Consider the following 50643-nt stretch of genomic DNA (forward strand, 5'->3'; position numbering starts at 1 on the left):
ACGGCAAGAGCCAGGCGGTTGCGGCGACGGTTGCGCTGATCGCGATCATCGGCTCGGTGCCCTACATCGCGCTGCAGCTCAAGGCGATGGCCTCGTCGCTGGAGACCATCCTGAGCGAGGATCAGGCGTTCTCGAAAATTCCCGTTTTCGGCGACATCGCACTGATGGTGACGCTGGCGATGGCGGTGTTCGCGGTGCTGTTCGGTACCCGCCACACCGACGCGACCGAGCACCAGCACGGCCTGATCCTCGCGATCGCAGCCGAATCCATCGTCAAGCTGGTCGCCTTCATCGCCGCCGGCGCCTTCGTCACCTTCTGGATGTTCTCCCCGGTCGAACTCTATGAGCGCGCCCTCAAGACGCCGGAAGCGGTGCGCGCGATCGAATATGTGCCGTCGATCGGCAATTTCCTGATCATGACGCTGCTGTCGTTCTGCGCGATCATGCTGCTGCCGCGCCAGTTCCATGTCAGCGTGGTGGAGAACTCGACCCCCGCCGAGGTCACAAGGGCGCGTTGGCTGTTCCCGCTCTACCTCGTCGCGATCAATATCTTCGTGATTCCGATCGCGATCGCGGGTCTCGTCATCTTCCCGTTCGGCGCGGTCGATGCCGACATGTTCGTGCTGGCGCTGCCGATCGAGGGCAATTCGCAATTGCTCAGCCTCGCGGTGTTCGTCGGCGGCCTGTCGGCGGCGACCGCGATGGTGATCGTCGAATGCGTCGCGCTCTCGATCATGGTCTCCAACGACATCGTGCTGCCGCTGGTGCTGCCCCGCAGCGACGACGCCCGCGTCGGCCAGAAGGATTTCGGCGATTTTCTCCTGAAGGCGCGCCGCTTCTCGATCTTCGCCATCATGGTGCTGGCGTATTTCTACTATCGCGCGCTCGGCAACACCCAGCTTGTCGCGATCGGCCTGTTGTCCTTTGCCGCGATCACGCAGCTGGCGCCGGCTTTCTTCGGCGGCCTGTTCTGGCGTCGGGCCACCGCACGCGGCGCCATGGCAGGCATGCTGGTCGGCTTCGCGATGTGGCTCTACACGCTGTTCATCCCGAGCTTCCTGGAAAACTCCACCGGCGGCCTGATGCTGCTGCAACACGGGCCGTTCGGGATCGAGGCACTGCGGCCGCAGGCGCTGTTCGGCGCCGACCTGCCGCCGCTGCTCCATGGCGTGCTGTGGAGCCTTGCGCTCAACATCCTCTGCTATGTCCTGTTCTCGCTGGCGCGCGCGCCAGCCTCGATCGAGCTGTTGCAGGCCGATGTGTTCGTGCCCAATGCGCTGGCTCCGATCGCGCCGAGCTTCCGGCGCTGGCGCACCACGGTGACGGTGCAGGACATCCAGAGCACGGTGACGCAATATCTCGGCCCCGACCGCACCCGCGAGGCCTTCGCCGCGTTCGCCGCCGACCGCAACATCGCGCTGCAGACATCGGCGCCGGCCGACTTCGAGCTGCTGCAGCACGCCGAGCGGTTGATCGCCTCCTCGATCGGGGCGGCGTCCTCGCGCCTCGTGATGTCGCTGCTGCTGCAACGACGGACGGTGTCGGCCAAGGCCGCGCTGAAGCTGCTCGATGACTCCCACGCCGCGCTGCATTTCAACCGCGAGATCCTGCAGACCGCGCTCAATCACGTGCGCCAGGGCATCGCGGTGTTCGACGCCGATCTGCAGCTGATCTGCTCCAACCGCCAGTTCTCCGAGTTGCTGGGGTTGCCGCAGCATCTGGTGCAGCTCGGCATACCCCTGACCGAGATCCTTGAATTCATGGGCGCGATCAGCCCGCCGTCGGCCGGCGACGGCGACAGCCTGCTGCAATTGCGACTACGCGCCTACACTACCGAGGGCGAACCCTACCTGGAACGCTTCACCGACCGCCATCTGGTGATCGAGGTGCGCGCCAACCGCATGCCCGGCGGCGGGCTCGTCATCACCTTCTCTGACGTCACGCCGAGCTTCGAGGCCGCGGAGGCGCTGGAGCGCGCCAATGCGACGCTGGAAAAGCGGGTGCGCGACCGCACCGAGGAGCTGACGCGGCTGAACTCCGAGCTCGCGCTCGCCAAGGGCATCGCGGAAGACGCCAACGCCTCCAAGACGCGCTTCCTGGCGGCCGCCAGCCACGACATCCTGCAACCGCTCAACGCCGCGCGCCTCTATGTCACGAGCCTGATCGAGCGCCAGAACGGCGGTGAGGATTCACGGCTGGTCGAGAACATCGACGACTCGCTCGAGGCGATCGAGGACATCCTGGGCGCGCTGCTCGATATCTCGAGGCTCGATGCCGGCGCCATGACGCCGGCGATCACGAGCTTCCGGATGGCCGACCTGATGCGCTCGCTGGAGATCGAGTTCATGCCGATCGCCCGCGACAAGGGCCTCGATCTGCGCTTCGTCGCCTGCTCGCTGCCGGTCGAATCCGACCGCTCGCTGCTGCGCCGGCTGCTACAGAACTTCATCTCCAACGCGATCAAATATACCCCGCGCGGCCGCGTGCTGATCGGCTGCCGCCGCCGCGGCGATACGCTCCAGATCAGCATCTTCGATACCGGCGTCGGCATTCCCGTGCAGAAGCGCGGCGAGATCTTCAAGGAATTCCACCGCCTCGAGCAGGGCGCCCGGATCGCCCGCGGCCTCGGCCTTGGACTATCGATCGTCGAACGGCTGGCGCGCGTGCTCAACCACCGCATCGCGATCTCGGCCAATGTGAGCGGCGGCTCGGCGTTCTCGGTCACCGTGCCGGTCGCGACCGCCGTCAACCATACCGCGGCCGTGACCACGGCTACGCCGCTGTCGAAGACGCCGATGAGCGGCTCCCTGATCGTCTGTATCGAGAACGATCCGGCCATTCTCGACGGCATGAAGACGCTGCTGACGGCGTGGGATGCCGAGGTGATCGCGGTGCTCGATGCCGACGGCGCGATCAGCGCGATCGAGGCTGCCGGCGGACGCGTCACCGGCGTGCTGGTCGACTACCATCTCGACCGCGGCAACGGCGTCGCCGCGATCCGCGAGATCCGCCGCCGCTTCGGCGACGGCATCCCGGCCATCCTGATCCCCGCCGACCGCAGCCCGGCGGTGCGCGCCGCCGCGCGCGAGGAAAACATCGCGGTCCTCAACAAGCCGGTCAAACCCGCCTCGCTGCGCGCTTTGCTCGGACAATGGCGGACGCAGCAGATGGTGGCGGCGGAGTAGCTGCGGCGAGGCCTCCTGATTTTCCCGTCATCCTGAGGTGCGAGCCTTGCGGCGCGATTGCGCCGCTGGGCGAGCCTCGAAGGATGCACGGCCCGGCTGGTGGCCGTCGACCCTTCGAGACGCGCGCAAGAGCGCGCTCCTCAGGGTGACGGGACGAAAGGCGCGGCGATGGCCGTCAGCTCGACGGCGTGCCCTGGCGCCACTGGCCGCCGGCGATCTTGGCGGCGGCGATCACGGCCTGGGTGCGGCTTTCGACGCCGAGCTTCTGCAGGATGGCGGAGACGTGGGCCTTGATAGTCGCCTCGGAGACGCCAAGCTCGTAGGCGATCTGCTTGTTGAGCAGCCCCTCGGACAGCATCATCAGCACCCGCACCTGCTGCGGGGTCAGCGTCACCAGACGGTCGCGCAGACGGGTCATGTCGGGATCGCCGGCCGCCGACAGATCGGTGTCCGGCGGAACCCAGACGTCGCCCTCCATCACCTTCATGATGGCATCCCGCAACGTCTCGACGCCGAAACGCTTGGGGATGAAACCGGAGGCGCCGAAGTCGAGCGAGCGGCGGATGGTTCCGGCATCGTCACTGGCGGAGACGATGACCACCGGGATCGCCGGATATTGCGCGCGCAGATAGATCAGGCCGGAAAAGCCGCTGATCCCCGGCATGCTCAGGTCGAGCAGGATCAGGTCGACATCGGAGTCCCGTTCCAGGAGCGCGGTCAGATCCTCGAACGATCCGGCCTCGCTGATCGTGGCCGAACTCACGACGCTGGACACCGCCTGGCGCAACGCATCGCGGAACAGCGGATGGTCGTCGGCGATGACAAGATGAGTATTGGCAGCAGCAGTCATCTCAGTCCCACAAGCGGGTTTTGGCAAACCCGCGCCGTTCGGTTGTCGCCCGCGCGGCAGTATCACGCAAGGGCTCGATAATGCCAGATGCCAACGCAGTTAACCCGCCGAGCTTGTGCGCCGCAATAGACGCACGCAGGGTCGTTCCATCCAACTCTTGGCTCTGAACATAAGTTCGAGCGTGCAAAAGCCAAAAGTCTTATTGGGACCGGTTTCACTGCGATGTTACCCTCAAATTAAGCCTAAGGCCCATTCGGGTCTAACCCGCCAGCCGGGGGCGAGCATGGCAGCAATAATTCGGGGGGAGCAATCCAGATGTCCACTATGACTGCAACTTCGGCGCGGCCCGCCGGCATGACGAAGGATGAGCGTTTCGTCATCCTGGCGTCGTCGCTGGGCACCGTCTTCGAGTGGTACGACTTCTATCTTTACGGTTCACTGGCCGGCATCATCGGCGCGCAGTTCTTCTCCGACTATCCGCCTGCCACCCGGGACATCTTCGCGCTGCTGGCCTTCGCTGCGGGCTTCCTGGTGCGCCCGTTCGGCGCGATCGTGTTCGGCCGGGTCGGCGACATCGTCGGCCGCAAATACACCTTCCTCGTCACCATCCTGATCATGGGTCTGTCGACCTTCATCGTCGGCCTGTTGCCCAGCGCCAAGACCATCGGGATCGCGGCGCCGATCATCCTGATCTCGCTGCGCCTGTTGCAGGGCCTCGCGCTCGGCGGCGAATATGGCGGTGCCGCGACCTACGTCGCCGAGCACGCGCCGCAGGGCAAGCGGGGCTACTACACCTCGTTCATCCAGACCACGGCAACGCTCGGACTGTTCCTGTCGCTGCTGGTGATCCTGTTCACGCGAAGCTTCACCGGTGAAAAGGACTTCGCGGATTGGGGCTGGCGTATTCCGTTCCTGGTCTCCGTGCTGCTGCTCGGCATCTCGGTCTGGATCCGCCTGCGGCTGAACGAATCGCCGGTGTTCCAGCGCATGAAGGAGGAAGGCAAGACCTCCAAGGCGCCGCTGACCGAAGCCTTCGGGACCTGGAGCAACGCCAAGATCGTGATCCTCGCTCTGCTCGGCCTGACCATGGGCCAGGCGGTGATCTGGTACACGGGCCAGTTCTACGCGCTGTTCTTCCTGCAATCGATCCTGAAGGTCGACGGCTACACCGCCAACCTGCTGATCGCCTGGTCGCTGCTGCTCGGGACCGGCTTCTTCCTGGTATTCGGCGCACTGTCGGACAAGATCGGCCGCAAGCCGATCATCCTCGCGGGCTGCCTGATCGGCGCACTCACCTTGTTCCCGATCTTCAAGATGATTACGACCAACGCCAACCCGGCGCTGGAAAAGGCCTATGAGACGGTCAAGGTGCAGGTCATTGCGGATCCCGCCGGTTGCGGCGATCTGTTCAACCCGGTCGGCACCCGCGTCTTTACGGCGCCTTGCGACACCGCCCGCGCCTTCCTTGCCCAGTCGTCGGTGAAATACTCCACCATTCCTGGCCCGGCCGGCTCGCCGGTGAAGATCACGGTCAACGACAAGGAGGTGCCGTACACGGACGCCAAGACGTCGAACCCCGCGATCCTCGCAGCGGTGCAGGCGGCAGGCTATCCGAAGCCGGGTGACGCCGGCATCGTGAAGATGTCGAACCCGTTCGACGTCTTCCGTCCGCAGGTGGCTGCGATCATCGGACTGCTGTTCATCCTGGTGATCTACGTCACCATGGTCTACGGCCCGATCGCCGCCATGTTGGTCGAACTGTTCCCGACCCGCATCCGCTACACCTCGATGTCGCTGCCCTATCATATCGGCAACGGCTGGTTCGGCGGCCTGCTCCCGGCGACCGCGTTCGCGATCACAGCCTCCACCGGCGATATCTACTCCGGTCTCTGGTATCCGGTGGTCTTCGCGGCAATCACCGTCGTGGTCGGCGCGCTGTTCATTCCGGAAACCAAGGACGTCGACATCACCAAGACCTGACCGGTCGACGCTTCGATCAAAATGCATCGGCCGCGGAGCGATCCGCGGCCGATGTCGTTTTGGAAGCTAGATCGAACGCGTCACCGCGTGGCGCCAATGAATTGCAGCACGATCTCGCGCCGGTGCGGACGGGCGCGATGCTCGATCAGATAGATGCCCTGCCAGGTGCCGAGCGCCATCTCCCCATCGAGCACGGGGACCTGCAGCGAGGTCGCCGTCAGCATGGTCTTGATATGCGCCGGCATGTCGTCGGGACCTTCAGTGTCGTGACGCCAGCCGCCGTCTTCGGGCGCGGCGCGATCGAGCGCTGTCATCAAGTCGACCAGCACCGTCGGATCGGCATTCTCCTGGATCGTCAGCGAGGCCGAAGTGTGACGGATGAACAGCGTGACCGCGCCTTCGCCGGCGCGCACCTCGCGCAGGAATATTGCGACCTCGCGCGTGACGTCGGTGAAGCCCGCGCCCTGGGTTTCGACCGTCAAGCGCGATGAGACGATGCTGGTTGCCGCGACGGAAGATGGCGCCGAGCGGACCGTTTTTCTCGGTGAGTTCATCTGTATTTTCTCAGCACGTCGTCCCGGCCTAGTGCGCAATTGCGTACGGGAGCCGGGACCCATTGTGCAGCCGCCTCAAATCTTGCCGCCATTGACGTCGCGCTGCACGCGGTTGGCCATCTCGATCAGCCGCCGCCAGGCCCGCTCGACGAACGACATCATGCGGTCCATGTCGCGGTCGCTCGGCAGCGGGATCTCGATCTTGCGCTCGCCCTCGGCGACCTTCGGCTCAGGCTTCTTCAGCTGATCCGATTTCGGCAACGCCTCATCGGTCTTGGCCGACGGGGCGCGCGCGGCGAGCTCGCCCTTCAGCTTTTCATTGTCGGTTTGCAGGCGCCCGATCTCGGCATCCAGCGCCGCCCGCTCGTCGGGCACCATGTAACAGGCCCAGCCGGCGCTCGAATTGGTGCAGGTCGACACCGCGCCGGTGCGTGTATCGAGCCGCAGGAAGCCGTCGCCGGCCGGAGACAATGCGTAGCGACCGTTCTCGGTGTCGGGCGCGGTTTGCGCCGTCGCCGCGCCGCTTGAGATCAGAACGGCAGCAACTGCGATCGACAATTTCGACAGGGACATCGCGATGGGCATGGCTTGCTCCGCCTCAACTTTGCTTCCTGCCCCTAGACCACAGAGCTATAGGGCTTGCGGCCTGACTTCAACGCGTCCTCGAGCAATTCGATCCGGTCCTGGCCCCAGAACACCTCGCCATCGAGCACGTATCCGGGCGAGCCGAACACGTCGGCGTCCAATGCATCCTGGCGATTCTGCTCATAGGCCGCACTGATCGCATCCGAGCCTGAGCGCTCCACCAGCTGCCGGCCCGGCAGACCAGCATCATCGGCAAGCTTTACCAGCGTCGCGGGATCGGCAAGGTTGAGCTCAAGCTCCCACACCGCGGGATAGGCGCGTTGCAAAAACGGCTCGGGATCGAGCCCCGCCTCGAGCGCTGCGATCACGACGCCATCGGCGAGGCGACCGTTGAACGGCCAGTTGGCCGGCTGCAGATGAAAATTCAGCCCGCGCTTGTCGCGCCAGCGCTGCAACTCGATCAACCGGTAGCGCTGCCGCACCGGATGGCGCTTGGTGAGCGGCAATCCACCGGTCTCCGAGAACAGATCGACCAGCAGCACGGGCCGGTAATTTACCTTGAGATCGTAAGTGCTTACGAGCCGAACGAAGGGCTTGTGGCCGATATAGGCCCAAGGTGATTGCAGCGAGAAGTAGTAGTCGATCTGGCGCGGCATGCGGAACCTTGACTGTGTACGAGAGGATGGACTTTCGGTGATCCCAGCAGAGCCGGAAAAGCCACGCAACATCGCTCAATGCCACGCAAGCTGTTGCACTGCGAACACTGCGTCACTCTGACCTTGAATATCTCCAAATAAAACCAGCAGAATCAAAGCAATAACTGGTTACGACGCAATCTTGACTTGATTAGACTCGGTAAGTATGGTCCGCGCGGCTTTTGACGGGGACGGGCGCAATTTCCATCATCCGCGGCATCGGTTAGTGTTTGCAGCATGGCTGAGAACACCAACCACGGCGCAGATGGAAGTCGCGATCAATCGCCTCCTGACGAAGCTGCGCTTTCCGCAAGGCTCGGAAGTCTCGATCATCGGTTGTCAGAAATTCGCGACAGCCGCAGGAGCAAGACTGATCAATCCGGTAATGAAAGCGGGGACAGTGCGGCCAGAGCTTCGGCGATGGCGCTCGGTTTTCGTCTTTCCTCGGAGCTGATCGCGGGCGTTGCCGTCGGAGCGGCGATTGGCTGGGGGTTCGACCGTTTGCTGTCGACGTCGCCATTCGGCTTCATCGTGTTAACGCTGCTCGGCTTCGTCGCCGGCGTGGTCAACGTGGTGAGGTCCGCGGGCGTGGCCTCGGGCAAGCGCTGAGCGCTGGCGGGAAGTCACGACATTTGAAATTCGATTACCGGCACGATGGCCGGTGGACCAAGAGCCGCGCGGATGAAAATCGACCCGATCCACCAATTCAATATCGAGCCCCTCTTCACGCTCGGCCACATCGGCAATCACACGATCGCCTTCACCAATTCGTCGCTCTTCATGTTCATCGCGGTGCTCTTGATTGCGCTGCTGATGCTGGCGAGCGGCCGGGACCTGGTCCCCGGACGGCTGCAGTCGGTCGCCGAACTCTCCTACGAGTTCATCGCCAGCACGATTCGCGGCAACGCCGGCGCGGAAGGCATGAAGTTCTTCCCGCTGATCTTCTCGCTCTTCATGTTCATCTGCGTCTCGAACCTGGTCGGCGTCGTCCCCTACACCTTCACGATCGCGACCCATCTGATCGTCACCGCAGCCCTTGCGCTGTTGGTGTTCTTCACGGTCCTGATCTACGGCCTCTACAAGAACGGCCTGAAATTCTTCAAGATCTTCGTCCCCTCCGGCGTTCCGATCTACATCCTGCCGCTGGTCATGTTCATCGAGATCCTGTCGTTCTTCCTGCGGCCGGTCTCGCACAGCGTTCGTCTGTTCGCCAACATGCTGGCCGGCCATATCGCGCTGAAGGTGTTCGCGGGCTTCGTGGCGATGCTCGGCTTCTCGCTGGGCGCGCTCGGCTGGGTCGGCGGCGTGCTGCCGCTCGCACTTACGGTCGCGCTGTACGCGCTCGAACTGCTGGTCGCGTTCCTGCAGGCCTACGTGTTCGCGATCCTGACCTGCATCTACCTCAACGACGCCATTCATCCGGGACACTAAGCGGTCCGGGGAATCTCCACCCACCAATCTGTCTATCTTTCTCAAGGAGCTACAAATGGAACCGGCAGCAGCAAAACTTATCGGCGCGGGCATCGCGTGCATCGGCATGGGCGGCGCGGGCGTCGGCGTGGGCATCATCTTCGGCAACTACCTCGCCGCTGCGGTGCGTAACCCCTCGGCCGCTCAGGGCCAGTTCGGCAACCTGATCTTCGGCTTCGCCGTGACCGAAGCGCTCGGCATCTTCTCGCTGCTGATCGCGCTGCTCCTGCTGTTCGTTCCGCTCTGAGCGGCACCCCGGTTCCGCTTTGGCGGCAACCCGGTTCCGCTCTCGCGGTAACCACTTCGCGCCGCCCGAGGATCGTTCCAAGGGCGGCGTGCATGACAGCAACAGGAGAACACCATGGCTGAGAGTCATGGCGAGGCAAAAGGCCAGAAAGCCGGCGCCCACACCGAGGCAGAAGGCGGACATCACGGCGGAGCCTTTCCGCCGTTCGATTCGTCCAACTACGCCTCGCAGCTGGTGTCGCTGGCGATTGCATTTGTCGCGCTCTATCTGATCGTGTCGCGTATCGCTCTGCCGCGTGTCGGCGGGACGATCGATGCACGCCAGAACAAGATCGAGGGCGATCTGGCCGAGGCGCAGAAGCTGAAGGACGAGTCCGACGCGGCGCTGAAGGCCTATGAAACCGAGCTGGCGAATGCGCGCTCCAACGCGCAGGCGATCGGCAACGAGACCCGCGAGAAGCTGAACGCGGCCTCGGAAGCCGAACGCAAGGCTCTGGAAGAGAAGCTGGCGGCCAAGCTCGCCGACGCCGAGAAGCAGATCGCAACGACCCGGACCAACGCCATGAGCAACGTCCGCGGCATCGCGGCGGATGCGGCCGGCGCCATCGTCCAGCAACTTGCCGGCGTCACGCCGGACGCGAATGCGGTCAACAGCGCCGTCGACGCTTCGCTGAAGGGATAGACGATGTTTTACGAACCGGAAACCTGGGTTGCGATCGCCTTCGTCGTTCTGATGGTCGTGTTCGGTTACCTCGGCGTCCACCGCACCCTGCTGGCGGCGCTCGACCACCGTGCCGAGCGCATCAAGGCCGAGCTCGAGGACGCCCGCCGTCTGAAGGACGAGGCCAATAAGCTGCTCGGCGAGTACAAGGCACGCCGCGCCAGCGCGGAGCGCGAGGCCCAGGAGATCATCTCCGGCGCCAAGGCCGAAGCCGAACGGATCGCAGCCGAAGCCAAGACCAAGATGGAAGATTTTGTCGCCCGGCGCACCAAGACTGCCGAGAGCAAGATCGCCCAGGCCGAAGCCCAGGCCGTGGCCGATGTGCGCGCCGCCGCGGCCAACGCCGCCGTGACCGCCGCCTCGACCATCCTGTCGCAGTCGGTCAAGGGCTCGGTTGCCGACGACCTCGTCGGCAAGGGCATCGCCGAAGTCCGCTCCAAGCTGAACTGACGCGATCTCAACTCCTTCCAGAAAAGGCCGGCGCGAGCTGATCGCGCCGGCCTTTTTATTTGTCCAAATCCGTTCGCCTGATTCGGCTGGTTTTGCTGTGACGCGCTTTCTTCACGCGAACCGGTAACCCACTTCGCTCGAAAACGCGCCAGTCCTACTTCTTCTTGTGGGGGGCGGCGCGCGGCTTGGGCTCCGGCTTCAGGGCCTGCGGGTCGAAGCCGATATAGAAGATGTAGTTGTCGTTGTCGGCGGCCGATGGCGCCGGATAGACCAAATCCTCGGCGACCAGGCTGAACGGCACGCTGCCGCTCTCATCCATCTGCACGGTCGTCGTGTAGGCCTTGGTCGCGATCGTCTTCTCGCCAACGCCGCCCTGCACCACGGCGACGCGGAGCGGCACCTGGATCGACGGCGGCGCGCCCTGGGGACCGACGATGATCCGCCCCTGGATGCCGATCTTGGCGGTGATCATGCCGCTGTTCAGATTGCATTGCCGCGCGGTGCGGGTGATCGAGGCCAGGAACTTGACGTCATTGCCGACCGCTTCCTTGCCGGTCGCGGCCACCGAATAGGTCGAGGCGCCGGAGCGGATCTGCACCGGCGGACAGGTCAGCTCGGCATCGGCGTCGTTGAGCTGCTGCGGCGCCGCGGGTGTCGCCGGCTTCGCCGAGTCGGACGAGCCGCCGCCGAACAGGCTCTTGAAGCGGTCGCTGAGCGACTGCGCCGAAGCCGCCGACGGCAGCAGGGCGGCCCCGAGCCCGATCGACACCGCCGCTGCGAGCGCGAACCTGATCACCCTGTCACCCATGCGATATCCCTAAACTCTCCAAATCCGGGTTCCCCGTTTCGCGGGCGTTATAGCAAGCCAATGGCGGCGAACCCAAGGCATCTTGAGAAGGCATGGAACGCGGCCTGCCATCGGCCAAAAGGCTCAGGAATCAGCCGCGGAAATCCTCGTGCAGCAGGCCGAACAGCAAATGGTCCTGCCAGATCCCGTTGATGCAGAGATAGCGCCGCGCCAGGCCCTCGCGGGTGAAGCCGCACTTCTCCAGCACGCGGATCGACGACGCGTTGGACGGAATGCAGGCGGCCTCGATGCGGTGCAGATTGAGCTCGCCGAACAGCGAGGGCAGCAGCACCCGCAGCGCCGTCGTCATGTAGCCGCGATGGGCGTGCGGCAGACCGACCCAATAGCCGATCGTGCCGGCCTGCACGATGCCGCGGCGGACATTGGCGAGCGTGATCCCGCCGATCATCACCCCGTCCGATTCGCGGAAAATGATGAACGGATAGGACCGGTCGGCGGCGATATCCTCGGTGTAGCGGCGCAACCGGCGGCGGAAGCCGGCGCGGGTCAGGTCGTCGGAGGGCCAGATCGGCTCCCATGGCGTGAGATAGGCGCGGCTGAATTCGCGCAACTGGGCCCATTGCGGGAAATCCGACATCTGCGGCGCCCGCAGCAGCAGCCCATGACCGCGCGGCATCAGTGCAGCCGGTCCGCTAGACGGCAAACGAAACAGGGCCATGGCCCAACACTCCCCGCCTTTTGCTCCCTCGCCCCGCGCTCGCGGGGAAAGGGTCGGAGTGAGGGGCTCTGTCCGCAAGCAAGCCGACTATTGAGCCCCGTACCCCTCATCCGGATTGCACCGGACGATGCTTCGCATCGCCGCGAGCAATCCGACCTCTCCCCGCAGGCGGGGAGAGGTAACTTCTAATGCAGCAGCGTCTTTGCCTTCGAGTTCGTCAATCCTTCCGCAAAAGACACCGCCGTGTCCAGACCCCTTCCGCTGCCGAGGGCAACGACGGCGGGTCGGCTGCGCGACAGCAGGGCGCGGGCGGCATTGCGGCTCGATTCGACGCTGACCGCGTCGATCCGCGCCACCAGCTCTTCCACGGTCTGCGGCCGGCCATAGGCTAGCACATGACGCGCCAATTGTTCGGCCCGGGATGAACAGCTTTCGAGCGCCATCAGCAGCCCGGCCTTCATCTGCGCCTTGGCGCGGGCGACCTCGGCCTCGGTCAGGGTTTCGACCGCATCATTGATGACGTCGACGATGACTTCCATCATTTCCGGCGCGTCGGCGGGATCGGTCCCGGTGTAGAGCCCGAAGAAGCCGGTGTCGGTGTAGGGCGCATGGAAGGTGTAGATCGAGTAGCACAGCCCGCGCTTCTCACGCACCTCCTGGAACAGCCGCGACGACATCCCGCCGCCGAGCGTGTTGGTGAACACCTGCAACGAGAACAGCGACAGGTCGTTCTGCGGCACGCCTTCGAGCGCCAGCGTCAGATGCGCCTGCTCGAGATCGCGATGCACCACGCGCGAGCCGCCCTTGCCGAACATCGCAGCCTGCGGCTTCGGCGCCGGCGTGGCGTCGAAGCTGGAAAATTTCTGCGCGACGTCCTCGACGATGCGCTTGTGATCGACCGCGCCGGCGGCGGCGACCACCATGTCGGGCGCGCGGTAATGCGTCGACAGATAGCCGCGCAGCATGTCGCGGTCGAAAGCCTTCAGCGTCTTGGCGGTGCCGAGCAGCGAGCGGCCCATCGGCTGGTCCGGATAGCAGAGCTCGTTGAGATGCTCGAACACGACGTCGTCGGGCGTATCCTGCGCCGCGCCGATCTCCTGCACGATGACGCTCTTCTCTCGTTCGAGTTCATCCGGCACGAAGGACGGGTTGGCGAGGATGTCGGAGAGCACGTCGAGCGCCAGCGGCACGTCAGCCTTCATCACCCGCGCATAATAGGCCGTGGTCTCGGTCGAGGTGCCGGCATTGAGGTCGCCGCCGACCGCCTCGATCTCCTCGACGATCTCACGCGAGGAGCGCCGCGCAGTGCCCTTGAACGCCATGTGTTCGAGCAGATGCGAGATGCCGTGCTCGTTCGGCTTCTCGTCGCGCCCGCCGACCCCGGCCCAGACCCCAAGCGCCGCAGTCTCCAGATGCGGCATGGTGTCGGTGACGACGGTCAGGCCGCTCGGCAGCTTGGTGATTTCAACGCTCATTCAGGCAACTCCCTGCTTGGCAGCACGGCTGACCGACAGCACGAAGCGCTCGACCTCGGCAGAATCATTCTTCATGACCGTCATGTGCTCGGACTTGGTCATCAACCCGCCGAGCCAGGCCGGCAGCTGCGGACGCACCCCGCAGGCGGCCTCGACCGCGTCGGGGAATTTGGCCGCATGTGCGGTCGACAGCACGATGTTCGGGATATTGGAATCCGAGGTATCGCGGTCGGCGACCGCGAGCGCCACCGCGGTGTGGGGATCGACCAGATCGCCCGCCTCGCGCCAGGCGGCGCGGATCGCAGCCGCGGTTTCGGTCTCATCGGCGCGGCCGGCGTCAAAATCGCGGCGCACGGCGGCCAGCGTCGCATCAGGGAGCACGAAGCGCCCGGACTGCTTCAGCGAGGCCATCAGGCGGCGGACCTGGTCGGCGTCGCGGCCAGACGCCTCGAACAACAGCCGCTCGAAATTCGAGGATACCTGGATGTCCATCGACGGCGACGCCGTGGCGTGCACCTCGCGCACCTCGTAATTGCCGGTCTTCAGCGTACGCGGCAGGATGTCGTTGACGTTGGCCGCGATGCGCAGCCAGCGGATCGGCAGCCCCATGCGCTTTGCCACATAGCCCGCGAAGATGTCGCCGAAATTGCCTGTCGGCACCGTGAAGTCGACCGTGCGCTGGGGAGAACCGAGCGCGACCGCCGACGTGAAGTAATAGACCACCTGCGCCACGATGCGCGCCCAGTTGATCGAGTTGACGCCCGACAGCGCCACCCGGTCGCGGAAGCGATGGTTGTTGAACATCTCCTTCACCAGCGCCTGGCAATCGTCGAACGTGCCCTCGATCGCCAGCGCGTGGACGTTGGACGCGCCCGTCGTCGTCATCATGCGGCGCTGCACCTCGGAGATGCGGCCGTTCGGGAACAGCACGACGAGGTCGACATTGTCGAGATTGGCAAACGCTTCGACCGCGGCGCCGCCGGTATCGCCGGAGGTCGCGACCACGATGGTGGTGCGCTGCGCGCGCTTGGCCAGCACGTGATCCATCAGCCGCGAGATCAACTGCATCGCGACGTCCTTGAACGCCAAGGTCGGACCGTGGAACAGCTCGAGCAGGAACTGGTTCGGCCCGGCCTGGTCGAGCGGCACCACCGCGGGATGCCGGAACGTGGCATAGGCCTCGTTCGCCATGCGGCCGAGCTCGGCGTCGGAAATCTCGCCGGCGGCGAAGGGGCGGATGATCTCGACCGCGACCTCCCAATAGGGACGGCCGAAGAAGCCGGCGATGGTCTCGTGCGAAAGCTGCGGCCAGGTCTCGGGCACATAGAGCCCGCCGTCACGGGCAAGCCCGGTCAGCATCACATCGCAGAAGCCAAGCACCGGGGCCTCACCCCTGGTCGAAATATACCGCGTCAAACCGCCCTCCAAAGGCTTCGATCCGAGCCTTAAGCCTTTGATATCATGGATTTATCGAGTTCGCCGCATGCGAACCGGATCAGGTCACCATAGAAGATCGGGCAGATAATGGGTAGCCCGAAGCGCGCGTCTCGGGGTCACGCGGAGTGGTGCTGCCAGCGAATGGCCATCACCGTCGCCACGTACACCGCCGTCGTCCTGGCGAAAGCCAGGACCCATAACCACCGCATGCGGTGATGAACGGGATACTGGCCCCAGCGTCGCGCAACAATAGAGATTCGGGGTAATGGGTCCTGGCTTTCGCCAGGACGACGATGAGGATGGGGACACAGCATCGCATTCTCGCGACATGTTTCGCCCGAGCTTTGGATTTCGTTTCCGCCCTCCTCTCACAGAGGGCGCAGGGAAAGCCGGGTGCCGATCGCACTCATGGGCCCCGTGCAAAAGGTAGAAAGCACGGGGGTAGGACCACAGGTGTAACCGGAGCAATCCGGCTTTCCCTGCGCGATGGGTTACGGCTTATACGTGCTCTCCCCGGCGAGACTGGGCTTTGTTGTCACCGTCTTCGCAACGCGCATTGCGCAATCGGAAAAGACACCTACCACTAGGGCGTCAGGCCTGCACGATTTCGCCGTCTGCATCATGCGCATTCGTCGACTGCGCAATCAGCGTCCACCGCATCTCGACCCGCGTTCGTGACGATCGCGAAACGCCCCTCGATCGGGCGAGACGGGGAATTCATACACCGAGTTACACTTCGGATAAAGCGAAATATTTTCAAGGCTGGCACTTGACGGGTTTTTGCTGAGTTGCCCGTCGGGCAATTCAGTGACACGCGCGCGTGAGGAAGGCACCAGCCGAAGGGCTCCCTCCCCCCTTGCGGGGGAGGGCTGGGGAGAGGGGTGCCACACGGCGAGCGCTCTCCGGATACCTCGCAACGATAAGGAAGCAAATTGCGAGGACGTGCAGTCCATCGATCATCTCGCCCGGGGCCACCCCCTCTCCCCACCCTCTCCCGCAGTGGGAGAGGGAGCCTGAGAGGCGTGCTCAACTCACCTACGAGATTTCACATCCCTACCCCTTCGGCGGCGCCAGCGGCTGCGCGATCTCCTGGAACGGCGGCAGCGCCTCGCAGCGCGCGACGTGGGCTTGCAGCGCCGGATAGCGCACATCGAACAGATGCGGATGTGCCTCGCCGGTGAAGCGCAACGCGCAGGCCACCGCGATGTCGGCATGACCGATGCGATCGCCCAACCAGTAAGGCGTCTGCACGGCTGCGCGCTCCTGCTCCAGCACCGCGAGCACGCGGGAGATCTGCCCCTCGCAGCGCTCGACCCACAGCTTGAGCTGCTCCTTGCGCAGCACGCGCTCATAGACCAGGCTCACCGCCTTGTCGGCGAGCCCGGTCGCCAGTGCCATGATGCGCAGATGCCGACGCCGCTCGACGCCGGAGCGCGCCAGCATCGCCCGCTCCGGCCCGACCAACTCATCGAGGTAGTCGAGGATCGCGCTGCTCTCGATCAGCGCCTGGCCGTCGTCGAGCACCAGCGTCGGCACCCGCTGCACCGGATTATAGGCCGCAACCTTCTCCGCATCGCCGAAGGTCGACCACGGCTTGTGCTCGAACGGCAAGCCATAAAGCCGCAGCGCGATCGCGGTGCGGCGGACAAAGGGCGAGTCGTACTGGCCGATCAGGAACATCTGTCATCTCGTCGGTCATGCCGCGGCAGCCACTACCGGCGAGAGCAAGGCTTTCGGGGTTGCGGCCACGCCGGGGTCAAAGGTTGCGCTTTGCACCATCGTAGATGGCTTGCGCCGCATTGCAACGGGCCGAGTCGTTCTGACGAAGCATTGCCAGCAATTGAGCCACATTATTCAGTGTCGTCCCTGCGGAAGCAGGGACCCATAACCACCGGCTTCCGTTGCGGCAAAGGCTGGTGCCCCAGCGCTGCAAGCCAACTCACTTCGGTGGTTATTGGTCTCGGGTCGCGCTTACGCTTGCCCGGGACGACAGCGGAGTCTGTGGCGGCAGCTACCCAATCACCGGCACGTGCCTCGCCGCATCGCGCGGCAATTTGCCGTCGAGCCTCGGATCATCCGCCACCTCGATCTGGCGCAGGAACGGGCGGAAGCCGGAGCGTTGATAGAACGCGACGGCGGAGGGATGATCGAAGGTGCAGGTGTGCACCCAGACGCGGCCGACGTCGCGCGACCAGGCGATCTCCAGCGCGCGGTTCATCAGGAAGCGCGCGGCGCCGGTGCCGATGAATTTTGCGGTGACGCCGAAATAGAGCAGCTGGCATTCGCGGGGCACGCTGAAATCGAGTTCGAGCAAGCCTTCGTCCTGGCCGTCGCCGACCAGCCCGTAGAGCTCAACGCCGGGCCCGTGGATCCGTGAGGCGAGATCGGCGTCTTCGAGCCCGGTGCGGGTGAACCACAGCCACTCTTCGCCGACGCGGCGGTAGAGATCGCGATACCAATCGAGCGCGGGTGGATCGACCTTGCGCAGGCGCCACGCGCCCGGCGGATCATCGCGCAGCGGCGGACGTGCAGTCATTTCCAGATGTGTGACGACGGCGGCGACCTTGCCGGGAGGAATGTCGGAGTAACCGTCGGGCAGCAGCATTAAGCAACCTTTGTTTCTGCGTGTCGGCCGGAGATATTCGCATGTCGCGGCAGATGCAATGCAACGCCGAGTAACAATGTTACCGATTTGTCAGTGGGTGATTTGGCGAATCAGCGGCTCCATGTACAGAGGCCACCGGAGCAACGACCGTGTCGCGCCATCACACGCTGCCGCCGATCATCACCACGCCGCCGCCACCGAAGCCGAAGCCCACGCGGCGCCGGCGCGGTGTCGGTTATGCGTATGGCGCGAGTGCGGCTGATGAGGCCGCCGACGTCGAGGACGGTGCACCGGTGCGCAGCGCTCCGGTCGTTCCGCATCATGCGCGACCGGTCGAGGCTGTCGAGCGGCGCACGCCGTCGCCGAACGGCAAGCTCAGCGACGACACGTTGCGTGCGATGCTGGAAGTGCAGGAGAAGCAGACGGGGTAGAGCGCGAAGGCGACAGCCACACACTCGCCGTCGTCCCGGCGCAGGCCGGGACCCATTACCACAGGGTCGAGTTGCCAAGGCACGCTGTGGCCCCAGCATCGGAAGACAATCCGCATTCGTGGTTATGGGTCCCGGCCTGCGCCGGGACGACATCGAGTTTGTGGCGTAGCCTTGCAGCCTCCCGCCTCACCGCGGCGTCAGCGTGATCGCCTCCGCAGTCGCGGCTTCCACGGCGCCGCGGCTGTAGAGCAACGGCACATACTGGCCCGTCGCCCACAGCGGCGCGAGGTCGCGGTAGTGGCCGCTGAAGGGATCGCCGGACTGGCCGGGTGTGTTGACGGTGCGGCTCGCATCCCAATTGCCGACATCGAGCACCATGCGGAACGAGGCACCGGAGAGCAGGTGATAATCGGAGCGGCGATAGGTGGCGGCACGCGGCACGTTGGCGGCGCCGCCGAACGCGAGCGGGCCGACCTGCATCTGCGCCGCGGTCGCCTTGTCGGCGAGCGGCATCAGCGCGTGATCGAACCTGGCGACGTGCAGACGGCCCCAGCGCCACATCGATGCATCGGGCCCGAGCTTGCCGGTGACGTCGGCGACGGCCTCGCCGAGGCTGTCGCGCAACACGCGGTCGCGTTCGCCGGCGGGATTGCTGCCGAGCGCCGCGTCCGGCTTTTCGAGATAGCCGACAATGGCAGAGATGCTGGAGGCTTCCGGCGCGATCAGCTCGGCCGCCTTCGGCGCCGTGGTCTTGAGCAGCACCGGGCCGAGATGGTTCGCAATCCAGACCTCGTAGACGGCGGCTGCCGCGCTGTCCTCCGTGTCGCGCGCGTCCCACGCCTTCAACAGATCAAGGCCCTTCTTGACGTTGACATCGTCAGACGCGAGCGGCTTCAGCAGCGCGACGAGGCGCCGCGCCAGCATGCCGGTGTCGTCGTTCTGCAACGCCATCGCATCCGCCAGCGTCACCTTGCTGTTGGCTTGCAGTACCTCGACGATGCGCTGCCAGCGCGCGCTGTCGGACCATTCGAAGCCGACCCGGCGCTCATTGACCGGATAATCCGCCGGCAGGTTCATCTGGTTGGCGGTGGCGATGAAGCCCTGCTTCGGCTGGTACTGCTTCGGCAACTCGTCGAGCGACAGAAAGCCCTGCCACTCGTAGCGGCCGTCGCCGGGCACCGGCATCAGGCCATCGAAGCTGGTGCGGCGCGGCGTCTTGCCGGCGGCGACCCAGCCGATGTTGCCGCTAGTGTCGGCATAGACCTGGTTCTCCGACGGCGCGCCCCAGCGCCGCATCGCGCCGAGGAAGCCGCTCCACGACTTCGCGGTCATGTAGTCGGAGGAGCCGAAATAGGCCGAGGTGCCCGGCTCGAACCAGATCGAGCGCACGGCAAACGCATGCTTCTTGTCGGCGTCGACAAGGATCACCGGGCCGTGGCGGGTGAACTTCAGCTCGAGGTCGCGGTCGGCTTCGCCCTTCACCGCTACCTTTTCATGCACGATGCGCATGTCCTCCCAGCCCGTGCCGTAGCGATACTGGTTCGGATTGTCCGGGTTGAGGTCGTAGACGTAGAGGTCCTCCTGGTCGACGTTGAAGATGGTGAGACCGAACGCGATGGTGTCGTTATGGCCGATCGAGATGCCCGGCAGCGCCGGCTCGCCGGCGCCGATCACGGACATACCGGGCGCGTTGAGGCCGACGATGTAGCGCAGCGACGGCACCGAATGCTCGCGATGCGGATCGTTGGCGAGGATCGGACGTCCGGTCGCGGTGCGCGAGGCCGCGATCACCCAGTTGTTGGAGCCGATGGTGTCGCGCTGCTGATCGGCCTCGGCGAGGAATGTGTCGGGATCGTGCGCCAGCGCCGCCCTCTGGTCTTTTGGCGCGGCGAACTTGACCGGGCGCGTGGCGAGGTCGTAGGCCGCGAGCACGCCCTTCGGCACGCTGCACGGATCGAGCCCGTCGGGGATCTTCGTGGTCCATTCCGGCTCCAGCTTGACGCGGAAGCGATCGGCATCGAGGCCTGCGGCGCAGGCGACCAGCGACCGCTTCACCTCGGAGGCGACGTTGCGGGTCAGGCCGTGGCTGCGGACGCGCACCACGTCCTCCGCCGACCACAGGTCCGGCTTCGTGCCGGCGATCCTGAACTCGATCGGCAGCGGCCGCTTGCCCGCGTTGACGTCGGCGACATAGGCATTGACGCCGGCGACGAACGCCTCGGCATAGGTTTTCGCCTTCGGACCATAGGCGGCCCACTCCGCATTCATGTCGCCACGATAGAGGAACAGCCGCAGCGCCTTGTCCTGCTCGGCATAAGCGGGGCCGAAATCCTTCGCGAGCAGCCCAAGCCCGCGCTTGCGCCAGAGATCGATCTGCCAGAGCCGGTCGCGCGCGGCGTTGAAGCCTTGCAGGAAGAACAGATCCTGCTCGTTGCCGGCATAGATATGCGGGATGCCCCAGACGTCGATCAGGATCTGGCCCGGCGCTTTCAGCCCGGCGACGTCGGTCTTGACCTCACGCGCTGCGACGAGCGGGCTCGGCTTCTCGCGCGCGGCGGCAGGCGCGGCCAGCGTTGCTGCACAGAGTGCGGCGGTGAGTAGCCTGGTGACGCGGTTGAGATCCGTGTTCATTGTTGTTCTCCAATGGTTGTTATTTTTGGTTGCAAGACTTGAGCCGGAATTTTTCTCCCGGCGCTACTCCGCTTCGTCGCTCGCCAGCACGCCCTTCACGGCGCGGGCCCAGCCGGCGAGCTTGCGCTCGCGCGTCGCCTCGCTCATCGCCGGCCTGAAGCGGTGCTCGAGCCGCCAATTGTCGGCGAACTTTGCGGGCTCCGGATAGACCCCGGCCTCGAGGCCGGCGAGATAGGCGGCCCCGAGCGCAGTCGTCTCCTGGATCATCGGGCGATCGACCGGCGCGTTGAGCAGATCGGCAAGCCGCTGCATGGTCCAGTCCGACGCGGTCATGCCGCCGTCGACACGCAGCACGGTGTTGGCGGCGTTTGCCTCCGGCCAGTCGGTGCGCATCGCGGCCCACAGGTCGAAGGTCTGGTAGCAGACGCTCTCCAGGGTCGCGTGGGCGAGTTCGGCCGGACCGGTGTTGCGGGTGAGGCCGAACAGCGCGCCGCGCACGCGCGGATTCCAGTACGGCGCGCCCATGCCGACAAAGGCCGGCACCAAATAGACGCTCTGCATGCTGTCGGATTTGTCGGCGAGCGGCCCGGTCTCGGCGGCATGCTTGATGATGCCGAGCCCGTCGCGCAGCCACTGCACCGCGCTGCCGGCGACGAAGATCGAGCCCTCGAGCGCGTAGGTGCGCTCGCCGCCGAGCTGGTAGGCGATGGTGGTGAGCAGCTTGTTCTTCGAGGCCACCGGCGTGGTGCCGGTGTTGAGCAGCGCGAAGCAGCCGGTGCCGTAAGTCGACTTCATCATGCCGGGCTCGAAGCAGGCCTGGCCGATGGTCGCGGCCTGCTGGTCGCCGGCAATGCCCGAGATCGCGATCGGGCCGCCGAACAGATCGGCCGTGCTCTCGCCGAACCGGGCGGAGGAATCCTTCACCTCGGGGAGCATCGAGCGCGGCACGCGCAGGAGGTTGATGAGGTCGTCGTCCCACGCGCCGGTGTGGATGTTGAACAGCAGCGTGCGTGAGGCGTTGGTGGCGTCTGTGGCGTGCACTCGGCCGCCGGTGAACCGCCACAACAAATAGCAGTCGACGGTGCCGAACAACAACTCGCCGCGCTCGGCGCGTTCGCGCGCGCCCGGCACGTGATCGAGTATCCAGGCGACTTTCGTCCCGGAGAAATAGGGATCGATGATCAGGCCGGTCTTGGCCGAGATCGCCGGCTCATGGCCTTCGGCCTTGAGCCTGGCGCAGATATCGGCGGTGCGGCGGTCCTGCCAGACGATGGCTCGGTGCACGGCCTGGCCGGTGGCGCGGTCCCACACCACGGTGGTCTCGCGCTGGTTGGTGATGCCGATCGCGGCGATGTCCTTCGCCTTCAGCCCGGCCTTCTCCAGCGCCTCGCGGCACACCATCACGGTCGAGGTCCAGATGTCCTCCGGCTCGTGCTCGACCCAGCCGGAGGCCGGGAAATGCTGAGGAAACTCCTGTTGCGCGACCGCGGCGATGGAAATGTCGCTGCGAAACACCATGGCGCGCGACGAAGTGGTGCCCTGATCGATGGCCAGCACGAAAGACATGAGCGTTTCCCTTGAGGCTTGGTAGAGGCGCCAAGGGAGCGGATTACCGCGGCGAGGTCAAGATTGCTGGTAGGCGCGGCCGGGATGATCCGCGACGGTAGCAGACCCGTCATCCTGAGGTGCGAGCGGAGCGAGCCTCGAAGGATGCACGGCCACCGGCCGGGCCGTCGACCCTTCGAGGGCCGCTGAAGAAGCGGCCACCTCAGGGTGACGGTGGTGGAGCAAGCGCAAGGGGAGAGAAGACCATCCCATCACATCGGCCGGTAGGTCCTGACGTCGGCGGGGACGTTGACGCCGATCTTGATCGCGCCGACCGAGCGGATGATGTCGTCGCCGAGCAACTGGGCGAAGCAGGCATAGCCCCAGTCGTTCATGTGCAGGCCGTCGGCGATGACGAAATCGTCGATCGGGATCGCCTGTTTCTCGTGCCAGTCGCGCATCACCTCGAAGCGCGGGAAGATGCCGACATGGCGCAACGCGGCGATACGGCCGAGCAGCTTCACCATGCCGCGTGCGCTTTCGGGGCGCTCGGTGACGCGCGGCGAATATTGCGGATCGACCAGCACGACGTCCGCACCGTCGGCCTGGATGCGCGCCACGCCGTCCTCGACCTGCTTGGCGGTCTCGGTGGGATCGAGGTTGCGCAGCACCGCGTTGGTACCGACCTGCCAGATCACCATGTCGGGATGCACGTCGATCACTTCAGTCTGCAACCGCCGCATCATCTCGGGCGCGTCTTCACCGCCCTTGCCGCGGTTGAGCACGGTGATGTCGGCGGAGGGATATTGCCGGCGCAACTGTCCGGCGAGCCGGTTGGGATAGGTGAATTCCGGCGCCGACGAACCATAGCCCTGGGTCGAGGACGAGCCGAACGCGATGATGATAACCGGCTTGCCGGCCGCGAGCTTGGCCGCGACATGCGGCAGCGAGCCGGTGCTGTTCGGCACGCCGGTCGGCTGATGACAGGGTACGCGGTGGAAGATGTCGCTGGCGGATTTCGCGACCTGCTTCACCTTGTCGAGCGCCTTGGCGGCAACGCCCGGTTGCTGATCGGACGTGTCGGCGGCGATCACCGCAGGCTTGGCCGCATCAGGCCTGACTGCTTCAGTCTTTGCACCCGATGACAGCGCGGCATGCTGGTCGGCCTGGCCGGTCTGCGCGCACAACGGCACAACCGAGAGCGGCGCGAGCAGCGCCAGCGCCGCCACGGCGCACAGGCCTCGCGCTACCGAGGAGCGAAAAGGGAAGACAAAACGCATCAACTCTGCTTCCTCTAATTCTGCTGCACCGGGCCCAGATGGGCCGCATCGATCACGAATTTCGCAAGGGCCCGGCCGAGACAGGCGTGAACCTTCTTGGCCAGATCGACACCATGCGAGGTGCTGAACAGATCAAAATATCCGGCGTCGCTCCACTGCTTCATGATCGCGAACCGGTCGAACAGCGGAACGTCGTGCTGCTGCGCCACCACCTTCATATTGTCGAGATATGGCGGTGCAGAGATCATCGTCTCCGTACGCGGGCTGTATTGCAGATTGACCAGCACCACGTCAGTCCCGGCGCCCCGCAACGCAACAACGCCGTCGTTGATGGCGGTACGGAATTCGTCGGGATCGACCGCTCGCATAGCATCGACCGTTCCGGTCTGCCAGATAACCAAAGTAGGCTTTTTTGCTTCGACAAGCTTAACGAGAGTTCCCGCGGTCTCTTCGGCCGTGCTCTTTCCCTGTAATTCTACGGATAGATCGATGGTCGCCGACGGAAATGCCTCCTTCAGCGCCGCCTGCAGCTCGGCCGGATAGGCACTCGCCTCGTTGCCCTGGATGGTCGAGGAGCGGCTGCCCACCACCAGCACGTTGAGCGGCTGGTTGGCCTTCACCGCATCGGTGACCTTCGGCAGCGAGCTTTCGCTCGCCAGCAGATAGGCGGGCACGTCGCAGGGCGGTGCCGGTGGTGCAGGATCGGGGGTGTCGCCGGCGCGCACGGGCGCCGCCGCCAAACAGGCGGCCAGCAGCATCAGGCCCAGCATCGTCTGCGCGGACTTCATGCTCCCCCTCCCGCCATATCGGCGTTGCCGGCGGCACCTTTTTTCGAGGCGCCTTTGTCGGCGGAGTGCTTGTACCACGAAATAATCCACGCCATCCCGCACATGATGAGGATGCCGCAGACACTGATCAAGGCGTGCAGTGCAGCACCGCCGGAGACTTCGGCAAGCACGAAGTGACCGGCAAAGGCGAGGAATACCCCGAGACAGAATATCTCAAGCGAATGCTGGCCACACAGGATCAATGGTCGCAGCCAGGGCGATTTCAAGCCCGGCCAATCCCGGGGCAGGAAGCGCACGGTGAGGGCTGCGAGCGCGAGGAAATGCGCGAACCGCAACACGTCAAGGTCGGTCTTGTTGATCGGATACATCCATTGCTCGATGAGCTTCGGCATGATGTGGCCGAGCTGCGGCACGTACCAGGTCAGCGTCACGAAGAACGCGGCGACCAGATAGACGATGCAGATCCACATCGTGATGTTCGACGACAGGATGCGCGACATCCGTCGCGCGCCGCCGAGCGCGCACCAGGCGCCGAACACGAACAGCAATTGCCAGGCGAACGGATTGAACGCCCAGAAGCCGTTCGGATAGGCCGACAGATAAAGGTCGAACTGCCAGGTCAGCGCGTAGAGCACGACCGACAGGCCAAGCGTCACGTCGGGCTTCCATTTCATCAGCCACAGGATCAGCGGCAGGAACAGCATCAGGACGATATAGAGCGGCAGCACGTCCATGTTGACGGGCCGGAAGCGCAGCAGCAGCGCCTGGACGATGGTGACGTCGGGCTGCTTGAGGAAGTCCATGATCCCCATTTCCTCGCTGTAGAGCGGGTTCTCGAACGAGGTCGCGACGTAGGAGATCTCGGCGAGGAAGATCGTGAACAGGAAGACATGCGCGACGTAGATCTGCCAGACCCGGCGCAGGATGCGCGCAGTCGCGATCACGAAGCCGCCCTCCAGCATCGCGCGGCCATAGACGAAGGCCGCGGTGTAGCCGGAGATGAAGATGAATATCTCGGTGGCGTCGGAGAAGCCGTAATTGCGGATCGTGAGCCAGGTCAGAAGATTGGTCGGCAGATGATCGATGAAGATCAGCCACAGCGCGAGCCCGCGGAACAGGTCGAGCCTGAGCTCGCGCTCACCGGTCGCCGGCAGCGTGATCGCGGGCGCGGCAGCCTTCGCCCTGGCCTCGCTCCTGGTGTCGCTCTTGGCCTCGGCCTTGGCGTCAGCCGCCGGCGCACCGGCTATGGGATCGGCAATCGAGCTCATCAAACACCGTGTCGGCCGCGGACGCCCGCATGCCCAGCTGAAAAGATACTATTCGCGTACGACTTGCCGACAAAGCGCAGAGTGCGGCGACATGCGGCCGCGCTTTAGAGCGGAACTATGTTGAAACCGCGATGAACGGACGGCCCCAAATCCGGCTTTCCGAGCTCCGCTTTCCAAATCCGGCTGCCCAAGCCCGGCTGCCCAAGTCCGGCTTTTCACGGCCCGGCAGGCGATTGGTTCCGGCTGACCAATTGGCTATGATGGCGCCCTGTTTGTGCGTGATCCGGTCAGAACAGATCACGCGCCGAGATTATCGGATTGAGCCGTATGTACCGCGCCGTTACCCGCCAGATCGAAGTCACCGTCGAGCCGAACTTCATGCCGGATCGCTCGTCGGTCGACCGGCGCGAATATTTCTGGTCCTACAAGATCGTGATCGTCAATTCGGGCCCGGAAACGGTGCAGCTGCGCACGCGGCACTGGATCATCACCGACGCCACCGGCCGCCGCCAGGAGGTGCGCGGCGAAGGCGTGGTCGGCGAGCAGCCGGTGCTGGCGCCCGGCGAACGCTTCGAATACACGAGCGGCGTGCCGCTGCCCACCGCATCCGGCTTCATGACCGGCAGCTATCAGATGGTCACCGAAGCCGGCGAACGTTTTGAGATCGACGTGCCGACCTTCTCGCTCGACAGTCCGAGCCCGGACGGGAAGCGGGTGTTGAATTAGCCCCCGTTGTCATGCCCCGCCACCGGGTCTCGCCTTCGGCGAGCCCGATGACAGGCTCCGGCGGGGCATCCAGTACGCCGCGGCCTATCCGTATCCAGAAACAGACGCGTTGTGTGTGACGACGAACGCGTCTACTCGACGCCGGCTTCCTGCGGCGTGAACTCGTAGACCGACGAGCAGAACTCGCAGGTCACGACGACCTTGCCGTCCTTGACCATCTCGGCGCGATCGTTCGGCGCAAAGCTCTTCAGCATCGACGACACCGCATCGCGCGAGCAGGAGCACTGCGCGCGCAGCGGTTGCGGGTTGAAGACGCGAACGCCGCGCTCGTGGAACAGGCGGTACAACAGCCGCTCGCCGGAGAGATCGGGATCGATCAGCTCGACATCCTCGACGGTCGAGATCAGCGACTGACCCTCGACCCAGGCGTCGTCATCCGGCACGCTGTGCGTCGCCGTGCCCTCCGGCGCATCGCCGGGATGCAGATCGGCCTGCTTGGCGCGCTCCGGCGCCTTGGGCAGGAATTGCAGCAGGATTCCGCCGGCGCGCCAGTGCAGCTTGCCGCCTTCGCCGCCGCGCATCTCCTCGCCGACCGCAAGCCGCACCCGCGTCGGAATCTGCTCCGAGCGCAGCAAATATTCGTGGGCCGCCTCTTCGAGGCCGCCGCCGTCGAGCGCGACCAGCCCCTGGTAGCGGCTGGTGTTCGAGCCCTGATCGATGGTCATCGCAAGGTGGCCCTTGCCGAGCAGCTCGCCTGAGGTCTGTCCCGGCTTGAGAAGCGCCGCGTCGTAACGCGCATAGGCACGCAGCCGGTCGGGCGCCTGGAAATCGACGATCAGCAGCGAGACCGGGCCTTCGGTCCGGGTCTGCAGGATGAATCGACCCTCGAACTTGACGGACGAACCGAGCAGCGTAGTCAGCACGATGGCCTCGCCGAGCAGCTTGCCAACCGCCGGCGGATAATCGTGCTTGTGCAGGATCTCGTCGAGCGCGGGGCCGAGCCGGGTCAGCCGGCCACGCAAGTCCAGCGCGCCGACCTCGAAGGCCAGCACGGTATCGTCGACAGGAACCGCTGACGGCGCGCGAGTGGGCGTCTCGGTCGTGATTTTGATGTCGGGGGATTGTGAAACCATGGCGCTCTATCTGGGGTCTCGGACCGTGAAATAAAGGGGTTCACTAAGGCGGATATCTCCGTCGTCCCTGCGAAAGCAGGGACCCATAACCACCGATGTGAGTTGCTGCGCCAAGCTGGGGCCCCAGCTTTCGCAAAATTTACAACGGTGGTTATCGGTCCCGGGTCGCGCTTCGCTAGCCCGGGACGACAACGCTTACTTAGCTGCGCCTACGCGACTTCGTTAAAGCACCAGGCCAGAATGCCCTTCTGCGCATGCAGGCGGTTTTCCGCCTCGTCGAACACCACGGATTGCGGCCCGTCGATCACCTCGTCGGTGACCTCCTCGCCGCGATGCGCGGGCAGGCAGTGCATGAACAGGGCGTCAGGCTTGGCGAGCGACATCAGCTTGGCATTGACCTGATAGGGCCGCAGCACGTTGTGACGGTGCTCACCCTCCTTGTCGCCCATCGACACCCAGGTGTCGGTGACGACGCAGTCGGCGCCGCGCACGGCGGCTTCCGGATCGGTGCCGAGCTTGATCGGCGCGCCGGTCGCCTTGATCCAGTCGCGCATCGGCTTCTTCGGCGAAAGCTCCGGCGGGGTCGCGACATTGAGCTGGAACTTGAACCGTTCGGCCGCGTGCGCCCAGGAGGCCAGCACGTTGTTGTCGTCGCCGGTCCAGGCCACCGTCTTGCCCTCGATCGAGCCGCGATTTTCCTCGTAGGTCATGAGATCGGCCATCACCTGGCAGGGATGCGAGCGCCGGGTCAGGCCGTTGATGACGGGAACGGTGGCATGAGCCGCGAGTTCGAGCAGCGCGTCATGGTTGAGGATGCGGATCATGATCGCATCGACATAGCGCGACAGCACGCGCGCGGTGTCGGCGATGGTCTCACCGCGGCCGAGCTGCATCTCTGCGCCGGTCAGCATGATGGATTCACCGCCGAGCTGGCGCATGCCGACGTCGAACGACACCCTTGTGCGGGTCGACGGGCGCTCGAAGATCATCGCGAGCGTCTTGCCTTCGAGCGGCTTCCTGCCCTTCTCATGCGCCTTCAGCTTCGCCTTCATGGCGGCTCCGGCGGAGAGCATGTTGCGTAGCTCGGCGAGCGGCAGCTCGTCGATGTCGAGGAAGTGACGGACCGGCTTGCTCATCACCCCGCCGCCTTCTTCGGCTGTCCCGCCGAGAGCGTTGCGCAAGCGCGCTCGAGCGAGGTGATCGACTGGTCGATCTCGGCCTCGGTCACGATCAGGGGCGCCAGGAACCGCACCACATTGTCGCCGGCGCCGACGGTAAGCAGCTTCTCGCTGCGCAGCGCGGCGATCAGGTCGACCGACGGCACCACGGCCTTGACGCCGATCAACAGGCCCTCGCCGCGCACCTCCGACAGCACGCCGGGATAGCGGTCGATCACGGAAGCGAGCTTCTGCTTGAGCAGCAGCGACATCTTCTGCACATGGTCGAAGAAGCCCGGCTTCAGCATGACGTCGAGCACGGCATTGGCGGCTGCGACCGCGAGCGGGTTGCCGCCGAAGGTCGAGCCGTGCGAACCCGGCGCCATGCCGGCCGCCGCCTGCGCCGTCGCCAGCACCGCGCCGATCGGGAAACCGCCACCGAGCGCTTTCGCCAGCGACATCACGTCCGGCGTGACGCCGGTGCGCTTGTAGGCGAACAGTTCGCCGGTGCGGCCCATGCCGGTCTGCACCTCGTCGAACGCCAGCAACAGGCCATGCTCGTCGCAGAGCGCGCGCAAGGCCTTGAAGAACGCCTGCGGCGCCGAGCGCACGCCGCCCTCGCCCTGCACGGGCTCGATCAGGATGCCGGCGGTGTGCGGGCCGATCGCCTTCTTGACCGCCTCGATGTCGCCATGCGGCACCTGGTCGAAGCCGTCCATCGGCGGGCCGAAGCCCTCGAGATATTTCGCCGAGCCGGTCGCAGCCAGCGTGCCCAGCGTGCGGCCGTGGAAGGCGCCCTCGAAGGTGATGATGCGGTAGCGCTCGCCATGGCCCTTGGAGAAGTGATAGTGGCGGACCAGCTTGATCACGCCCTCCATCGCTTCCGCGCCGGAATTGCAGAAGAACACGAAGTCCGCAAAGCTCTGCTCGCAGAGCCGCGCCGCGAGCACCTCGCCGTCCGGGCTCTTGAACAGGTTCGACATGTGCCAGAGCTTGGTCGCCTGTTCCTGCAGCGCCTTGACCAGATGCGGATGCGCATGCCCGAGCGCGTTCACCGCGACACCAGAGGTGAAATCGAGATAGCGGTCGCCGTTGGTTGCGATCAGCCAGGCGCCCTCACCGCGCTCAAAGCCGAGATCGACCCTGGCGAAGACGGGGAGCAGATGCGACGAGGCGCTGTTGGTCATGGCGTTCACTGACGGTTTTGAACCGACGATTGCCGCGCGCCTTGACGCCAGCGCAGCAACGGCCAGCTTCGGAAAACAAAACGTGCCGCCTTTGCGGGCGGCACGTGAGGGCCATTCTATGCGGCGGCTGGTCGGTGTCAATCGCCGGGAGCCTGCCCTTGCCGGCCTTCCTGCAATGCGAAACCAGCGCAATCCGGAGCATTCCGGTGCGGTGGAAAAGCCTCATTGCAATGCTTAACTTTGTGGGAACATGTGGACGCACGGCCGCGGACTCTTGCGCCAGAGTCACGCCATATTGTAGCGTTTGGCCTGTCGGGTACGACATCTCGTGCGGCAGTACTGGACCCTCTAAGTAGCCTTCGTGTCTCACGTAAACGTTCGGGCGCAAGACCGCGCCCGGCGAGGGCTAAGGGATTCTGGCCGCAGGGATATTTGTCCAGATTTGGCTCGCAGCGCCGTTCCAATGACTGGCCGGCGCCATGCGAAAGGAAGAATGCGATGACGGTATTGACCTGGTCCGACGATCGCGTCGAGCAGCTGAAGAAGCTCTGGGAGTCTGGCCTTTCGGCCAGCCAGATCGCAGCGGAACTTGGCAATGTGACGCGAAACGCCGTGATCGGCAAAGTGCACCGGCTCGGCCTCTCCGGCCGCGCCAAGGCCCCCTCGACAGCCGCCCCGCGGCAGCGCAAGGCCCGTCCCGCCCAGCACATGATGCGGGTGGCGCGCCCGGTCTCGCGCGGCAACACCGCGCTCGCGCACGCCTTCGAGGTCGAGATGGAGGCCGATCCGATCTCCTACGACAACGTGGTGCCGATGAGCCAGCGGCTGTCGCTGCTCGAGCTCAACGAGGCCACCTGCCACTGGCCGGTCGGCGATCCGTCGAGCCCGGAATTCTTCTTCTGCGGCGGCAAGGCACTCGGCGGCCTGCCCTATTGCGCGCATCACTCGCGCGTCGCCTACCAGCCCGCCGGCGACCGCCGCAGGCCGTCGGCGAAGCCACAGATCAAGTAAGCACTCGGGAAAAACTAGCCTGGACTGCAAAAGCAAATCCCCGCAAAAGCGGGGATTTTTTTGTCGACGCATGCGCATCAAGACCCGAGCTAGGCGCGGTGCATGACGTGAGGTGAGCACGCACGTCGGGCTCCCTCCCCCCTTGCGGGGGAGGGTTGGGGAGAGGGGTGAGCCCCGGGCTGTGGCGGAAGACGCGTAGCGACATCCTCTCAACCGAACCGACGGCGCTTGCGCTCTGCTTGCATTCTTCGCAACCGTCAGCGCAAGCGGCACCCCTCTCCCCAACCCTCCCCCGCAAGGGGGGAGGGAGCCAGACAGTGTGCTCACCTCACGCGATAACGAACCAATTCACGTCACCGCTTGCGGCGTTGTGGCGTGTGCTCGCGACACGCGCCGTTACGGCTGCGGCTCGGCCTTTGCGAAGCGGTCGTCGAGCGCATAGCCGGCGCCGCGCACGGTGCGGATCGGATCCTGCTCGCGGCCCGGATTGAGCAGCTTGCGCAGCCGGCCGATATGCACGTCGACGGTGCGTTCATCGATATAGATGTCGCGGCCCCAGACGCTGTCGAGCAGCTGCTCGCGGCTGAACACGCGGCCGGGATGCTCGAGGAAGAATTCGAGCAAGCGATACTCGGTCGGCCCGAGATCGATCGGACGGCCCGAGCGCGCCACGCGGCGCTTCTCGCGGTCGAGCTCGATGTCGCCATAGGTCAGCACGGTCGCAAGACGTTCCGGGCTCGCGCGGCGCAACAGGCCCTTCACCCGTGCCAGCAGTTCCGGCACCGAGAACGGCTTGACGATGTAATCGTCGGCGCCCGTGGCGAGCCCGCGCACGCGCTCGCTCTCCTCGCCGCGCGCGGTCAGCATGATGATCGGAAGCTGCTTGGTCTCGGGCCGCGCCCGCAGGCGGCGGCACAGCTCGATGCCGGACAGGCCCGGCAGCATCCAGTCGAGTACCACGAGGTCGGGAACGCGCTCCTTCAGGCGGGTGTCGGCATCGTCGCCGCGCCCCACCGTCTCAACATCGTAGCCTTCCGCATCGAGGTTGTAGCGCAACAGCGTCGTCAGCGCTTCCTCGTCTTCGACTACCAGAATGCGTGCGCTCATCGGTCTAAGTTCTTTCTCTGTGGTGATCCGTTGCCCAGACGCAAACCGAAACGCTTACTTCCGTCGGCATGATCCCCGCGGAAACGATTTGTCGCGAAGACAATCCATTTCCGCACGCGTGGATCATGTCAGGTACCCGGCACCGTGGTGGCAAAGTTGGTCATGTCGCCCTTCGGGCGCTTGTCGGTGATCTGCTGGCCTTCGATCATGTAGAACACGGTCTCGGCGATATTGGTGGCGTGATCGCCGATCCGCTCGATATTCTTGGCGCAGAACATCAGATGGATGCAGAACGAGATGTTGCGCGGATCCTCCATCATGTAGGTGAGCAGCTCGCGAAACAGCGAGGTGCAGATCGCATCGACTTCCTCGTCGCCCTTCCAGACGTTCATCGCCGCCGGCAGATCGTGCGCGGCATAGGCGTCGAGCACCGACTTGACCTGCGACAGCACGAGGTCGGTCATGTGCTCCAGGCCGCGGATCAGCTTCAGCGGCTGGAAATCGCTCTCCAGCGCCGCGACGCGCTTGCCCATGTTCTTGGCGAGGTCGCCGATCCGCTCGAGATCGGTGGCGACGCGCATTGCGCTGACGATTTCACGCAGGTCGATCGCCATCGGCTGGCGGCGGGCGATCGTCAGCACCGCGCGCTCTTCGATGACGCGCTGCAGATTGTCGATCTCGATGTCGGCGGCGACCACGCGCTTGCCGAGCGCGACGTCGCGCCGGATCAGCGCGTCGACCGACTCGGTAATCATCCGCTCGACGAGGCCGCCCATCTCGGCGACCAGGCGGGTCAATTCCTGCAGGTCGCTGTCGAATGCCTTGGCGGTATGTTCAGAAGCCATCGTCCCTCTCCCCTCGATCATGATCCCCGGGGGATCATGATCTCGTGTCCATGTTTCAGCATGATCCGATCGGAAAACCGGTTCCCACTTTTCCGGATCATGCTCTAGCCGAATCGGCCGGTGATGTAGTCCTGGGTCCGTCGATCGCTCGGCGACGTGAAGATCTTGTTGGTGTCGTCGAATTCGATCAGCTCGCCGAGATACATGAAGGCGGTCTTGTCGGAGACGCGCGCCGCCTGCTGCATGTTGTGGGTGACGATCGCGATCGTGTAGTCCTCGGAGAGCTCCTGGATCAGCTCCTCGACCTTGGCGGTCGAGATCGGATCGAGCGCCGAGCACGGCTCGTCGAACAGGATCACTTCGGGACGCACCGCCACGGTGCGCGCGATGCACAGGCGCTGCTGCTGGCCGCCGGAGAGCGACAGGCCGGAAGCGTTCAGCTTGTCCTTGACCTCGTTCCACAGCGCGCCGCCGCGCAACGCCTTCTCGACCCGGTCGTCCATCTCGGACTTCGAGATCTTCTCGTAGAGGCGGATGCCGAAGGCGATGTTCTCGTAGATCGTCATCGGGAACGGCGTCGGCTTCTGGAACACCATGCCGACCCGCGCGCGCAGCAGATTGAGGTCGAGCTTGGGATCGAGAATGTTGGTCTGATCCAGCATCAGCTGGCCGACCGCGCGCTGGCCCGGATAGAGGTCATACATCCGGTTGAAGATGCGCAGCAGGGTCGACTTGCCGCAGCCGGACGGGCCGATGAACGCCGTGACGCGGTTGGTGCCGAGCGTCAGGTTGATGTTCTTCAGCGCGTGATGCTCGCCGTAATAGAAGTTGAGGTTGCGCACCGTGACTTTCGGCTGCGCTTCGGGAAGCGGAACCTGGGGAACGTGGCCCGCGGCAGTCGTTGAGACGGAAAGCTCGGTCATTTTGCGGCCCTTTCGGCACCAAGGATGCGCGCGCCGATATTCAGTGCGAGCACGGTGAATGTGATGAGCAGTGCGCCGCTCCACGCCAGCTCTTTCCAGTAGGCGTAGGGGCTCTGCACGAAGTTGTTGATGGTCACCGGCAGGTTGGCCATCGTCTTGGTCAAGTCCCAGCTGAAGAACTGGTTCGACAGCGCGGTGAACAGCAGCGGCGCGGTCTCGCCGGCAACGCGGGCGGTCGCCAGCAGCACGCCGGTAATCAGACCCGATCGCGCAGCACGATAAGCGATCCGCTTGATCACCAGCGAGCGCGGCAGGCCCAGCGCGGAGGCCGCCTCGCGCAGCGGATTGGGCACCAGCAGCAGCATGTCCTCGGTGGTGCGCAGCACGACCGGGATCACGATCACGGCGAGCGCAAGGCTGCCAGCGATCGCCGAGAAGCCGCGCATCGGCACCACGACCGCGCCGTAGATGAACAGGCCGATGATGATCGACGGCGCGCTGAGCAGGATGTCGTTGATGAAGCGGATCACCGAGGTGAGCTTGTCGTGCTTGCCGTATTCGGCGAGGTAAGTGCCGGCGAACAGGCCGAGCGGCGCGCCGATGCCGACGCCGATCACGGTCATGATGACCGAGCCGACGATGGCGTTGAGCAGACCGCCCTCGGTCGAGCCCGGCGGCGGCGTGTTCTGGGTGAACAGCTGCACGCTGAGGCCGGCCAGGCCGTTATAGACCAGCGTGAACAGGATCAGCGCCAGCCAGGTGACGCCGAACAGCGCCGCGCCGACGCAAAGTGCGCGGATGACGATGTCGCTGCGGCGGCGGGATTTGTAGATCGGGTTCATGGCGCTACTTCCCCGCTTTCGTTTCAAGCCGCATCAGCATCAGCCGGGCGCCGGCGAGCACGAAGAAGGTCAGCACGAACAGCAGGAGGCCAAGCAGGATCAGGCCGGACTGGTGCAGGCCGTCGCTCTCGGCAAATTCGCTAGCGATCGCCGCCGAGATCGTGGTGCCCGGCGCGAAGATCGACGACGAGATGCGGAACGAGTTGCCGATGATGAAAGTCACCGCCATGGTCTCGCCGAGTGCGCGGCCGAGCGCCAGCATGATGCCGCCGATCACGCCGACCCTTGTGTAGGGGATCACGACGCTGCGGACGACTTCCCAGGTGGTGCAGCCCATGCCGTAGGCGGCTTCCTTGAGCACCGGCGGCACGGTCTTGAACACGTCGACCGAGATCGCGGTGATGAAGGGCAGCACCATGATGGCAAGGATCAGCGCCGCGTTGAACAGGCTGAGATAGGACGGCGGGCCAGCGAACACCGCGCCCAGCACCGGAACGCCCTCGAAGATCCGGATCATGAAGGGCTGGAAGGTATTGGCCAGGAACGGGCCCAGCACGAAGAAGCCCCACATGCCGTAGATGATCGAGGGGATGCCGGCGAGCAGTTCGATGGCGATGCCGATCGGGCGGCGCAGCATCTGCGGGCAGAGCTCGGTGAGGAACACGGCGATGCCGATGCCGACCGGGATCGCGATCAGCATCGCGATGACCGAGGTGATCAGCGTGCCGTAGATCGGGCCGAGCGCGCCGAGTACCGGCGGATCGGCCGAGGGCGCCCAGCGCTGGGTCCAGAGGAAGGCGAAGCCGTATTCCTTCATCGCCGGCCAGGCGCCGACGATCAGCGACAGGATGATGCCGCCGAGGATCAACAGGACCGAAATCGCCGAGATGCGGGTGATCCAATAGAAGGTGAGGTCACCCAGCTTGAAGGCGCTGAGGGCCTTGGCGCGATCGTAAGGTCCGGCGGCTTCCATCACATCGCTCTGAACAGCCATGTCTGCCACGCCAATTTCCTCTTTTTTATTTAAAAGCTGCACCAACCGCTACGCCCCCGAAGCGATCTTCATCGACGCATGAGGCCGGACGTCGTTCCGGTTGCGCCTCCCGGGGCGCGAACCCCGGGCCCAATCCGCGTATCTTGCCGCGTTTCTTGCCGCGGTGATGGGGCCCGGTCTTGGTCGCTCAACCTGTGCCGCCCCCTTGGGAGGCGGCACAGGCCTCATTCGAAGCGTTGGACTTAGCTCTTGATGTCCGAGGACCAGGTCTTCTCGATCAGCTTGACGACCGAGTCCGGCATCGGGATGTAGTCGAGCTCTTCGGCCGCCTTGCCACCCTTCTCGAAGGCGTACTTGAAGAACTTGAGCGCTTCCTGCGAGGCCGCCTTGTCGGTCGAGTCCTTGTGCATCAGGATGAAGGTCGCCGCGGTGATCGGCCAGGAGGCTTCGCCGGGCTGGTCGGTCAGGATCACGTAATAGCCGGGGGCCTTGGACCAGTCGGCATTCGACGCAGCAGCCTGGAAGGCGGCAATGGTCGGCTGCACGGTCTTGCCGGCCTTGTTGACCAGCGCAGTGTAGGTCAGCTTGTTCTGCTTGGCGTAGGCGTATTCGACATAGCCGATCGCGTTCTTGGTCTGGCTGATGTTGCCGGCAACGCCTTCGTTGCCCTTGGCGCCGACGCCGACCGGCCATTCGACCACGGTGCCGGAACCGACCTTGGACTTCCAGTCGGCGTTCGACTTGGAGAGGTAGTCGGTGAAGTTGAAGGTGGTGCCCGAACCATCCGAACGGCGGACGACGGTGATCGCATCGGCCGGCAGGGTCAGCTTCGGATTGAGCTTGGCGATCGCCGCGTCGTTCCACTTGGTGATCTTGCCGAGATAGATGTCGCCGAGCACTTCGCCGGAGAGCACGAGATCGCCCGGCTTGACGCCTTCGACGTTCACGACCGAAACGATCGCGCCCATCACCATCGGCCACTGGACGAGGCCGTCCTTCTCGAGCTGCTCCGCCTTGAGCGGCGCGTCGGTCGCACCGAAGGTCACGGTCTTGGCCTGGATCTGCTTGATGCCGGCGCCCGAACCGATCGACTGATAGTTCAGGCCATTGCCGGTGTCCTTCTTGTAGGCGTCAGCCCACTTCGAATAGATCGGGAACGGAAACGTTGCGCCCGCGCCGGTAATATCGGCAGCGAAGGCCGACGTCGACGCGGCCACCAGGCCGGCAGCGACGATTGCTTTGATGAAATTCATGGGGTGGTCTCCATCTTGTGAGCGAAGCGCCGAATGCGCCCGATCGCGCTCACGCCGGTCCATCTAAGAGCGGTCGGTGCCGCTTTTACGAAGGTTGGATGACACTTGGATGACAGTTCTAAGCGACTGAAAACGCTTAGCTTTGGGTCGGCAACGGGCTCTTCGGCCAGGGAAAACAGGCGGTAAAAGTGGCGCCATTGTTCGGCACGCTTTCGATCACAAGACGCCCGCGATGACGGTTAAGAATATGTTTCACCAGCGATAATCCGAGGCCCGTTCCGCCCTGGTTTCGGCTGTCGCCGACGTCCACCCGGTAGAACCGTTCGGTCAGCCGCGGCAGGTGCTCCGGGGCGATGCCGGGGCCGAAATCCCGTACCAGGACACGGATTTCGGGGGTCCCCTCGCCTGATGCGCCCGAAACGGTCTGATTAAGCGACACTATGACGCGGCCGCCCGAGGCACCGTATTTGAGCGCGTTCTCGATCAGGTTCTCGAACAGGCGGAGCAGTTCCTCGCGGTCGCCGGCGATCATGACCGGGGCCTGAGGCAGGTCGACATCGATCTCGACCTGGCGCTCGCTGGCCAGCGCCTCAAGCCCGTCGGCCACCTGGCGGATGATCGGCACGATGTCGATCGACGCCTCGGGCCGCACATGGGCCGACAGCTCGACTCGCGACAGCGACAGCAGGTCGTCGATCAGCCGCGCCATCCGGGTGGCCTGGGTGTGCATGATGCCGAGGAAGCGCTCGCGCGCCCGCGCGTCCTCCCGTGCCGGCCCCTGCAGCGTGTCGATGAAGCCGGACAGCGCGGCGAGCGGCGTGCGCAGCTCGTGGCTGGCATTGGCGACGAAATCGGCGCGCATCTCCTCGACCCGGCGCAGCGGCGTCAGATCGTGGAAGGTCATCAGCATGCACTTCTCGGTGCCGCCGAACTGGGTCGGCACCGGCACCGGCGTGATCACCAGTTCCATCCAGCGATCGACCGGAACGTGATCGCTGTAGGTGGCGCGGCGCGGCTCGGTGGTCGCGATCGCCTCGCGCAATGCGGTGATAATCTCCGGCGAACGCAGGGCAAATTGCGCCAGCTCGTTCTTGCGCAACGCCGGCGCGAGTTGCGAGGCGGCGGCGTTGAGATGGATGACGCGGCCGGCGCGATCGAGCAGCACAGCCGGATCCGGCATGCCGGCGACGACGGCGCTGACGGCGGTAGCCTCGACCGGATTGCCGTGGCGAACATCCTCGCGCGAGGTGCCGGCATCATGCAGCCGCCATGGCACCAGGGCCGCGGCCGCGATGCAGACGAACACCGCGCAGGCGCGCACCAGCGACAATTCGCCGAGCGCGACCACCACGCTCAAGGCCAGCGCTGCGGCAAGCAGGATCAGCGCGGAATGGCGCAGCCGGTCAGGCCAGGGCGAGAATATGGAAGGCGGAGAATCGTCAATTGCCATCGCGGCGGCTTTCTTCCCGTCGGTTCATGTCTCGCCCAGGCGCGGCCATAGCGACCGTCCCTCGGGAGGCATCGGGCCGCTTCATCAGACGCCGGAGTCACCGCGCTTGCGGACCAGAACCGCCTCATGATGCGGCTCTGCGCGGGAACCCGAATCAGCCTGCGGCAGCCGTTTGAGTCGGGCGCCAACGATAACCTCCCGAAACGTCAGCAAGATTACAGATATGACGAACGGCGCAATATAGTAGAGCAGGCGGAACAACAGCATACCGCCGAGCAGGTCCTCGCGGTCCATCTGCCAGAGGCCGACCAGCATGGCGGCGTCGAACACCCCAAGCCCGCCGGGGGAGTGGCTGGCGAAGCCGAGCAGGGTCGCCGACACGAAAATGACCGCGACCACGACGAAGCCGAGATTGGGCTCGTCCGGCACCAGCACGTACATTGCCAGCGCGCAGAAGCCGAGATCGACGATGCCGATCGCGATCTGCAGCAGGGTCAGCGGACCGCCCGGCAGGGTCACCGTCCAGGGGCCGCGGCCGACCACCCGCGGCTGCGTCCAGACCCAGACCACATAGGCGACCAGCGCGATGATGATCGCGAAGGCCAGCGTGCGGTTCAGCCAGGGCGGCAGCTGGTCGATGTTGGCGGCGGCCTCGGGGTGATAGGCGATGCCGAGCCCGAGCACCGCGGCATTGCCGAGCCAGAAGGTGAGACCGGCGAGAAAGCAGATCTTGGCGACGTCGATTGCGTTCAATCCCCAGGCCGAATAGATCCGGTAGCGCACCGCGCCGCCGGTGAAGACGCTGGCGCCGACATTGTGGCCGATCGAATAGGAGGTGAACGCCGCGAGCGCATTGATGCGATAGGGCACGTGGGCGTGGCCGATCGCGCGCACCGCGAACAGATCGTAGAAGGTCAGGGTGAAGTAGCCGGCTGCGACGAACAGTCCCGCCAGCGCGATTTGCCGCGGCTCGGTGCTCTTGATGGCCTCGAGCACCTCATTGGTGTCGATGCCCCGCAGCATGTGATAGAGGACGTAGCAGGCGATGCCGATGACGGCGATGCTGATGACAACACCCAGCCGATGCAGGATTTGCTTCTGGCGCAGAAACGCCATCGCCCTGCGTATTGCTTCCAGCATCTAGACCTCGAATTGCGATCCCGCGACGACGGCTCCCGGGCGAACTGCGCCGGCGCTTCGCTGTGCCCCGCCCCGTGTAGCGCGTTTTAAGCCGGAGTGGAATTCGTCAAACGACAATAAAACGCGCATCTTCAAGATATTAGGGATGATTCATGACAGCGGATGCACAAATATGCGCGTTTCCCGCCACGTTCGACAAGGCTTGACATGCACGTGCGGCAGTTAGCCCGCCGATCGGTGCGCAAGACCATCCGGAAAACTACGGGGAGCAGGCATAACGCGCGACGCCCGTGCAGTGAAAATCGCCGCCGCATGGGTCATGCGACGGCGATTTGGTAAGCCCGCGTATCGCTATGCCTGCGCCGCTGCCGCCGCGGCGGCGATCTCCGCCGCATCGGGGAAATGCCCCTTGACGCGGCGGGCGATCACTTTGCCGTCAAGCTTGACCTCGAAGACGCCGCCCTTGCCGGGCACCAGCTCCGCATCGAGCCCGAGGCGCTCGCGCAGCAGCGCTGCGGCCTCCCTGGCGCGCTTCTCGTAACCACAGGGGCGGCAATAGGTGATCGAAAGGTCGGTCATGGCGTGCTCTCCCATCCGTTCATGCTGCGAGATGTTGCGCGCTCGCGGCCTCGACGCCGGCGATCCAGCCGGCAACCGAGCGCCCGATCGCCTCCGGATGATCTTCCTGCAGATAGTGCGCACCGGCGCCGAGCTGAATGAGCGCACAATGCTGCAACTTCGCCGCGAAATCGGTGGCGAAGGCCGGCGATACCAATGCTCCAGGCGACCCCGCAAACAGCAGTTTCGGATAGGTCGATGCCGCAAGCGCCGCATGCGCCTCAGTGAGCGCCCGATCGACATCGGCAGGTTCGCCTGCGATCGGCAGTTCGCGCGGCAGCATCAATGTCGGCTTGCGGCTGTCGCGCGTCGCAAACGGCGCGCGGTAGGCTTCCATCTCCTCCTCGCTGAGCGTGCGCAGGATCGAACCGGGCAGCACGCGCTCGACGAACGCATTGTTGTCGAGGACCATTGCTTCGCCTACTCCCGGCGTACGGAATTTGCGGAACGTCTCCCGCGCAGCCTCGTGCTGGTGGAACTCGGACCAATCCCGCATCGGGCGGATGAATTCCATGAAGGCGAGCCCGCGCACGAGTTGCGGACGACGTGCCGCAAGATGGAACGCGAGCGCCGTGCCCCAATCCTGCGCGACGAGATAGGCCGAGCTGATGCCGAGCTCATCGATCAGCGCGTCGAGATAGTCCGCGTGGTCGAAGAAGCGGTAGGCGATGTCGGGCTTGCCGGACTGGCCGTAGCCGATCAGGTCGGGCGCGACGCAGTGCCCGACCGGCGCCACCAGCGGCATGATGTTGCGCCAAATGTACGATGACGTCGGATTGCCGTGCAGGAACAGCACGTGCGGCGCGTCGCGGCGCCCAAGCTCGCGATAGGCCATCGTGGACCCAAGCACGGCGCGATGATGCAGGCTGATGTCGGCGGATATGGTCATGGCAACTCCTTGAACACGGTTTGGAATGCGATCGTCTTGAAACGCTCGAGCGCAGCCGCGCTGCGTTCGACCTTCATGCGCAGCATCGCGCCCTGCCAGGATGCGAGCAGGAAATCGGCAAGCTCGTCGGGATCGAAGTCGGACGCGATCTCGTCCTTGGCCTGCGCTTCGGCGATGCAGGCCGCAAACGGCGCGCGCCATTCCCGGAAGATCTCGTCGAGCTGCTCGCGCAGCATCTCGCTCGAGCCCGACGCCTCGAGGCTGAAATCGCCGATCAGGCAGCCGCGGGTGAAGCCGTCATGCGCCAGCTTCCCGGTGATGAGATCGAAATAGCGCCGGAGCCTTTCGCGCGGCGCCAGCGTCGTGTCGCCGAACGCTTCGGCGACGAGGCCGCGCACATAGAGGAAGTAGCGGTCGAGCACTTCGGAGGCGAACAGCTCCTTGGAGCGGAAGTGGTTGGTGAACGAGCCCTGCGGCGCGCCGGCGGCCGCGGTGACGTCGCGGACGCTGGTGCCGTGATAGCCGGTCCGGAACATTTCCTTCAGGCCGGCGTCGAGGATGGCATCGCGGAGAGAGGGTTTTGGCATGGACGGCATTTAATACGTACGTACGTATTAATGTCAAACAATATGATCGATGCGACGCCGCCGGCGACCGACGAAATCGCTTAAGTCCGTTGGATCAAGGGTTCGGGTCAGCTCGCCGGCTTGCTGCGCGAAACCACCCAGTCGCGCAGCCAGGAGCCGATCGCGCAGCCGACGAGATAGAGCGCGAACATGCACAGGAAGAGATCGAGCCAATAGCCGAAGCGGCCGGGCACGATCCGCGCGAACGATGCCCCCACCAGCGCGGCGGCGAGCACGGCCAGCCAGATCATCCACACCTTCGAGACGGCCTGTGCCCGATGGACCACCGCGATCCAGCCCATGCCGAAGCCAAGCAGGGCTGCGCCGAGCAGCCAACCCCAGAAGAATGTCGCGAGCACGGTCATCGCTACTTCACCACGAATTCGATGCGGCGGTTCTGCGCCTTGCCGTCTTCATTCTCGTTGCCGGCCAGCGGCTGCGTGCTGCCATACCCGATCGGCGTGAAGCGGTTGGCCGGCAGACCGGCGCGCACGAGATAATCGACCACGGCCTGCGCGCGCCGCTCCGACAATGCCTGGTTCGCCGCTTCCTCACCGTCGCTGTCGGTATGGCCGGCGACCTCGATCGTCGCATTGGGACAGCGCATCGCGGTCTCGATCAGACGGTCGAGCAGGCCGGCGGAATCCGCAACGATGTCTGCCTTGCCGGACTCGAAGCGGATCTTGCCCTTGGAGAGGATCTCGGAAAACAGCTGCTGGCACACGGTGGGATCGACCGGCGCCGCCGCCGGCTTCACCGTGACCTCGGCCTTGTACTGCCAGCCTTGCGGAAAATCCTTGCCGAGCCCGTCGCGGATCTGGCCGGCCGCGGCATCATAGAGCGCATCGCCCGACAGCTTCACCTCGCGATCCGACACCACGAGCGTGCCGGTCGACAGCCGCGACAGCGCGCCGAGCGCCGGCACCACCGCTGCCGCAAATCCTGACGGCGCGCCGAGGCTGGCCTTGAGATTGTCGACCACCTTCTCGCTGAAGAACTTGCGGCCGGCGGCCGCGACCAGCGCGGCATGCACGTTGTTATCGGGCACGTAGCCGGTCAGCGTCAGCGTCACCGCGACCGGGTCCTTGTAGGCCTGAAACACGTAAGGCGGCGCCTTGATATCGTTGGCGGCGATCGAATAGCCCTCCGGGAGGTTCTTCAGCGCCGCCGCGACCGCTTCGCGTCCGCCGAGCTCGCGCGCCATGCCCGCGAGATTGACCTTGTTGTCGGTCAGCGTGATCTTGCCTTCCTTCAGCTTGCCGATCTGGTCGAGCAGCAACAGCGCCGCCGTGTCGAACCGCGACGGCGCCCCGCGGGCGAGCGCCATCTGATCCACCACCTCAACACCACCGAGGTTGGCCTTCGCGGCCTCGGCCAGCTTGCTCTTGCTCGACGGCAATGGCGCATTGCCGCCAAGCGTGACCCGCACCACGTCGCGTTCGGCGGACCAGACAAACGGCTTGGCCTCCGGAACGAGGCGGGTCTCGTCGTTGACGAGCCGCACGCCCGGCACGGCCTCGACCGACGCCACCGCGCTGAGACGGCCGTCTTCAGAGAAGGCGTTGGCCGCAAAGGTGACGTCGCGGCCGTCGACGCCGATGCGGCGCTTGTCGAGGACGGTGTCCTTCAATGCGGCATTGGAGCGCGCGGCAAGGTCCGCTTCGACCGTGGCCGTTGAGGTCCAGGCCGCGATACCCCACAGGACGACCAGCGGAATCACCCCAGGCCACCACTTGCTACTCCACTTGAAAAGTCCGTGCATTCAGCATCCTGCGGGGTCGGGAAGCAGAGAGAAAACAAACCCTTGGCTGACTGTCAAACCCCAAATCAGGCACCATGGCGGGGCTCCATGTCGGATCGGGATAACAGTTTCTTCAGTGGTCTTTCGCTAAGTTTGCGGCGGAATGCAAATCGGCGGCCCCGCGCCCTCATGAAACAGCTCCGCAACACCGTGATCCGTGCCGGGCTGGAGGCGCTGTATTTTTCCGGCGCACACCATCTGCTGCGGCCGATCTTCGCCGGCGTCGGCACCATCTTCATGCTGCACCACGTCCGCCCGCGGCGCGGCGACGCGTTCCAGCCCAACCACCATCTCGAGGTCACGCCGGATTTCCTGCGCGCGATGCTGACGCATCTGCGCGCACTCGACGTCGAGATCGTCAGCATGGACGAGGCGCATCGCCGCCTCACCGAACGGAATTTCGCGCGGCGCTTCGCCTGCTTCACCTGCGACGACGGCTATCGCGACAACCGCGATTTCGCGCTGCCTGTCATGCGCGAGTTCGGCGCGCCGTTCACCGTCTTTGTCGCAAGCGATTTCGCCGAGGGCTGCGGCAAACTGTGGTGGATTGCGCTGGAGCGGGTGATCGCGACAGCGTCCGCCATCGAGGTGCCGATCGACGGCATCATCACGCGGATCGACACCGCGACGCCGCAAGCCAAGCGGACCGCATTCGGCCGCATGCACGACTGGCTGCGTTCGCTACCTGGTGAGCAGGAGATGCAGGCCGCAATCTCCGAGCTGTGCGTCCACCATGGCGTCGACGAGGGCGGCATCGCGCGCGAGCTCTGCATGTCCTGGGACGAGTTGCGCGGCTTTGCCGACGATCCGCTGGTCACCATCGGCGCGCACACTATCACCCATTGCAATCTCGCCAAGCAGAGCGAGACCATCGCCTCGTTCGAGCTCGCGACCAGCCGGGCGCGGATCGAGGACGCGCTGCAACGGCCGGCGCTGCATCTCGCCTACCCCTATGGCGACCGGATCGCCGCCGGGCAGCGCGAATTCGCCCTCGCGAAGGTGATCGGTTTCAGGACTGCGGTCACGACGCGGCCGGGCATGCTGTTTGCCGAAAGCGCCGACCATCTGACGGCGTTGCAGCGGGTCTCGCTGAACGGCAATTACCAGGACGCCCGCCTGCTGCCGGTCCTGACCTCCGGCGCCGCCACCGCGGTGTGGAACGGCTTCCGTCGCATCGACGCGGCGTGATCGCCTAACCTTCTTCCCTTGTGAGCACGTAACTCTGCTGCCCTTCTCTCCTTGTGGGAGAAGGTGGCCATAGGTGGCCTGCGGCCACCGTTCTCGAAGATCGCCGATGCCACGCATCGGCTATGCGAAATCCGCGACGGATGAGGGGTCTGTCTCCGCGGATAGAGACCCCTCACCCGGCGCCTGCGGCGCCACCCTCTCCCACAGGGGGAGAGGGTATTCAGCTTCCTTGACTCGATCCCCGGCCGCGCTCAGAACCACCGGCAACGCAATGGAGGAGCGCATGTTCAAGGATCTGTTCTCACTGAAAGGCCGCGTCGCACTGGTGACCGGGGGATCGCGTGGCATTGGCAAGATGATCGCGGCCGGTTTCCTCGCGCAGGGCGCCGCCAAGGTCTACATCACCGCGCGCAAGGCAGGTCCCTGCGAGGCCACCGCCCAGGAGCTGTCCGCCGCCTATGACGGCGAATGCATCGCGCTGCCGATCGACATCTCGACCGTCGAAGGCTGCGACAAGCTCGCCGGTGAAATCATCAAGCGCGAGCCGAAGCTCGATATCCTCGTCAACAATGCCGGCGCGGCATGGGGTGCGGACTTCGACGAATTCCCGGAAAGCGGCTGGGACAAGGTGATGGACCTCAACGTCAAGTCGATCTTCTTCCTGACCAAGGCGCTGGCCAAGCCGCTGCGCGCGGCGGCGACGCACGACAGACCGGGCAAGGTGATCAACATCGCCTCGATCGACGGCATCTTCGTCAACCCGATGGAGACCTATTCCTATGCCGCGAGCAAGGCCGCGGTGATCCATCTGACGCGACGCATGGCGACGCGGCTGATCAAGGACAACATCAACGTCACCGCGATCGCGCCGGGCGCCTTCAAGTCCGACATGAACCGGGCGGCGCGCGACCACGCCGATGAAGTCGCGCAACGCGTTCCGTCGCGGCGGGTCGGCAGCGACGAGGACATGGCGGGCACCGCGATCTATCTCGCCTCGCGCGCCGGCGACTATGTCGTCGGCAACACCATCGCGGTCGATGGCGGCGTGGTCTACGCGACGGCGGGTCTGGAGATCGCGGGGTAGAGCGCGTGACGAGATTGGGTCGATAAGCGACCGCAACGGAACTGTGCTCCCTCGCCCCGCTCTTCGCGGGGAGAGGGTTGGGGTGAGGGGCCGCTGCCGCATACACGGCGGCAGATGCACTCGCGGAGGCTCCCCCTCACCCGGAACGCATCCTGCGATGCGTTCCGACCTCTCCCCGCACGCGGGGCGAGGTGGAGCAGAGCCCACCTAAGCAACCCTTCCACAAATCAAAAAAGAAAAGGGGCGAGCCAGGACCTTATCGGCTCACCCCTTTTCGGCCCCTCCGGGAGGAGAGAGCAAGTAGCCCGCATGAGCGAAGCGACATGCGGGGCAGTCCTACCCCGGATATCGCTTCGCTCATCCGGGCTACATGAGTGAGCTGAAACTCAGCTCTCGATCCTCACATATTCGAAGTCGCCAGGCTTGTTGTCGATGCCGACCTTCGGCGCCGAGATCCAGGAGGCGAACTCGCCGGGTTCGGTGACCGGCTTCATCAGCGAGGCGATGAAGTCGCCGTCCGCGGTCGACGGCAGCCAGTCGTTCTTGCGCTTGGCCCAGGTGGCATCGTCGATCAAGAGGCCATCGGGCGTCGCATGGATGTTTTTGAACTCGCCGATCTGGCGGTGGAAGGCGGTGTTCGGCACCGCGAGCTTGTAGTCGATGCCGGCGGTCGAGATCACCTTGTTCCAGCGCAGCATGCCCTTGACGCAATCCTGCGTGTAGTCGTCGCGCAGCCGCATGTTGAGCGCGGTCAGCGCGGGCTCGTCGACCAGCTTGATCTGACCATCCACCATCTTCATGACCGGATAGGTCGAGCTCTTGAGCTGGTGATCGTCCTCGATCGTGGTTTCCTTGTAGCGGCCCTTGATGCCGGCGTTGAAGGCGTTGGCCGCATTGGTCGACACTTCGGAGCCGAACAAATCGAGCGACAGCGAATAGTGCAGGTTCAGCTTCTTCTGGATGGTCGGCAGGTCGATCACGCCGAGCGCGCGGATCCTGGCGATGTCGTTCGGATCGGAGATGCCGGCTTCGTTCATCGCATCGCAGGTGCGCTGCACGACACGCGTGATGCCGGTCTCGCCGACGAACATGTGATGCGCTTCCTCGGTCAGCATGAAGCGGCAGGTGCGCGACAGCGGATCGAAGCCCGACTGCGCCAGCGAGTGTAGCTGCATCTTGCCGTCGCGGTCGGTGAAGTAGGTGAACATGAAGAACGACAGCCAGTCCGGCGTCGCCTCGTTGAAGGCGCCGAGCATGCGTGGGCTATCCGCGTCGCCCGAGCGGCGGCGCAGCAAGTCGTCGGCCTCATCGCGGCCGTCGCGGCCGAAATATTTCTGCAGCAGGTAGACCATCGCCCAGAGATGGCGGCCTTCCTCGACATTGACCTGGAACAGGTTGCGCATGTCGTAGAGCGAGGGCGCGGTCTTGCCGAGATGGCGCTGCTGCTCGACCGAGGCGGGCTCGGTGTCGCCCTGGATCACGATCAGGCGACGCAGCATGGCGCGGTGCTCACCGGGGACTTCCTGCCAGGCCGGCTTGCCGAAATCCTCGCCGAACGGAATGACGCGGTTCTCTTCCTGCGGCGCAAGCAAAATGCCCCAGCGGTATTCAGGCATCCGCACGTAGTCGAACTTGGCCCAACCGCGCGGATCGACCGAATAGGCGGTGCGCAGATAGACCAACGATTCCTGGAAGCCGTCCGGCCCCATGTCCTTCCACCAGTCCATGTAACCGGGATGCCAGCCTTCGAGCGCCTTCAGCACCTGGCGGTCTTCGGCGAGATTCACGTTGTTCGGAATCTTGGTCGAGTAATCGACGTTCATGATGTTCATGTTCATTGGGAGCTCTCCCGCGTTGGACCAGATCAATTGCCGCGAATGGCGAGTAGCGAATGGAGATCCCTATTCGCTATTCGCCACTCCCTACTCGCCTCTAAACCCTCGTCATGTCGAATTGCGCCTTCTGGCCGGTGCCGTAGCGGCGCAGCGCGCCGTCTTCACCGACCGCGTTGGGCCGCTGGAAGATCCAGTTCTGCCACGCGGTGAGGCGCGAGAAGATCTTCGATTCCATGGTCTCGGGTCCAACGAAACGCAGATTGGCTTCCATGCCGGTGAGGCCGTCGGGCGAGAACGAGGTGCGTTCCTCAAAGAACACGCGGACCTCGTCGTCCCAGTCGATGTCGTCGAGCGCGAAGGTGACGAGACCGAGCTCCTCGGCTTCTTCAGCGTCGAGCGCCTTGCCGATCGCGCCTTGCGCACGCTCGAGATCAGACGGGTCGGCCTGGAAGCGCGACTGCAGCCGGGTCAGGCCGTGGCTCATCGGATAGGGCCCGAAATTCATCGCGGTCAGCTCGATCGCCGGCGGCGGGCGGTTGTCGCCCTGCTTCTGGCCGATCAGCATGTAGGAGCGGTCGGCGGCGAACACGAGTTCGGCCAGCGTGCCGACGAAGCAGGAGCCGGGCTCGACCAGCGTCACCAGCGTGCGCGAGGTGACGTCGATGCGCTTGAGCACGCGCTTCCAGTAATGCCTGACCTCGTTGACCAGCCAGTACGCCTTGTTGGCCTCCAGGAACGCGTCATAGGACACGACATTGGCGCGGTCGCCGTGGCTCTTGAACACCAGCATCGCGATCTCGAGCTCGTTGATGCGCAGATGCAGGATCGCATCGTCGAGTTCACGGGCGACCTGCAGCGGCCAGAACGCTGCGCCCTGCCCGGTCATGCCGTCGATATCGGCGGGTGCGGCGGTTTCCGGCGCCTTGATCGAGATGGTGGCGATGCGCGCGGCGCGATCGATATCGACGCTGACGAAGCCGTAGCGGATCGCGCTGTCGTCGATGGTGCGCGTCAGCGGCGTTAGCGCGAGGCCCTTGCCCGCGCCGTTGCGCTTCGACTTCGCGGCGAATTCCTTGACCCGCTCGGCCAGCTTGCCCTCGAGCTTGGAGTTCGGCGCGATCTCGTCGACTAGGCGCCAGGAGACGGCGCGCTTGCCCTTGATGCCTTCCTCGATGGTGCAGAAGAAATCGGCATGGTCGCGACGCACCTTGCGCTTGTCGACGACGCGGGTGAGTCCGCCGGTGCCCGGCAGCACCGCAAGCAACGGCACTTCCGGCAACGCGACGGCGGCGGCGCCGTCATCGGCCATCATGATGTGGTCGGTCGCGAGCGCCAGCTCATAGCCGCCGCCGGCCGCGGTGCCGTTGACGACGGTGATGAAGCTCTGGCCGGAGTTCTCGCTGGAATCTTCCAGGCCGTTGCGGGTCTCGTTGGTGAACTTGCAGAAATTGACCTTGTGGGCGTGGGTCGAGCCCGCGAGCATGCGGATGTTGGCGCCGGCGCAGAACACCCGGTTCTTGCCCGAGCGCATCACCACCACCTTCACCTCGGGATGCTCGAAGCGCAGCCGCTGCACGGCGTCCGCCAGCTCGATGTCGACGCCGAGATCGTAGGAATTGAGCTTGAGCTGATAGCCCTCGAACAGGCCGGCGTTCTCGTCGACGTCCATGGTCAGCGTCGCGACGTCGCCCGCGATGTCGATCTTCCAGTGCCGGTAGCGCGACGGATCGGTCTGGAAGTCGATGTACTTCGCCCCGCCTGCAAGGACGCGATCGTCACCAGCCATGGGCCACCCTTATCTGTTGTCTTGCTGTTATTCGCTTGAAGGTTCGTCGTCGATGTCGACGTGCACAATAATGCATGTTTTCGATCTGGTCTAGTTCAAAACGCAAAAACATGCATTTTGTTTCATGTTCGGAAAAATCACTCGCTGGGCCAATGACCTGGCACCGGCAGGAAATGTCAGGCGGCCAGCGCCGGGTCGTCGCGCAGCGCCGCCCGGGCGAATTCGGTGACCGCCTCCAGCGTCACCGCTGATGCCTCGCGGTGCGGCGAGTGGCCAGCGCCGGCGATCGCGGCGACGTCGACCGGGCAGTAGCATTCGTCCTGGGCGATCTCGACCTGGCGCATCGTGCCGTATTGATCGTCGGCGCCCTGCACGATCAGCACCGGCACGCGGATATAGGCGAGATACTCTGAGATATCCCAGTCGCGGAATGTCGGATTGAGCCAGGCGTCGTTCCAGCCACGGAAGGCGTTGTCGACATCCTTGTGCCAGCGCGCCAGCTTCTCCCTGAGATTGGTGGTCTCATACGCCGTCTTGATCTCGGCGATCGACTGCACCGAGATGTCCTCGACGATGAAATGCGGCGCGAGCAGCGCGAGACCTTGCAGGCGATGATCCTGATGCGCGCCGGCATAGACCGCCGCGATCGACGCGCCGTCGGAATGGCCGACCAAAAGACCGCGGCGGAAGCCGATCCGGTCCAGCAGCTTCGGCAGCACGTCGAGCGCCTCGCGATGCATGTAGTCGACCGGACGCGGCAGTTTTGCCGGCGACGAGGCGCCATAACCGGCACGCGAATAGGCGAACACGCCGGCGCCGGTCGCAGCCTGCAGCTTCTCGGGGAAATCGCCCCACAGCCCGACGCAGCCGAGGCCTTCATGCAGCATCACGATGGTGGGTGCGGTGTCCGGCGAGGGACCGATCATGCGGTATTCGAGATCGGCGCCGTCGATGCTGAGGAAGCCTGTGGGGGAAAGGGTCATGTGAAGCTCCGTTCTCTCAACATGCGAGCGACGCAACAACAGCTCTCTCATTCCCTCCCCCCTTGCGGGGGAGGGTTGGGGAGAGGGGTGAGCCCAGCGCGCTGACGCCTAAGATCGTGCACGGCCATATCAACATATCTCACATCGTTATCGGACAGTGCGGCGTTGTTGTCGCGCTTGGTCGCGCAGCGGAGCAAGCGGCACCCCTCTCCCTGCCCCTCCCCCGCAAGGGGGGAGGGAATGAGAGAGCTGTTGTTGCGTCGCTCGCATGTTGAGAGAACGGAGCTTCACATGACCCTTTCCCCCACAGGCTTCCTCAGCATCGACGGCGCCGATCTCGAAT

The 50643-nt window shown here is 64.8% G+C and carries 47 protein-coding genes; 13 read left to right on the plus strand and 34 right to left on the minus strand.

The window, feature by feature from the left end:
- Window positions 1-3185 (plus strand): PAS domain-containing hybrid sensor histidine kinase/response regulator (locus FNJ47_RS10925; RefSeq protein WP_163153086.1); only part of this gene is annotated, 3185 nt, incomplete at its 5' end.
- 175 nt (window positions 3186-3360) lie between these two features.
- Here FNJ47_RS10925 and FNJ47_RS10930 read toward each other — a convergent pair.
- Window positions 3361-4035, minus strand: coding sequence for a response regulator (locus FNJ47_RS10930; protein WP_163153087.1), 675 nt, complete (start codon window positions 4033-4035; stop codon window positions 3361-3363).
- 315 nt (window positions 4036-4350) lie between these two features.
- On the opposite strand from FNJ47_RS10930, the gene FNJ47_RS10935 reads away from it, so the two are divergent.
- A complete protein-coding gene (locus FNJ47_RS10935) occupies window positions 4351-6015 on the plus strand; it encodes an MFS transporter (protein WP_163153088.1) in 1665 nt (554 codons plus the stop codon).
- 80 nt (window positions 6016-6095) lie between these two features.
- Here the strand turns inward: FNJ47_RS10935 and FNJ47_RS10940 are convergent, their stop codons facing one another.
- The 3 genes from FNJ47_RS10940 to FNJ47_RS10950 form a co-directional block, all read right to left on the minus strand.
- Complete coding sequence (locus FNJ47_RS10940) at window positions 6096-6569, minus strand: secondary thiamine-phosphate synthase enzyme YjbQ (RefSeq protein WP_163153089.1); 474 nt, start codon at window positions 6567-6569, stop codon at window positions 6096-6098.
- Window positions 6570-6644: 75 nt separating this feature from the next.
- Window positions 6645-7154, minus strand: coding sequence for a hypothetical protein (locus FNJ47_RS10945; protein ID WP_163153090.1), 510 nt, complete (start codon window positions 7152-7154; stop codon window positions 6645-6647).
- A gap of 32 nt (window positions 7155-7186) precedes the next feature.
- A complete protein-coding gene (locus tag FNJ47_RS10950) occupies window positions 7187-7810 on the minus strand; it encodes a 2-hydroxychromene-2-carboxylate isomerase (protein ID WP_163153091.1) in 624 nt (207 codons plus the stop codon).
- 276 nt (window positions 7811-8086) lie between these two features.
- On the opposite strand from FNJ47_RS10950, the gene FNJ47_RS10955 reads away from it, so the two are divergent.
- From FNJ47_RS10955 to FNJ47_RS10975, 5 genes are all read left to right on the plus strand, one after another.
- A complete protein-coding gene (locus tag FNJ47_RS10955) occupies window positions 8087-8458 on the plus strand; it encodes an AtpZ/AtpI family protein (protein ID WP_163153092.1) in 372 nt (123 codons plus the stop codon).
- 72 nt (window positions 8459-8530) lie between these two features.
- The gene (locus FNJ47_RS10960; RefSeq protein WP_163153093.1) at window positions 8531-9280 is read left to right on the plus strand and encodes a F0F1 ATP synthase subunit A; all 750 of its coding nucleotides are present in this window, start codon (window positions 8531-8533) and stop codon (window positions 9278-9280) included.
- A 55-nt stretch (window positions 9281-9335) separates the two neighbouring features.
- Window positions 9336-9566 (plus strand): F0F1 ATP synthase subunit C, encoded by a 231-nt coding sequence (locus tag FNJ47_RS10965; RefSeq protein WP_016847054.1) that lies wholly within the window; start codon window positions 9336-9338, stop codon window positions 9564-9566.
- A gap of 114 nt (window positions 9567-9680) precedes the next feature.
- Complete coding sequence (locus FNJ47_RS10970; protein WP_163153094.1) at window positions 9681-10247, plus strand: F0F1 ATP synthase subunit B; 567 nt, start codon at window positions 9681-9683, stop codon at window positions 10245-10247.
- 3 nt (window positions 10248-10250) lie between these two features.
- On the plus strand, window positions 10251-10736 hold the full coding sequence (locus FNJ47_RS10975) for a F0F1 ATP synthase subunit B family protein (RefSeq protein WP_163153095.1): 486 nt from the start codon (window positions 10251-10253) through the stop codon (window positions 10734-10736).
- Window positions 10737-10890: 154 nt separating this feature from the next.
- Here the strand turns inward: FNJ47_RS10975 and FNJ47_RS10980 are convergent, their stop codons facing one another.
- The 6 genes from FNJ47_RS10980 to FNJ47_RS11005 form a co-directional block, all read right to left on the minus strand.
- Window positions 10891-11544, minus strand: coding sequence for a hypothetical protein (locus tag FNJ47_RS10980; protein WP_163153096.1), 654 nt, complete (start codon window positions 11542-11544; stop codon window positions 10891-10893).
- A gap of 130 nt (window positions 11545-11674) precedes the next feature.
- Window positions 11675-12262, minus strand: coding sequence for a GNAT family N-acetyltransferase (locus tag FNJ47_RS10985; protein WP_029079870.1), 588 nt, complete (start codon window positions 12260-12262; stop codon window positions 11675-11677).
- A gap of 185 nt (window positions 12263-12447) precedes the next feature.
- Window positions 12448-13737, minus strand: a complete 1290-nt coding sequence (locus FNJ47_RS10990; RefSeq protein ID WP_163153097.1) for a M16 family metallopeptidase — start codon at window positions 13735-13737, stop codon at window positions 12448-12450.
- Entirely contained in the window at window positions 13738-15153 is a 1416-nt protein-coding gene (thrC, locus tag FNJ47_RS10995; RefSeq protein ID WP_163153098.1) for a threonine synthase, read from the minus strand.
- Between the two features lie 1074 nt (window positions 15154-16227).
- Window positions 16228-16854, minus strand: a complete 627-nt coding sequence (locus FNJ47_RS11000) for a glutathione S-transferase family protein (RefSeq protein WP_163153099.1) — start codon at window positions 16852-16854, stop codon at window positions 16228-16230.
- A gap of 331 nt (window positions 16855-17185) precedes the next feature.
- Window positions 17186-17779: a GNAT family N-acetyltransferase gene (locus FNJ47_RS11005; protein WP_163153100.1), complete on the minus strand. Its 594-nt coding sequence runs from the start codon at window positions 17777-17779 to the stop codon at window positions 17186-17188.
- A 149-nt stretch (window positions 17780-17928) separates the two neighbouring features.
- Between FNJ47_RS11005 and FNJ47_RS11010 the strand changes: the two genes are divergently transcribed.
- Window positions 17929-18210 carry a hypothetical protein gene (locus tag FNJ47_RS11010; RefSeq protein WP_163153101.1) on the plus strand — a complete coding sequence of 94 codons (282 nt, stop codon included), beginning with the start codon at window positions 17929-17931 and terminating at the stop codon, window positions 18208-18210.
- Between the two features lie 186 nt (window positions 18211-18396).
- On the opposite strand, the gene FNJ47_RS11015 is transcribed toward FNJ47_RS11010, so the two are convergent.
- The 5 genes from FNJ47_RS11015 to FNJ47_RS11035 form a co-directional block, all read right to left on the minus strand.
- Entirely contained in the window at window positions 18397-20841 is a 2445-nt protein-coding gene (locus FNJ47_RS11015; protein ID WP_163153102.1) for a penicillin acylase family protein, read from the minus strand.
- Window positions 20842-20904: 63 nt separating this feature from the next.
- Window positions 20905-22407, minus strand: coding sequence for a glycerol kinase GlpK (gene glpK / locus FNJ47_RS11020; protein WP_163153103.1), 1503 nt, complete (start codon window positions 22405-22407; stop codon window positions 20905-20907).
- 251 nt (window positions 22408-22658) lie between these two features.
- Window positions 22659-23666 carry an SGNH/GDSL hydrolase family protein gene (locus FNJ47_RS11025; RefSeq protein ID WP_235999822.1) on the minus strand — a complete coding sequence of 336 codons (1008 nt, stop codon included), beginning with the start codon at window positions 23664-23666 and terminating at the stop codon, window positions 22659-22661.
- Window positions 23667-23680: 14 nt separating this feature from the next.
- Complete coding sequence (locus FNJ47_RS11030) at window positions 23681-24454, minus strand: SGNH/GDSL hydrolase family protein (protein ID WP_163153104.1); 774 nt, start codon at window positions 24452-24454, stop codon at window positions 23681-23683.
- Window positions 24451-25722: an OpgC domain-containing protein gene (locus tag FNJ47_RS11035; protein ID WP_163153105.1), complete on the minus strand. Its 1272-nt coding sequence runs from the start codon at window positions 25720-25722 to the stop codon at window positions 24451-24453. Before FNJ47_RS11035 ends, FNJ47_RS11030 begins: the two co-directional genes overlap by 4 nt.
- 327 nt (window positions 25723-26049) lie before the next feature.
- Here FNJ47_RS11035 and apaG point away from each other — a divergent pair, with 327 nt between their 5' ends.
- Window positions 26050-26448, plus strand: coding sequence for a Co2+/Mg2+ efflux protein ApaG (gene apaG / locus FNJ47_RS11040; RefSeq protein ID WP_163153106.1), 399 nt, complete (start codon window positions 26050-26052; stop codon window positions 26446-26448).
- Between the two features lie 131 nt (window positions 26449-26579).
- On the opposite strand, the gene FNJ47_RS11045 is transcribed toward apaG, so the two are convergent.
- The 3 genes from FNJ47_RS11045 to FNJ47_RS11055 form a co-directional block, all read right to left on the minus strand.
- Complete coding sequence (locus tag FNJ47_RS11045) at window positions 26580-27581, minus strand: Hsp33 family molecular chaperone (RefSeq protein WP_163153107.1); 1002 nt, start codon at window positions 27579-27581, stop codon at window positions 26580-26582.
- Between the two features lie 209 nt (window positions 27582-27790).
- Entirely contained in the window at window positions 27791-28717 is a 927-nt protein-coding gene (gene argF, locus FNJ47_RS11050) for an ornithine carbamoyltransferase (protein ID WP_163153108.1), read from the minus strand.
- On the minus strand, window positions 28717-29925 hold the full coding sequence (locus FNJ47_RS11055) for an aspartate aminotransferase family protein (protein WP_163153109.1): 1209 nt from the start codon (window positions 29923-29925) through the stop codon (window positions 28717-28719). Before FNJ47_RS11055 ends, argF begins: the two co-directional genes overlap by 1 nt.
- Here FNJ47_RS11055 and FNJ47_RS11060 point away from each other — a divergent pair.
- Together FNJ47_RS11060 and FNJ47_RS11065 are read left to right on the plus strand one after the other, a co-directional pair.
- The gene (locus FNJ47_RS11060; protein WP_163153110.1) at window positions 29924-30163 is read left to right on the plus strand and encodes a hypothetical protein; all 240 of its coding nucleotides are present in this window, start codon (window positions 29924-29926) and stop codon (window positions 30161-30163) included. The two genes, FNJ47_RS11055 and FNJ47_RS11060, sit on opposite strands and share 2 nt — an antisense overlap.
- 260 nt (window positions 30164-30423) lie before the next feature.
- Window positions 30424-30936 (plus strand): GcrA family cell cycle regulator, encoded by a 513-nt coding sequence (locus FNJ47_RS11065; protein ID WP_163153111.1) that lies wholly within the window; start codon window positions 30424-30426, stop codon window positions 30934-30936.
- A gap of 396 nt (window positions 30937-31332) precedes the next feature.
- Here the strand turns inward: FNJ47_RS11065 and phoB are convergent, their stop codons facing one another.
- From phoB to FNJ47_RS11130, 13 genes are all read right to left on the minus strand, one after another.
- On the minus strand, window positions 31333-32043 hold the full coding sequence (gene phoB / locus FNJ47_RS11070; RefSeq protein ID WP_016844067.1) for a phosphate regulon transcriptional regulator PhoB: 711 nt from the start codon (window positions 32041-32043) through the stop codon (window positions 31333-31335).
- Window positions 32044-32171: 128 nt separating this feature from the next.
- The gene (gene phoU / locus FNJ47_RS11075; protein WP_050403109.1) at window positions 32172-32888 is read right to left on the minus strand and encodes a phosphate signaling complex protein PhoU; all 717 of its coding nucleotides are present in this window, start codon (window positions 32886-32888) and stop codon (window positions 32172-32174) included.
- 104 nt (window positions 32889-32992) lie between these two features.
- Window positions 32993-33811: a phosphate ABC transporter ATP-binding protein PstB gene (gene pstB, locus FNJ47_RS11080; RefSeq protein WP_163153112.1), complete on the minus strand. Its 819-nt coding sequence runs from the start codon at window positions 33809-33811 to the stop codon at window positions 32993-32995.
- On the minus strand, window positions 33808-34653 hold the full coding sequence (pstA, locus tag FNJ47_RS11085) for a phosphate ABC transporter permease PstA (protein WP_163153113.1): 846 nt from the start codon (window positions 34651-34653) through the stop codon (window positions 33808-33810). The genes pstB and pstA overlap by 4 nt, the downstream gene beginning before the upstream one ends.
- 4 nt (window positions 34654-34657) lie before the next feature.
- Entirely contained in the window at window positions 34658-35647 is a 990-nt protein-coding gene (gene pstC, locus FNJ47_RS11090) for a phosphate ABC transporter permease subunit PstC (protein WP_163153128.1), read from the minus strand.
- A gap of 242 nt (window positions 35648-35889) precedes the next feature.
- Complete coding sequence (gene pstS / locus FNJ47_RS11095; protein ID WP_163153114.1) at window positions 35890-36900, minus strand: phosphate ABC transporter substrate-binding protein PstS; 1011 nt, start codon at window positions 36898-36900, stop codon at window positions 35890-35892.
- A 136-nt stretch (window positions 36901-37036) separates the two neighbouring features.
- Window positions 37037-38350 carry an ATP-binding protein gene (locus FNJ47_RS11100; protein ID WP_163153115.1) on the minus strand — a complete coding sequence of 438 codons (1314 nt, stop codon included), beginning with the start codon at window positions 38348-38350 and terminating at the stop codon, window positions 37037-37039.
- A gap of 84 nt (window positions 38351-38434) precedes the next feature.
- Window positions 38435-39490, minus strand: a complete 1056-nt coding sequence (locus FNJ47_RS11105; RefSeq protein WP_163153116.1) for a putative bifunctional lysylphosphatidylglycerol flippase/synthetase — start codon at window positions 39488-39490, stop codon at window positions 38435-38437.
- Between the two features lie 351 nt (window positions 39491-39841).
- The gene (locus FNJ47_RS11110) at window positions 39842-40069 is read right to left on the minus strand and encodes a SelT/SelW/SelH family protein (protein WP_163153117.1); all 228 of its coding nucleotides are present in this window, start codon (window positions 40067-40069) and stop codon (window positions 39842-39844) included.
- 19 nt (window positions 40070-40088) lie between these two features.
- Window positions 40089-40997 (minus strand): haloalkane dehalogenase, encoded by a 909-nt coding sequence (locus tag FNJ47_RS11115; RefSeq protein WP_163153118.1) that lies wholly within the window; start codon window positions 40995-40997, stop codon window positions 40089-40091.
- Entirely contained in the window at window positions 40994-41584 is a 591-nt protein-coding gene (locus FNJ47_RS11120; RefSeq protein WP_163153119.1) for a TetR/AcrR family transcriptional regulator, read from the minus strand. Before FNJ47_RS11120 ends, FNJ47_RS11115 begins: the two co-directional genes overlap by 4 nt.
- A 107-nt stretch (window positions 41585-41691) precedes the next feature.
- Complete coding sequence (locus FNJ47_RS11125; protein WP_163153120.1) at window positions 41692-41988, minus strand: hypothetical protein; 297 nt, start codon at window positions 41986-41988, stop codon at window positions 41692-41694.
- A gap of 2 nt (window positions 41989-41990) precedes the next feature.
- Window positions 41991-43385, minus strand: coding sequence for an OmpA family protein (locus tag FNJ47_RS11130; RefSeq protein WP_163153121.1), 1395 nt, complete (start codon window positions 43383-43385; stop codon window positions 41991-41993).
- A gap of 168 nt (window positions 43386-43553) precedes the next feature.
- Here FNJ47_RS11130 and FNJ47_RS11135 point away from each other — a divergent pair, with 168 nt between their 5' ends.
- Complete coding sequence (locus FNJ47_RS11135) at window positions 43554-44612, plus strand: polysaccharide deacetylase family protein (protein ID WP_163153122.1); 1059 nt, start codon at window positions 43554-43556, stop codon at window positions 44610-44612.
- 283 nt (window positions 44613-44895) lie between these two features.
- Entirely contained in the window at window positions 44896-45696 is an 801-nt protein-coding gene (locus tag FNJ47_RS11140) for an SDR family NAD(P)-dependent oxidoreductase (RefSeq protein WP_163153123.1), read from the plus strand.
- Window positions 45697-46082: 386 nt separating this feature from the next.
- On the opposite strand, the gene boxB is transcribed toward FNJ47_RS11140, so the two are convergent.
- The 3 genes from boxB to FNJ47_RS11155 all read right to left on the minus strand — a co-directional run bounded on the left by boxB (window position 46083) and on the right by FNJ47_RS11155 (window position 50300).
- Window positions 46083-47534, minus strand: coding sequence for a benzoyl-CoA 2,3-epoxidase subunit BoxB (gene boxB / locus FNJ47_RS11145; RefSeq protein WP_163153124.1), 1452 nt, complete (start codon window positions 47532-47534; stop codon window positions 46083-46085).
- 94 nt (window positions 47535-47628) lie between these two features.
- Window positions 47629-49317, minus strand: coding sequence for a 2,3-epoxybenzoyl-CoA dihydrolase (gene boxC / locus FNJ47_RS11150; protein ID WP_163153125.1), 1689 nt, complete (start codon window positions 49315-49317; stop codon window positions 47629-47631).
- 176 nt (window positions 49318-49493) lie between these two features.
- Window positions 49494-50300, minus strand: coding sequence for an alpha/beta fold hydrolase (locus tag FNJ47_RS11155; protein ID WP_163153126.1), 807 nt, complete (start codon window positions 50298-50300; stop codon window positions 49494-49496).
- Between the last annotated feature and the right edge of the window lie 343 nt (window positions 50301-50643).

The sequence above is a fragment of the Bradyrhizobium uaiense genome (assembly GCF_010811875.1).
Classification (GTDB): Bacteria; Pseudomonadota; Alphaproteobacteria; order Rhizobiales; family Xanthobacteraceae; genus Bradyrhizobium; species Bradyrhizobium uaiense.

Bases quoted from the DNA above. Each gene is read 5' to 3' on its own strand.
- FNJ47_RS10975 (WP_163153095.1), top strand. From the start codon at position 10,251: ATGTTTTACGAACCGGAAACCTGGGTTGCGATCGCCTTCGTCGTTCTG.
- FNJ47_RS11110 (WP_163153117.1), bottom strand. From the start codon at position 40,069: ATGACCGACCTTTCGATCACCTATTGCCGCCCCTGTGGTTACGAGAAG.
- FNJ47_RS10930 (WP_163153087.1), bottom strand. From the start codon at position 4,035: ATGACTGCTGCTGCCAATACTCATCTTGTCATCGCCGACGACCATCCG.
- phoU (WP_050403109.1), bottom strand. From the start codon at position 32,888: ATGGCTTCTGAACATACCGCCAAGGCATTCGACAGCGACCTGCAGGAA.
- FNJ47_RS11065 (WP_163153111.1), top strand. From the start codon at position 30,424: ATGACGGTATTGACCTGGTCCGACGATCGCGTCGAGCAGCTGAAGAAG.
- FNJ47_RS11000 (WP_163153099.1), bottom strand. From the start codon at position 16,854: ATGTTCCTGATCGGCCAGTACGACTCGCCCTTTGTCCGCCGCACCGCG.
- FNJ47_RS11120 (WP_163153119.1), bottom strand. From the start codon at position 41,584: ATGCCAAAACCCTCTCTCCGCGATGCCATCCTCGACGCCGGCCTGAAG.
- FNJ47_RS10980 (WP_163153096.1), bottom strand. From the start codon at position 11,544: ATGGGTGACAGGGTGATCAGGTTCGCGCTCGCAGCGGCGGTGTCGATC.
- FNJ47_RS10960 (WP_163153093.1), top strand. From the start codon at position 8,531: ATGAAAATCGACCCGATCCACCAATTCAATATCGAGCCCCTCTTCACG.
- FNJ47_RS11025 (WP_235999822.1), bottom strand. From the start codon at position 23,666: ATGCGTTTTGTCTTCCCTTTTCGCTCCTCGGTAGCGCGAGGCCTGTGC.
- FNJ47_RS10990 (WP_163153097.1), bottom strand. From the start codon at position 13,737: ATGAGCGTTGAAATCACCAAGCTGCCGAGCGGCCTGACCGTCGTCACC.
- FNJ47_RS10935 (WP_163153088.1), top strand. From the start codon at position 4,351: ATGTCCACTATGACTGCAACTTCGGCGCGGCCCGCCGGCATGACGAAG.
- pstC (WP_163153128.1), bottom strand. From the start codon at position 35,647: ATGGCTGTTCAGAGCGATGTGATGGAAGCCGCCGGACCTTACGATCGC.
- FNJ47_RS11055 (WP_163153109.1), bottom strand. From the start codon at position 29,925: ATGACCAACAGCGCCTCGTCGCATCTGCTCCCCGTCTTCGCCAGGGTC.
- FNJ47_RS11140 (WP_163153123.1), top strand. From the start codon at position 44,896: ATGTTCAAGGATCTGTTCTCACTGAAAGGCCGCGTCGCACTGGTGACC.
- FNJ47_RS11125 (WP_163153120.1), bottom strand. From the start codon at position 41,988: ATGACCGTGCTCGCGACATTCTTCTGGGGTTGGCTGCTCGGCGCAGCC.
- FNJ47_RS10940 (WP_163153089.1), bottom strand. From the start codon at position 6,569: ATGAACTCACCGAGAAAAACGGTCCGCTCGGCGCCATCTTCCGTCGCG.
- FNJ47_RS11035 (WP_163153105.1), bottom strand. From the start codon at position 25,722: ATGAGCTCGATTGCCGATCCCATAGCCGGTGCGCCGGCGGCTGACGCC.
- FNJ47_RS11135 (WP_163153122.1), top strand. From the start codon at position 43,554: ATGAAACAGCTCCGCAACACCGTGATCCGTGCCGGGCTGGAGGCGCTG.
- FNJ47_RS10950 (WP_163153091.1), bottom strand. From the start codon at position 7,810: ATGCCGCGCCAGATCGACTACTACTTCTCGCTGCAATCACCTTGGGCC.
- FNJ47_RS11155 (WP_163153126.1), bottom strand. From the start codon at position 50,300: ATGACCCTTTCCCCCACAGGCTTCCTCAGCATCGACGGCGCCGATCTC.
- boxC (WP_163153125.1), bottom strand. From the start codon at position 49,317: ATGGCTGGTGACGATCGCGTCCTTGCAGGCGGGGCGAAGTACATCGAC.
- FNJ47_RS10970 (WP_163153094.1), top strand. From the start codon at position 9,681: ATGGCTGAGAGTCATGGCGAGGCAAAAGGCCAGAAAGCCGGCGCCCAC.
- FNJ47_RS11045 (WP_163153107.1), bottom strand. From the start codon at position 27,581: ATGGTTTCACAATCCCCCGACATCAAAATCACGACCGAGACGCCCACT.
- FNJ47_RS11060 (WP_163153110.1), top strand. From the start codon at position 29,924: ATGGCGTTCACTGACGGTTTTGAACCGACGATTGCCGCGCGCCTTGAC.
- FNJ47_RS11105 (WP_163153116.1), bottom strand. From the start codon at position 39,490: ATGCTGGAAGCAATACGCAGGGCGATGGCGTTTCTGCGCCAGAAGCAA.
- phoB (WP_016844067.1), bottom strand. From the start codon at position 32,043: ATGAGCGCACGCATTCTGGTAGTCGAAGACGAGGAAGCGCTGACGACG.
- FNJ47_RS11005 (WP_163153100.1), bottom strand. From the start codon at position 17,779: ATGCTGCTGCCCGACGGTTACTCCGACATTCCTCCCGGCAAGGTCGCC.
- pstS (WP_163153114.1), bottom strand. From the start codon at position 36,900: ATGAATTTCATCAAAGCAATCGTCGCTGCCGGCCTGGTGGCCGCGTCG.
- FNJ47_RS10985 (WP_029079870.1), bottom strand. From the start codon at position 12,262: ATGGCCCTGTTTCGTTTGCCGTCTAGCGGACCGGCTGCACTGATGCCG.
- FNJ47_RS11130 (WP_163153121.1), bottom strand. From the start codon at position 43,385: ATGCACGGACTTTTCAAGTGGAGTAGCAAGTGGTGGCCTGGGGTGATT.
- FNJ47_RS10945 (WP_163153090.1), bottom strand. From the start codon at position 7,154: ATGCCCATCGCGATGTCCCTGTCGAAATTGTCGATCGCAGTTGCTGCC.
- glpK (WP_163153103.1), bottom strand. From the start codon at position 22,407: ATGTCTTTCGTGCTGGCCATCGATCAGGGCACCACTTCGTCGCGCGCC.
- argF (WP_163153108.1), bottom strand. From the start codon at position 28,717: ATGAGCAAGCCGGTCCGTCACTTCCTCGACATCGACGAGCTGCCGCTC.
- FNJ47_RS11030 (WP_163153104.1), bottom strand. From the start codon at position 24,454: ATGAAGTCCGCGCAGACGATGCTGGGCCTGATGCTGCTGGCCGCCTGT.
- boxB (WP_163153124.1), bottom strand. From the start codon at position 47,534: ATGAACATGAACATCATGAACGTCGATTACTCGACCAAGATTCCGAAC.
- pstA (WP_163153113.1), bottom strand. From the start codon at position 34,653: ATGAACCCGATCTACAAATCCCGCCGCCGCAGCGACATCGTCATCCGC.
- FNJ47_RS11100 (WP_163153115.1), bottom strand. From the start codon at position 38,350: ATGGCAATTGACGATTCTCCGCCTTCCATATTCTCGCCCTGGCCTGAC.
- FNJ47_RS11015 (WP_163153102.1), bottom strand. From the start codon at position 20,841: ATGAACACGGATCTCAACCGCGTCACCAGGCTACTCACCGCCGCACTC.
- FNJ47_RS11115 (WP_163153118.1), bottom strand. From the start codon at position 40,997: ATGACCATATCCGCCGACATCAGCCTGCATCATCGCGCCGTGCTTGGG.
- apaG (WP_163153106.1), top strand. From the start codon at position 26,050: ATGTACCGCGCCGTTACCCGCCAGATCGAAGTCACCGTCGAGCCGAAC.
- FNJ47_RS10955 (WP_163153092.1), top strand. From the start codon at position 8,087: ATGGCTGAGAACACCAACCACGGCGCAGATGGAAGTCGCGATCAATCG.
- pstB (WP_163153112.1), bottom strand. From the start codon at position 33,811: ATGACCGAGCTTTCCGTCTCAACGACTGCCGCGGGCCACGTTCCCCAG.
- FNJ47_RS10965 (WP_016847054.1), top strand. From the start codon at position 9,336: ATGGAACCGGCAGCAGCAAAACTTATCGGCGCGGGCATCGCGTGCATC.